The sequence below is a fragment of the Acetobacterium sp. genome (assembly GCF_041752335.1).
In the GTDB taxonomy this organism is placed as follows: Bacteria; Bacillota; Clostridia; order Eubacteriales; family Eubacteriaceae; genus Acetobacterium.
Window position 1 is genome coordinate 1 of record NZ_JBGSHG010000030.1, and the last position, 57671, is coordinate 57671.

A 57671-nucleotide genomic window follows, 5' to 3' on the forward strand; every position below is an offset into this window, starting at 1 on the left:
ATCATTTTCTTGAACGCGGTATTGTTTACCACCTGTTTTAATAATTGCATACATGATTCTACACCTCCTCATACCAGACTCGCCACAAAAGGTGCTTTCGACTTAAAACCTTGTGTGTGCGGCTACATAACTTTATAAATAATAACATGTTCAGCTCTTGAAGTCAACTAAAATAATAATAATCAGAAATGATCATAGTTAAATTTCTTAAAATACGAAACTTTTCAATTATTTGGTAGTTTTTCAGAATAATTGGGTATAATTAAACAAAATGAGCTTTAGGAGGAAAATGAAATTGCAAAAAAGCATGTCTAGAATAAAGATAGTGGCCGTCGTTTTACTAATTGTGATTGCGATCGGATTTATTATTTATAATTTTTATCCAAAGATCAATCAAACAATGCAAAAGGATAAAATTATAGCCGTTGCCAAAGAAAACCCTGTCGAGGTTGCCGATCGCATTGATTTTAATTCCTTACTGACGATCAATCCCGACACCATCGGTTGGGTTCAGATCGAAGGGACCCCGTTGGAATATCCGGTTGCGCAAACCGATAACAATGATTTCTATCTGTCCCATAATTTTTTAAAGGAAGCATCTTTCGAGGGCGCAATTTTTCGGGACTACTTAAGTGATCCCGTCACGACCCGGAATCACGTCCTCTATGGTCATTATATGTCCGATGAATCAATGTTTGGCAGTTTGTGGAATTATCAGGATCAGGCCTATTTCAAGCTCCATCCGATGATTCAGTTTGACCAGCCTGGCAATCCCGGCGACTGGGAAATTTTCTCGGTTTACATTACCGAAGCCGAATACGATTATCGCCAGCCCAGCTTCGCCAACGATACCGATTTTATGAACTATATGAATCGGCTGAAAGCGCGGTCGCTGTATGACACCGGGGTGGTCGTCTCGCCAACTGATGAAGTACTGACCCTATCCACCTGTATTTACACCTTTGATGATGCCCGCTTTGCCGTTCACGCCCGAAAAATAAAATAACTATAAAAATGTCCGCAACTTAGACATCATTTATCGTGATGCTTAGCTGCGGACACTTTTTTTAATGCGTTTACGCTATCATCGACTATTTGTTATCGACAACTGCTTTCTTTCCCAGTTTTCTTAATTCACGTTCAGGCTTGATTACTGTTTCTTCATAATCAAAACATTCTTTAGCAATGACATTGCTTAGAACCAGCAGTGAAATCAGGTTTGGAATCGCCATCAAACCATTCATCGTATCTGAGAAATCCCAGACAATCTGCAGGGCTGTAGTGGCTCCGACAAAAGCTACCAAACTGTAAAACAAGCGATAAACTTTTACTGCAATCGGTGCTTTAATTAAATATTCCAGTGATTTTTCGCCATAATATTCCCAGCCTAAAATCGTCGAGAAGGCAAACAGCATAATCCCAATGGTGACAATGTATCCGCCGATGGGTCCAAGGGCCGATTCAAATGCAGAAATAGTCAAAGCTGCGCCACTGAGCAACTTACCGGCTTCGGTCATGGTGCCCAGTACCCCGGAAGAAGCAATAACCAACCCAGTGATCGAACAAACCACCAGGGTATCAAAGAATGTTCCGGTCATATTGATATAACCCTGTCGGGAAGGATGATCGGTTTTGGCCGCAGCCGCAGCAATTGGTGCCGAACCTAGGCCCGCTTCATTTGAGAAAACACCCCGGGCAACGCCCCAACGCATGGCGCTGAGCATACTGGCAATCACGGTACCGCCAACACCGCCGGCGACAGCCATTGGTGAAAAAGCCATGGCAAAGATCTGGGCAATACCTGCTGGTAGATTTTCAAAATTAATAATAATAACTAATATCCCAGCAACAAAATAAAATATGGCCATAAATGGCACAATTACGCCACAAACCCGACCAATGCTTTTAATTCCGCCCAGTAGCACAACAATTGCCAGGATCGTAATCACCGCCCCGGTAATCCAGGTTGGAATACCAAAGGTTCCCAACACAGCCCCGGAAATAGAATTTGCCTGGGTCATGTTACCGATTCCAAAAGAAGCAATCACGGCAAAACCTGAGAACAGCACCGCCAGAACCGATCCGATGGTCTTGTTCTTAAAACCATTTTTCATGGCATACATCGGTCCGCCGGCCATTTCGCCTTCTTTATTTGTTTCCCGGTACTTAACCGCCAGAACACTTTCACCGTATTTTGTCGAAAGACCAAATAATGCACTGATCCACATCCACACCAAGGCGCCGGGCCCCCCCAGTACCATGGCTGTCGCCACACCAACAATATTACCGGTTCCAATAGTTGCTGCCAGAGCCGTCATCAAAGACTGGAAGGGTGAAATATCCCCACTTGACTCTTTTTTTGATGGATCCTGTTTAGCAAAAACCGATTTCAACGCATAGCCCAAGTTTCGCCACGGCAAAAATTTCAACCGAATCGTTAAAAAGATCCCGGTTCCCATGAGCAACGCCAGCATTACAGGTCCCCAAACAAAATTGTTGACTGCTGCAATAATTTCCGAAAAATTCATCTTAACCCCCTTAAAAATATAGTGGGATTATTTTATCATTATTTTTCTCACTTCACAAGACTAAATTGAACTAAACTGATTAATGACAAGTATTTACCGTCAACTGATCTGGATCCCAATCAAGAGGTAATTATTGTCTTTTTTGCAGATGTCTTACCAATCTATAAAAAATTAAGTCTGGCTTTAACCGCAGCATTGAGCTTTATCCGACAACCGGACTGATTAAGGGAGCAAACAATTCATAGGTTTCTGGTTCAAACCATAGTTTCATTTCAGCCAATAAGGATTCGGTTGAATCGCTGCAGTGAATCAAATTGTAGCAGCACCGATCTTCCCGGTCGGCGTTTTCAAAAGAATCCGTTCCCAGATCGCCGCGGATCGTTCCTGTCACCGCCTTGGCCGGATCGGTAGCGCCGGTCAATTCCCGGGAATTGGCAATGGCATTTTCACCGTTCTGACTGAGAATAATCGGAACCATCGGCTTGCCGACAAAAGCTGCGATGGCCATTTTCTTAAAACTCTCGCCCAATTTCTCAACAACATGAGCATAATGAGTTAAGATTAAGGTTTCGTCTGCACTCTTAACTCCCAGCATCTCAATCTGGAATCCATCCTCAATAAACCGTCGGATAATTGGTTCTACTAATTCATCTTCCAACGCGTCCGGTTTCATAATAATTAAAGCATATGTTTTCATTTCTAATCCTCACTTTCAGGTTTTACTAGAGATATTTTATCGATGTCGGGTGAATTTAGCAAGTTGATTCTGAATTAACAAACTCAAAAAACGCTGAAGCCGATCCCGCATCACTATGCAGAACCGGCTTCAGCTTTCAACTTCTGATATCATTCCTTTTGGACTCACCCCTTTCAATTTACCAAAAATCCTCTTTTCACTTTTCTCAAGTAATAAACACTTAACTTTTGAATTTTTTCTGGGATCTTTTTTCTTTTTATTCAGATTTTTTACTGAATCGCTTTTAGACATTCTAGAGAACTTTTTTAATCCAGGAATTTGTTTTTCTAAATCCAGCAATGATTTTGTTCTAGATTTAAAGAACGATTTGTTGATCTTCCGGTAATTTCTTTGAATCAGATATGCCACTGTTGAAATTCAGGAATGGTCTTTCTTCTTAATCCAATCATTGGTTACCTCTTACTCGCTGAACCTTACTATGAATCTAAACTTGTTTTTCAAAAGCCAGAATTTTTTCTTCTGAACTTCAAAACGTCTTCCGGGTATTCTATTAACTTACTCTATGGATTCTGAAAGCGCATCCTGCTAAACCCAGGAATGGTTTTTCTTCTCGATTCAGAGACTTGCTCTCATGATTTTGGAATTTATTCTTTTAACTCAGGAAATTGGTTTTGGTTAGGAATGGTTTTTCTTCTAAACGGTTACTTTTCTCCCGGATAATAAAAATGTTTTCTTTTAATCAATCTTGTCTTGTATCCAGTTATTTTATCTGAAGATTGAAATCGAGCAATTCGTTTTTTTTAAATTGTTCTCCCATTTTTTTCTTTTCGTTTGCAAATTGTTACTCCCATCAGGTGGATTATTATCTTTGATCCATTATTCGTATTTATGGCCACATCATTTTCGTACTATTAATTCTTGATGCTCTTTTCCCATAATGTAAATACCGATCTCTAACCAATCGCACAATGATTGTCTGCAGACTTACCAATTCGGTTCTGGTAACTGTTGCATATCAGAAAGTAACAATCGATAAAATTTTATTCAGTTATTCGGTATCGCATTAAATTTCTATCTCTAATAGATCACCGTCTTTCTTTAATCTTATCGGCAGTTAAGGTTTATTTACTTTTCAATGACCGTGTCAGTCAATCTGGAAAAGGATTGAGTTGATCTTTGATTTAGCTAAATTATAGCACGTTTTTTTTAAAGGTCAAGTCTTTTTTTGTAAACGTTTTTATACCTTATGTAAACCTTAAGCATCGGCTGTAATTAGCAATTTTTCCCGATGAATCTCGATTGTGGGGTCAATCATAAATACGACGCTATTTTGATTATTGATACTCTCTAAAATCTGTTCTGGCTTCACACATTGTTGCTCAATATAAATCAAGGTCATCTTGACATTGACCTTATTTGTTTCCGGGTCGGCAAATACCGCAATGGACTCAATAAAGGGCCGAATATCTTTTTCCACATACTTCCCTTTTTTATTTCTTTTCTGGATCAAAATCTGAGGCAGCGCTAAATATGACTCGATTGCTTCGGACAGTGCTGCTAAATCTGTTTCCGGCACGACGTTGATGCGAATCATATAGACGCTTTTGCTCAGCGCTGCCGACAGCGAGCCAACCCCTTCGCCACAGATTTTAGCAGAAACGATTTCCAGACCATTGGGCAGCACCTTATTCATCCGGCTGATAAATGTTTCGACATCGATGTCCTCTGACACAATCACTTCGCCGTATTCGCCATCACTGGTCAAGCCCACCGACATCGCCAGGGCAAATGACATTCGGGGATGGGGATTAAAACCCTGGGAATATTCAACCGGCATATTAGCCCGACGAAAAGCCCGCTGAAACAGGCGCTGCTGATCCAAATGGGATAAAAAACGCAGCGGTGTGGAGCGCTTAAACTGATATTGAATTTTAACCATTGCATTTCCATCCTTTCTTGAATTCCATAATGCCGCAATTTGAACAATTTTCCGGGCAGAAGGGGGTCGTCACAGCGGCTTCGGCTTTTTGCGCCTCGGCTTTTAAAAATTTCTTGGTGACCCCGGTATCAATGAAATCCCAGGGTAGGATTTCGTCGTAGTCGCGGTTTCGCAAGGCATAGAAATCCGGATCAATCCCTGCTTCGGCAAAGGCTTCGGTCCATTTCTGGAGATCAAAATATTCGCCCCAGCCATCAAAACGGCAACCCTTTTGATGCGCTTTTTCCAGCACCATAGCCAGGCGGCGGTCGCCCCGGGCAAAAACAGCTTCCAGGAAGCTGACCCCGCTATCATGCCAGCTGTAGGAAATCTTACGTTCTTTAATACTGGCTTTTAAATGACGTTGTTTGTTCCTAAATTCTTCCGGGGTGTTCTGTCCCATCCATTGGAAGGGAGTGAACGGTTTCGGCACAAAAGAAGAAGCACTTAAGACGACTTTGAGACTTTTGTTGCGGGACTCCCGGTCAATTTTATAATACTCATCGACGACCTTTTGGCCGAGATCGGCAATGCCTTCGATGTCTGCCAGGGTTTCGCCCGGCAAACCAATCATAAAGTAGAGCTTGACGTGTCCCCAGCCCTTTTCAAAGGCGGTTTTGACGGTATCCATCAGGTTTTCCTCGGTTACGCCCTTATTGATGACGTCCCGCATCCGCTGAGTTCCGGCTTCCGGGGCCAGGGTCAAGCCGGCTTTCCGGACTTTTTGAATTTCTTCCAGCATCTCAATGCTTAAGGAGTCAATCCGCAGGGATGGCAACGAGATACTGACTTTGCCAGATTCAGCATCACAGACCAGGTTTTTGATCAGGGTTTCAATTTCACTGTAATCACCGGTGCTCAGGGATGACAGTGAAACCTCATCATAACCGGTGGCTGCGATCAGGGCTTTAATTTTTGACTGGATCGTCGGTACGGTTTTTTCCCTGGTGGGCCGGTAGATCATCCCCGCCTGGCAAAAGCGACAACCGCGGCCACAACCTCTAAAGATTTCGTAGCTGATCCGGTCATGGACGGTTTCGGTATAAGACACCACGATTTTATCCGGGAAGTAAGCCTGATCCAGATCTTCAATAAATTGTTTACGGATCGTCGCCGGTGCTTCTTCAATAAGCGGGGTGAAGGCGGTAATCACCCCGCTTTTTTCATCATAACTGACCACATAAAATGCCGGCACATAAACCCCTTCAATTGCAGCTGCCATTTTCAAAAAGTCCTGACGGGTGCCGCCGGCTTTTTTCCACTCCCGGTGGGCGGCCATAATTTTCAGGATCACCTCTTCCGCTTCACCGATGACAAAAATATCAATGAAGTCAGAAAGCGGTTCGGGATTATAGGCGCAGGGCCCCCCGGCAATGACAAAGGGCTCGGCTTCTTTTCGCTGGGCGCTGCGCAGGGTGATCTTGCCTAATTCCAGCATATTTAAAATATTGCTGAAGCTCATTTCATATTGCAGCGTAAAGCCGACAAAATCGTAGTCGTTTAAAGGCATCATCGATTCAAGTCCATACAGCGGCAGATCATTGAGCCGCAATTGCTCTTCCATATCCACCCAGGGCGCAAAGACCCGCTCACACCAGATATCTTTTTCTTCGTTAAGTAATCCATACAGAATTTTCATGCCCAAATGGGACATGCCCACCTCATAGGTATCCGGGAAGGCAAAGGCAAAGCGAATCATCTCCGGACTCGGGATCTTATGGACCGCATTCACCTCATTGCCAAGATAGGTAATTGGTTTTGTGACCAGGGGTAAAATATTTTTTTCGATATAATTATTCATTCATTTCCTCATATTTATAATTTTTTAAAAGTCTGCCTAATTTTAGCACACCTTATCTTACATGATTCTTATCAGCTTGTACAGTCCCCGCCTCAGAATAAATATTCACCGTTTCAGCCTAGCTCCGATCATTATTCAAAAAGGTGCATTTGATAAACGATATCAATTGTGATAGACTACTCCCTGTTTGAAAATTTTAAGTCAGGTATTGCGAAACTGCACTCAAAGCTCACGGTTGTTTTGCAATTATCTGAAATTTTATGTTCGTGAAAGGAGAAAAAATTGTTTGAAACAGTAGATGTGGGCATTTTGTCCATCATTCCACCAATTATTGCCATTGTTTTGGCTTTGATTACTAAAGAAGTTATTTCTGCTTTGCTGATCGGAATCCTCTCCGGAACTCTGATTTATGTTGTTAGCAGCGGCGGCGGCGGCCTGGTTGAAATGGGCACGGTGGCTTTTGGCCTGATTGCCGAAACCGGGGGTGAGCCTGGTAAATTCAACATCATCTTATTTTTGGGTCTGCTGGGGGCCCTAGTTTATGTCGTGACCATTGCCGGAGGTTCGCGGGCCTATGGTAACTGGGCCGCGACCAAACTTAAATCCCGACGCAGTGCTCAGCTGGCCACCAGTGTTCTGGGCGTGATTATTTTTGTCGATGATTATTTCAACTGCCTCACCGTGGGTACGGTCATGAAGCCAGTTACCGACAAGTATCAGATATCCCGGGCCAAGCTGGCTTATATCATCGATTCTACCGCGGCACCAATTTGCATCATCGCGCCGATTTCCAGTTGGGCGGCAGCTGTCGGCTCAACGCTTTATGAAACCGGGGCGTTTCAGAATGAACTGAGTGCCTTTATCGCGACGATCCCCTATAATCTCTATGCGTTGTTAAGCATTTTGATGGTCATTATTCTTTCGGTAACCAACCTCGATTTCGGACCGATGGCCCGGGTTGAAAAGCGGGCCATCGAAACCGGCGAATTGGGTGCCCTGGATACCGAACTGGAAGAAAAAATTCTGATGGATGGCAAGGGCACAATCTGGGATCTGATTATTCCAATCAGTTCACTGATTGCCTTTTCAATCTTATCGATGCTCCAGAACGGCGGCTATTGGTCAGGCGCAGGCTTATCCCTGTCGGAAGCCTTTGGCAATTGCGATGCTTCGGCGGCTTTAGTGATGGGCGCTTTCTGGGCGCTGGTAGTGACCTTCCTGCTCTTTGTTCCCCGAAAACTGATTGATTTCAAAACCTTTATGGGCGGGATTGGTGAAGGGATTAAAACCATGGTTCCCGCTTATATCATCCTGACCCTGGCCTGGACCATCGGAGCACTGTGTCAGGATCTGCTCGGTACCGGCCTCTTTATTGGCGAACTGGTCAAAGCCAGCAGCATCCCGGTGGGGCTGATTCCGGCGATGATTTTCCTGGTCTCGGCACTGTTATCCTTTTCCATCGGCACCGCCTGGGGTACCTTCGGGATCTTTATTCCAATTGTCGTGATGATCTCCCAATATACCGCCCCGGAACTGATGGTTGTAACCTTATCGGCGACTCTGGCTGGCTCCGTCTTTGGTGATCATTGTTCGCCCATTTCGGATACTACCATCTTATCCTCAACGGGAGCCGGCTGCGATCATATTCAGCACGTCTCAACCCAGATGCTTTATGCCATGTTAGTGGCCGCCTGCAGCTTCGTGGGCTATCTGGTGGCTGGTTTAAGCTACGGAAATCTGCTGTTGACCTGGGTCACCTCGGTGGGACTGCTGATTGTTTCCCTGGTCGTCTTCCATCGTATTTCTAAAACCAGACTCAATCAACTGAAGTTCTCCAACTAGATTAATACCATTAATTTAAAATGTCCGCCATTCTAAAAATTGAAATGGCGGACATTTTTATTTTGCTTCAGGGTTCTTTCCAGATCAGTTCGCCTTTTCGTTGCTGCAATGATTCTGTAATCACTTCATTTTCAGCAATGGCCTCCAGGTATTGATGGATGCAGTTGGCCTGCTCCGGGCTTTCCAATACTGATAGCTCCCGGGTGTAAATCTCCTTGGCTTTTGCTAAGGGAAATATCCGTTTATGAATGCCGGTTTCGTAAGTCAGTTCCGGGAAAACGCCCTTTGTCCATAACAGGTTGAAAATATAGTTCATCTTATTAAACTGACGAACATAGTTCTGATCGGTCAGGTGGTAGAGTTTTTCTTTCAAGCTGCTGTGCCGTTCCACAAAGGATGATAAATAGCAGTAGCCCCGGGAGTACTCCATCATTTTATAGAGATGATCCGGCTTATGAATGGCCGGGGACATGCTGGCGATGACCAGATCGAAGGGTTCCGTATAGTGGAAGTGATCCCAATCCGAGTGAATGAACTCGGAGTTTTTCAGACCTGCTGCGGCGGCATTGGCGCTGGCATAACGGAGCATCTTTTCGGAAAAATCCAGGCCCACCACTTTTTTGGTTTTTTTAGCCAGTTCAACCGCAAATTGTCCCGATCCGCAGCCGATATCCAGGATCGTTGATTCTGCGTTGATAATCTCTTGATCAATCAGGGCCTGGACCTTTTTTTTGCGGTTTAGCTGGGCGTCTGCGGTTGCTGACGAAAGGTTGTACTCTTCCGCCCGGAAGTCCCAAAATTCTACCGTCGGTTCTTTTTTCTGATTATCACTTAACCAGAGTTCCTCGAAATATTCTGTATTTAAATGCATCCGGCATTATTCTCCTTTATTTCTTAAATTCAATCATCGATTAATAAAAAACAAACCGGCCAGACAAAGCGCGATTCCAACCAGATGATTGATGGTCAACAGCTCTTTATAAAATAGTATGCCAATCGGGATCAGCAAGATGGCCAATGAGATATTGGCTACCAGCGAACCTAAACTGATGTTCCAGCCGGCCCGGTAGGCCGTAATATAACCAAACTCCAGGGCAACAACCGAAATCCCCAGGGCGTAGCTGGTCCAGTTGAGCCGTTTAAATGATTGGACGATTCCTTCGTCCAGACCATTAGTCAACATCAGAACCAGCGTCAATAGCGCCGCCACCAGATAGGTGACCAGCAGGGACAAAAATGGATTGGCAGTTGCCGGGGTCGACTTGGTACAGATATTATAAAACACATTGGCGGTGACAATTAGAATAATGGGCAGATAGTAGGTTAATTCACTCACAGCTGTAAAGCCCTCCCCTTTCAATTATTACGATCTTTGAAGTGACGTTAGCTTTTTTTAGTATCGAAAATGCCTAATTATGATCTGGACAGTCATTAGATGGCCGGTTTCCGGTTGCGGACAATGCTCAGCATCAGTCCGCATTTTTTATCCAGGCATTGCTGAAATCTTCTGTTAAGGTCTGAAAATCGCGATAGGGTTTTTCAATATAAAGCAGACGTTGGATGACGTATCGCTGGGCCTGATTTAAATCGAGCTGGCCAATTAAAAATTTATTTGGTTCGGCGATCATTTCGTCACAGCCTGATGCCAGCCGCAAAAAGACATCGCCAATTCCCCAGAAGTCGGGAATAAAGCGGCGATTAAACCGTGACACAGGGCCGGCTGAACCAAAATCAATCAGGGCCAGCTGCGCACCAGTCCATAAAATATTGTCGGTTTTGATATCGCGGTGACTGATGTGGAGCCCTGACAGATACTCCATCACCGTGATTAATTGCGCCATGATCGCCGTAATTTCAATTTTATTAAAGGCATAATCCGATTCCAACAAATCTTCCAGCGACTGCCCCGGCATTTGTTCCATTACCAGACCGTAGAAACCGTCCCGATCAAGGACCTGGATCAATTGGGGAATGGCCGGATGGTCAATCTTTTTTAGAAATTTACTTTCTCGGGCCAATTTTTCTTTGCGGCGCTTGACGTCATTGGGATTAAAAATTTTTAAGACATAGTGAATTTTATCTCGGGATACCAGATAAGCAGTTCCAAAACGTCCCTGCCCTAAGGTTCTAATCAGCTGAAAGCTATCATGAGCAAGGGTTCCGCGGAGCGTTCTGATGCGGTTACCACTCAATCTCATCAACCGATAAGGGTTTCTCATTAAGATAACTTTTCTGAACCTGACCATTTTTCATGATGATGACCTTGTCGGCCATCGGCGTTATCGCCTGATTATGAGTAATCAGAATCACAGTCATCTTTTCTATGCGACTGGTTTCCTGAAGCAGCTTTAAAATATTTTTTCCAGTATTGTAATCCAGGGCTCCAGTAGGTTCGTCACAAAGCAGGAGTTTCGGCCGCTTGGCCAAAGCTCTGGCAATGGCCACCCGCTGCTGCTCGCCCCCGGACAACTGGGATGGAAAATTACCCAGCCGTTCTCCCAAACCGACGCTTTTTAAGACAGTCTCTGCGTCCATCGGATCATGACAGATTTGGGTCGCCAACTCCACATTTTCAACGGCGGTCAGGTTTTGAATAAGATTATAAAACTGAAACACAAAACCGGTGTCATAACGCCGATATTCCGCCAGCTCGCGGCGACTCAGAGCCGCCACATCTTTTTCCCCAACAATCACCTGGCCCTCATCGCAGTTGTCCATCCCGCCGAGAATATTGAGCACCGTTGTTTTTCCAGCCCCGCTGGGCCCAACCACCACCGCAAATTCGCCTTCATCAATGAAGAAATTAATCCCATTGGCAGCATTGATGGTCACTTCCCCCATATGATAACGCTTATGTACATCTTTAAATTCTATAAAATGTTTCATCTTTTCAGTCCTTCTTAAGTTAATCGAGGAGTCGCTCCCCACGCAAACATTTATGCTGCTACCAGTATAGCGAATAAATCCCAGAAAAGCCAGATTAGCTCAAAAAAAAAGAAAGGTTTCCCTTTCTTTTCGGTTATTTTTTGGCTGGTTCCCATTTGCATCGCACCGGGGAAACAATGGCTTCTTCTTTTTTTAGCTGCTTAAAGGCTTTGTCTACTTCTTTTCGATCAACCTTCAAGGCTTTTTCGACTTCACCTGCCGTCATGGGTGCTCCATGCTGTTCCATATAAGCTAAAACTTTATCCTTCAGTTCCATAATAGCCCTCCAAATCAATTCATTCTTTTTACAGATTATAGCAAAATAGTCTTAATTGGGTTTTAATTGATCCAAAGTTTTTATTGAAACGGCTTAGTTTTCAACCACTGCAACAATAGCCGACTGATTCATTTTTTTACTTTGAATCCCTAAAATATGGTTCAATACTAAAGCGATGGCTGCAAACACGATAATAACGACAAAGGTTGAATTGTAACTGTTACCAGAGCTTTGTAGTAAGTAGCTTGAGATCATTGGTCCAATGATGGCCGCCGGAACCAGTAAGAAATTTGACAAACTGAAATTCAGCGGATAGTTTTTCGAACCAAAGCTTGAATTGATAACAACGGAGGACAAGGCCGGTACCCCGCCATAGGTAACCCCAACGGATAACAAACCGATGAATATTAAGATGACATTATTCATTGTTGCTCCTAACAATAAGAAAACGCCAGCAACCAGCAGGAGAATGGTATTGGTTGCCATCGCTTTGCCTCTGCCGACCTTATCGAACAAGGTGCCAATAACCACCCGACCGCCGCCATTAAATACAGAAACCAGCAATCCCAATTGGGCCGGCGCTCCAAAAGCCACCGCAATGGTTGCAGCACTACCGATAATCAATAATCCTGATGCGGTAATCATAATCCCCCAGAAAAAATAGGTCCAGAAAACTCCGGTTTTTAACATTTCCCCAGCAGAATACTCTTTCTTCTGACTGGGTTGACCTTCTGTGGCAACGGCTTTTTTAGAAGCCATTTCTGGTTTCTTGATAAAGAACGATCCTACCGACATGACCACAGCTCCCATGATCGCCAGATAGAAGAAAGTTTCCAATACCCCAACACTACCAATTAAAGAGCTGATCATGGTACCGAGAATCAGTCCCCCGAGACCAAAACCCATCAGCAAAATCCCTGAAGCTAAACCGGCTTTTTCGGAAAACCAGGGCACAATGGCGCTGATAATTGAATTGTAACCCATGCCGACGCCGGTTCCGCAGAGTACCCCATAAAACAGATACAGCAGGATTAGACTTTGTCCCGGCTGGGTCGGATCGATTTTCGAGACACCGAAAAAACCAATAAACAGCATCGCTGCCGCCATTAAAACAATGTATTGGTTTTTGATAAAGCGGGTTAATTGCCCACTGACAAAACCGCCAATACAAAAAAAGATAATTGAGATAGTAAAATTAAGTGATAAGTTCGTGACTGTCCATGTTTCAAAGAGCTTGTTCAGCGGTGCCCGAAAAATTGACCAGGCATATAATAATCCCAGAAACAACAGCATGATGGTCGCTACCGCAAGGTAGACCCATCGTTTCAAATTCTCATTTTTCATCATTTCCCTCTGCTTCCAAAAATTTTCTTGCTTTATTGTATCAGCTAGCTAAAGTAAACACAATAACAATTATCAGTAATTGTTATGCCTCTTACTGGTTTTTATCATTCTACTGGACAGTTTGATTTAAAAAGATTAAAATAAATCAAAAGCTACTAACCAGAAGTTACAACAGGAGGAAACCATGGATTTATCATTTTTTATTGGACCGATACTAGGGGGCATTATCGGACTGATCACCAACGGCATCGCGATAAGGATGCTCTTTCGCCCCATAAAAGCCATCAAGTTTTTGGGGCTGACCTTACCCTTTACCCCGGGCTTAATTCCCAAAGAAAAACCACGAATCGCCAAGTCGCTGGGGGATGTGGTGGCCAACAATCTGCTCAACGAGGACGTCATCAAGAATGGCCTGCTGGCACCGGAAATAGACGCCAAGATCGACGTCGCCGTGAATCGACTGATCGCTAAAAAAAGCACCAGCGATGAAACCCTGCGAGAGCTATTTTACTCGTTTTCCGGCGCTGAACGGGGTGAGCAAATCATCACTGATGTGACGACCAAAATGGTCGGGTTTTCGTACGAGCGGATGGTCAAAATGGAATTAGGTCCGCTCTTATCTGAAATAGCGGTCACCGAAATTGTCAGCAATCTACAGGGGTCAATGTTTGCGATGCTGATCAATGAAAACCTGATCAGTTCCGCCAAGGTCAAAATGTCTGAGATTATTGAACGGATGGTGATTGAAAAAGGCGAAGGTATTCTCGACAACATCTTCGAAAAAGAAAGTAATAATCTCCTCGACAAACGACTTTGCGATCTTTATCGTCAATATCAGGACCGCATTCCAGAATTTGTCGCCTGGGTTATTTCGACCTATCATCAGCTGATTGAGAAAAACATCAGTGTTTTAATTAATGCCCTGAACTTATCAAAACTGGTCGAAGATCAGATTAACGGCTATGATGTCCTGACTTTTGAAAAAATGATTCTGGAAATCATGCGCAAAGAACTCAACGCGATTGTCTGGCTGGGCGGATTATTGGGCTGCATCATGGGTCTGGTAATGTCTTTTTTTTAAGTGAGCAAAACAGGTATTTAAAAAAGGAGCTAAAAATGACTAAAAAAGTAGCAATTAATTGGGATCAATTAGGATTTGATTATATAAAAACGGATTATCGGTATCTGTCGTTCTGGAAAGAGGGTCAGTGGGATGACGGGGTCCTGACTGAAGATAATGTCTTGCATCTGGGCGAAGCGGCGCCCTGTCTGCACTATGGGCAGCAGTGCTTTGAAGGACTGAAGGCCTATCGGACCAAAGCCGGCGAGATTCAGTTATTTCGGGTTGACCAGAATGCCAGGCGCTTCCAGGATTCCTGCCAGCGGCTGCTAATGCCGGTTATTCCTGAGGCAACCTTTATCAAAGCCTGTATCGATGTGGTTAAGGCCAACGAAGCCTATATTCCGCCCTATGGTACCGGCGGCTCGCTGTATATCCGTCCGATGATGATTGGGGTGGGCAACAGTGTGGCCGTCAAACCGGCCAATGAATATATCTTCACGGTTTTCTGTATGCCGGTGGGTGCTTATTTCAAGGGCGGCCTGACGCCAGTTAATTTTATGGTCTCCGACTATGACCGGGCGGCTTGCAACGGCACCGGTCAGCAGAAGGTTGGCGGCAACTATGCAGCCTCAATGCTGGCGCATGAAATTGCTGTTAGGAAAGGCTATGCGGATTGCATTTATCTGGATCCCACCACGCACACCAAAATCGAAGAGGTCGGTGCCGCCAATTTCTTTGGCATCACCAGAGACAACCGCTTTGTCACCCCCGACTCCCCCTCGATCTTACCCAGCATCACCAAATATTCGCTGCTTTATCTGGCCGAACATGTTTTAGGGATGGCCGTATCCGAAGAGGATGTTTTCATCGACGAGCTGGATCAATTCAGCGAAGCCGGCGCCTGTGGCACCGCCGCCGTGATCACCCCCATCGGCGGTATTTTCCACCACAACCGGCTGCACGTTTTTTACAGCCAAACCGAAGTGGGCCCGGTAACCAAAAAGCTCTACGATACCCTCACCGCCATCCAACTGGGCGATCTGGCCGGTCCCGAAGGCTGGATTACCCATCTATAATCACTTTTATCGCTGAATATCTCCAAAAGAAAAACGATGGGTTTACGCCCATCGTTTTTTACTTTATTTTTGCTGAGCAGGTCGTTTCTGCTTTTTCTTTTTGCGGACCGAGTAGCCGAAGCTGCCGACCTTTTCGCCCAGGCCAAAGTATTCACCGTGGACGTAGGCCAGTAGATCGGCCTGATCCAGATGGAGTTTACCACTGGCATCAATCAGGGCGTCTTCCACATGGACCGCCAGAATCTCGGCCATAAACAGATCGTGGGTACCCAGCGGGATGATTTCTTTGACCTGGCATTCCATACTCAAGGGGCTGGCCGCCAGCATCGGACATTTCACCGCATCACCAGGGATTGGGGTTAAACCCATCCGTTCAAATTTATTCATTTCCCGACCGGAGCGCACTCCGCAAAAATCAACGGCTTTGACCAACGCCACCGTCGACAAATTGATGGTGAACTCCCGGGTTGCGGCGATGATTTCGTAGGATAAACGGCTCGGCCGCAGCGAAATATAGGTCATCGGCGGTCTGGTATTGAGAACCCCGGTCCACCCCACCGTCAAGATATTTTCTGACGCGGCCTCGCCACAGGTTACCAGCACCGGGGGCACCGGGGCCAGTAATACCGATCCCGGCCATTTTATTTTACTCATTGCGTTTTCTCCTTTGTCTGCGATAAACACCATTATAGCAGTTTTGCGATGATTATGGCAGAAAATCGTCGCCCACCGGGCCACCACCACCGCAAATAAAATTGAATAAACCATTTAAGTACAATTTTTCTTGCAATTTTTGGGCTAAGCCGATAGTATTATAGTTAGAATAGACAGTGGACAGGAGAAATATGAAAACAGAATTATTATTTCTAATTAAGCGCCTATGTGATCTTGAAGAAGAATTCATGGAGCTGACTGAAGAAGAAAAAGAAATCGTCGTTACCACCGCTGAAAGTATGACCGGGAGTCTGGTCTTTTTATTGGAAGCGCTTGAAGATTATTCCATGAGCGGTTTTTATGACGAAGATTGAAACCAACTGAAAAAAACAAATAAGGAGGTAGTTCGATGAAAGTAGCCGCTTTTGTATCCAGCATGGTTGCCCTTGTACTGGGCGCCGCAGCCCTGACCTTAAGCATTATTGCCGTTTCAAAAACTGCCCGATAGTGGCAAAAGAGCAACTCTTTGACAGGGTTGCTCTTTTTTTGTTGGCGATAAACGGTCGAACTGAGCAATGACCGAGGGGTCAGACCCTTGTTAATCTGTTGTTCGCCGTGGAAGCACACAACAGATTAACAAGGGTCGGTACTGAGTTAGCTAGTTATTTCTTCTTTTTTTTAAGAGCTCGATAAACTGGGTTGAATAAGCCAGGGTCTCGGTGGGACAACTGTCGACACAGTGACCGCAGCCGACGCAGCGCAACTCGGATACCGGCCTGCCGGTGGCAGCGCGGGTTTTTAAATCGATTGACATCGGACAGGCGGCATTGCAGCGTCCGCATTGGATGCAGTTGTTCTGATTGGTTGTTATTTGCTGCCCCACCAGCTTGCCGAGCAGGCCCACCACCGTTCCCAGGGGACAATAGTAACAGTAGCCGCGGCCGCTAAAGACTACCCAGAAAAACATCGCCATCAGCAGCTCGGTGGAGAGGTATTTATAGGTTTCGACTTTTGCCACCGCATCGCTGTTAATCAGCGGCAGGCCCAGCAGATATAATACCCAGTAGGCGGTAAAACCGACGGCGATCACCAGAAACAGCCAGCGCAGGAAGGCAAACCGTTTTAAACCGCGGGCTTTGACTTTTTTTCGGGACCCCAGCAAGGGCATCACCGGATCAAAAACCTCACTGGCAAAACCATTAAACAGGCACAGTGTCGAACACTGCCAGCGCCGGCCCAGCAGCAGGGTTCCGACCAGGACAACGATGGTGACGAGCAGATAAAAAAGCAGCGCCAGAGAGATCCCAGTGAGGCCAAAGATCGGCAGATATTTTAGATAAAAAGCAGTACCGGGGTCCATCAGCTGTAGGGGGATGGTGGTCCAGGGCAACGGCATTGCAAAAAAGTAGAGCTCCTGATTATCTAAAAGTATTGGCCCCAGAATATGAACGACCAGAGCCATCACGATAAAACCGGTCAGATTACGTTTTCGCATCACGGTCCGTTGCGATGAGCCGATAATGCGCAGGGTCAGAAAGCTGCCCAGAACAATAAATATGGTCTTGACCCAATTTTCATAAAACCCCCACAGCCAGCTGATAAAGGCAGCCACTTCCGGGGTGGCGCGACTGACATAGCCAAAATTCAGCCCGGCAATGATCAGGCAGAGGATGATATACACCCACAGGATTGTTTTTAGTGCGTTTATCTCGCTGGAGGCTTTAATTTCTCCAGAATTATTGTGATTCGTCATGGCTTCGTCTCCCTCATTAACTGCAATTTTTTCTTAATTATAAGCTTCTTTCGCGATAAACACAAGAATGGTCATGATGCCAATCTGAAAAAGCTGCTTGACTGCTGGGGTGAAAATCGGTACGATAAGTTACAATTATATGATTATAATTTAATGAATAAATAATAAAAACAAGTGGAGGCATCTAATGCGACGAGCAAATCGGGAAGTAGTAGAACTAACGGAGCTTATTGAAATTATTAACGGCTGTAAGGTGTGCCGGCTGGCCATGGTTGACAATGGTCAGCCCTATGTGGTGCCCCTGAATTTTGGCTATCGCCGGGATGATTCAGTCATTACTGTCTTTCTGCACTGTGCCAAGGAAGGCCGCAAAATGGACATCCTGAAACAAAACAATCAGGTCTGTATTGAGATGGATCAGATGAAAGAGCTACTCAGCGGCGAAAAGGGCTGTGATTACAGCTGCTATTTTGAGAGTTTTATCGGCACCGGTCAGGCGCTTTTTCTTGACGATGCCGCAGCCAAAGGCCAGGCCTTACAGGCGATTATGAAACAGCAGACCGGCTGGGACGATTTCAGCTTTGATCAGCATGTCCTCGATCAGACCGCCGTGATTGCGGTTGAACTTAGCAGTTATTCGGGCAAACGACACTAGCCGCTGCGCTGTCTGTTATCGGCAGGGGTCATTTGATTTCGATATTTTCAGCGATGTTGGTTTTAATCTCCGGGCCGGCCATTTCGCTGGGGCTTGCCTGTGGCTTTTTCGTGGCGATGAGAATACCACAGATAATCAGGCTCATCCCCAGCAAATGACTGAGCTGGATTTTTTCATTAAGCAGGACGGCGGCCAGGATAATACTGCTGACCGGCACCACGCTGGTGAAAATCGCCGCGTTGCTGGCCGCGACCTTCGCAATCCCCCGAAACCACAGGACATAAGATATAAATGAGACAAAGACCCCGTAATAGCCAATACACAAAATCGTCTGGAGCGACATTTTTGCAAATGGATAGCCCCAGGCGTCATAAATGGCAAGAGGCAATAAGCAGATAAAGGCCAGCCCCGCCACAAGCGTTGTCCGGTACACCGGGGACATTGGGACGCACTTTATTTTACTGAGCACCGAAAATAATCCCTCGCCAATAACGGCAATCAGAATCAGAAAATTTCCCAGCACTGAGCTGTCAAGAGACCCCTCAGTAAAATAGGTGTAGAGATTAATACAGAGCAATCCAACGATCACAAAAGCCAGACCAATGGCGTTGTTTTTTGAGATCTTCTCTTTTAAGATCAAAAACGCCAGAATCACCACAATCGCCGGCCCCGAGCTGGAAATCAAACCGCTGTTGGCGGCTGAGGTCAGCTGCAGGCCCCAGAAAAGAAAGACCCGGTAGAGCACAATCCCGGCCAGGGCCTGACCCAATAGCACCGCAACGGTTTTTTTATCTAAGCGGTGGTGTTCTTTTTTGATCACAAAGGTGACCAGCAACAAAAAGATCAGCCCGATCGCAATCCCCAATTCGGTGGCCAAAAATACCGGCACTTTTGCCACCATCATCTTACTGACCACAACCGCACTGCCAGCGATCAGCATCGCCAGTGTTAAATCCAGATAGGCGCTTAATTTTTCTCCCATGATAATCCTCTTTTCTCCTCGATATAGTTATGATAAAATATTACCTGATCGATGTGGTTTGTAAAGAACCACTTAAACGGTTTTTTAGCAAACCACTTTAGGAGGAACGTGATGTGGATTAATATCGATAAAAAGAGTGCCCGCACCTTGATGCGACAGCTTTATGATCAGATCAAGTATCAGATTTTAGACGGCCGGCTTGCCCCGGCTGAGAAGCTGCCAGCAACCAGACAGCTAGCCTCCGATCTGGGGATATCCCGAAGCACCGTTCTCGATGCCTACAATCAATTGATTGCCGAGGGCTATCTGATTGGAAATCATGGTTCCGGTACGGTGGTCGCCAGCGGGATCGATGTTCTTGCGATCCCGCTGGAAACTGCTGCACATAAAAGTGACGCTGCCGGATCGAAAAACAACCAACCGGAAACCGCAGTTATTGATTTCCAGTCCGGCGTCATCGATTCGCCCCAGTTTCCGCTGTCGGAGTGGAAAAAAGCCTATCAGCGCAGCCTTGATCAGGTGCCCGAAGCGGCTTTTCATTATCACCCCAGTGCTGGGGTGCTGAGCTTGCGCCAGACGATTGCCGACTATTTGCGGCGAACTCGGGGACTCGATTGTGATCCTGATCAGATTATGATTGTTTCTGGTTCAACCCAGGGACTGGCGCTGATCGCCGCTTTATTTTATGATCAGCAGCAAGCGGTGCTGATTGAAGATCCCACCCATCCCGGATTGCGCAAGATTATTGAGCGCTCAAAACTCAATTTAATCGGGATTCCGGTGGATGATCAGGGTCTGATAACCGATTTACTTGCCCCCCACCCAGCCCCGGCCTTTATCTATACGACCCCGTCTCATCAATACCCGCTGGGCGGCATTCTGCCGATCCAACGCCGTCAGAAACTGATTCAATATGCCATTGCCAACGATGCTTATCTGCTGGAGGATGACTATGACAGCGAATTCCGCTTTGAAGGCCAGCCGGTATCATCACTTTATGAGCTAAGTCCTGACCGGGTCATTTACCTGGGGACCTTCAGCAAAATCCTCACCCCGGCCATTCGACTGGGCTATCTGATTCTCCCGGAGCCACTCATTGCACCCTATCTGGAGCTTAAAAAATACTCCGATGTCCATACCGAAGCCCTTACCCAATACGCTCTGGCTGAATTTATTGACAGCGGCGGGCTGGAAAAGCATATCTGGAAGATGAAAAAAATCTATGCAAAAAAACGACAGCATCTGATTGATGAATTATCCCGCTGCTATCCTGATGAATTCGAAATAAAAGGCCATGCCGCCGGACTGCATATGGTTGTTCATTTTAACGGCGTTGTTTTTGACGGCCCACTGATCAATCGCATCAATGCCCAGCAGGTGCGGGTCTATCCCATCGAAAACTACGTTTTTGGCAACAAGACGCCCTACTGCAGCGACATCCTCCTCGGCTACGCCCATCTAACCTTTGCCGAAATCACCACCGGCATCACCCGGCTCTGTACGGCCCTTCGACAACCGGAATCTTGAACACAAAAAAGACACTCGCGCGAGTGTCAAGATAGTTAAAATGATAACCCAGTACCGACAATTGTTACATCATGTTGTACGCATCGGAGCGGACACGGCAGAGCCTGTCCGATTCCGCGGCGAACAACAGATTAACAATTGGTCGGTACGGTAGTATAGCGATAACCTCAAGAGATAGATTCGAAACTGGCTATTTTTCGACGGCATCGATGGCGGATTCGGCATCAGTAACGGTTTCCGTGGGGGTATTTGGGGACAGGGTCATGAAAAAACCGTCGGTTTGATCGATAAAGGCGGCGGCGCTGTCGAAGCTGACATCGAGGAGGTGGCCGCCCTTGCTGCGGTCATCGGCGATGAAATGGAAGTGGTAGCCTTTGACATTCAGGCCGCCGATATCCTCCGGGCACCACAAACCGACCAGGGTTCCAGTGATCTTTTGGTAGTCAAAGATAGCTTGCTTTTTGACAGCTTCAGAAAGCACCGGATAGGGTTTTTCCTGACTGGGCACCGAACGGGCTTTGATGGTGTTGAAGGTGCCGTCAATCCGGAATACATAAAAGGCCTCCGGATTGGTTATCAGTTTGTCGAGTTCCTGCTCCAGAGCCGCCAGACTGGCGGTTGGGCCTAATGATTTGGTCGCATCCTCATTAAAATAGGTGACGGCGGCAAAGGGGGTGGTGTCGGCATCCGGGACTTCCACCACTTCCCCGCTGGCTTTGACCTTGTAGACGGTATTGTCAATCATCACCAGCTCGCCGTCCAGGGCATTAAAGGTGCCGATGCCGACATCGCCGTGTTGCTTTAATTCGCCAAAACTCATAAAGCCATCGTAATTCCCGGCCAGCAGGGAATTAATGGTCGACGCCTGGAAGAGGGTATCCTCTTTGGCGGCGGCGTCACTGCTGGTGTTAGTGGTTGCGGCGGCACAGCCGGCCAGCGTAACCACAGATAAGAGCGATAAAACAATAGCGGTAATTTTTATTTTCATTTAAGTTCCTTCTTTCATTGTCATTCAGGTCATTGCGAAAGTTCCGTGAGCGTTGGCTTCGGTATTTTTTAGTTTCGCAAACGCCTGGTGTTTATTTAATTTGCTCAACCCAGCCCTCTTTTAGCGAACCGAGCAGACAATGGTCAAACAAGGGCGCTCCGATTTTTGCGATGATCCGGGCGTTTGGCTCGTTGTCGCCATCAGCTTTGTTGATAAACAGAATCCGGGTGGTATTTTTCGCCAGGGTCTGGGTTAGTTTATTGTCAATAAATGCGGCCAGAGTCTGCTGTAATACGACTTCATCAAAAATCGCCGGTTCATTATTATTTTGTTTTTGTTGAGGGTAATATAATTCCGAGCGATGAAAGGTCGTTTCGTCAATTTTTCGAAACAGGATCTCAGCTCCCATGACGTGAATCAGTTTGGTGGTGCTTGACGGAATCGATGGTTCGTAGTCGCGATAGAATTTATAGGGTTTGCGTTTTGATCCGTCTCCTTCGTTAATAATGACTAACGGCACAATCGCCGCTTTTAAAGCCATCAGCTCGGCTTCGGAAAACCCCGATATTTTCTGACCGTTGACTCTTTCCTTCCCGATCAGCCATTCCCGTTGAGGGTCTTTAGCGATCGCCGCGATCACGGCCGTCATTTTATCGCGGATCAGGCACTGCTGCTCCGGGACATCGGCAATACAGATTTTTGCGGTGGTGGTCATCACATGGTTAAGCTTGCGGGCTGCCAGTTCCTTGCTGAGGGCAAACATCAGCGCGGTTTTGCCGCCGCCGCCAGTGATGGTAATGATATCATTTTCGGTGATATTCAGCTTGTCAATAAGATTTATCACGGTTCTCTCTCCCATTCTATTGATGCTTGGCAAGTCCGTAAACGTGATCAACTTCCCGGGGGTGTTCATCCGCTTAATTTTACACCGCAATTCCTTGCGATGCAATGGTAATTATCGGTTGTTTTTTTTAAGTGATCGTGAATTCGCTAAAAGATTCCGATAATTAACCGTCCCGACGGTGCCGCGGCATTGACGGCAGTTTTAAGCAATGATAGAATGAAGCTGTGGTTGAGCTTACGGCTTTTTTTCTACCGCAAAAGCCTTGCAGCTACAGAGGAGGCATTATGATTACCTTTATTGTCGGACTATTTATTTTAATTTTAGGCGGATTTTTCTACGGCCAGCTGGTCGAAAAGGTGTTTGGCCCGGATGACCGCCAGACGCCGGCCATCAGCCAGGCCGATGGAGTCGATTTTGTGGCTATGCCCAAATGGAAAAATCAGTTAATTGAGTTGCTGAACATTGCCGGGACCGGACCGGTGCTGGGACCAATCCAGGGGATTCTGTTCGGGCCGCTGGCGTTTATCACGATCCCGATTGGCTGTGTTCTGGCCGGGGCTGTCCATGATTACCTCAACGGGATGATTTCAATCCGAAACGGCGGCGCCCAGATGCCCCGGATGGTTGGCAAATATCTGGGCACCAGGGTCAAGCGTTTTTACACCCTGGTGTTGTGGTTGCTGCTATTTCTGGTCGGCGTTGTTTTTATCTACACCCCCGGCGATTTGATCACCAAGGATATCCTGAATAAGGATGCCGGTGCCCAGAACATCACCATCTGGATCGTCTATGCGGCTATTTTTGGTTATTATTTAATCGCCACCTTCTTTCCCATCGATAAGATAATCGGTCGGGTCTATCCGATTTTCGGGGCCATTCTGATCCTCTCAGCGCTGGGCGTTTTTGCCGGCATCATGATCGATGGCGGCGTCAATCTCCAGAACCTGTCCTGGGAAACCCTGCCCCAGCATCCCCTCGGTCAGCAATTTATTCCGGTTTTCTTTATTACTGTCGCCTGCGGGATCCTGTCCGGCTTCCACGGCAGTCAGTCGACCCTGATTTCCCGAACCGTTACCTCCGAAAAAGAGGGGCGCGCGACCTTTTACAACATGATGATCATGGAAGGCTTTATTGCCATGTGCTGGGCCGCCGGAGCGATGATCCTCTTTAATCGCGGCATCGATTTAAGCACTGGCGCTACCGCCATGGTGGGTCTGATCTCACGCGAATTTCTGGGGCCGATCGGGGCCTTCTTTGCCATCCTCGGGGTCATTGTGCTACCGATCACTTCCGGTGATACCGCTTTTCGGTCGCTGCGACTGATGGTCGGCGAAGCCTTTAATATCGATCAGACCGTCATCACAAAACGGCTGCTGACAACCCTGGCGATCTTTATCCCGGCGATTGTGATTCTAGTTTTTGCCAAGACCTCGCCCAATGGGTTTAACCTGCTGTGGCAGTATTTTGGTTTTACCAACCAGTTTGTGGCAATTTTCGCCCTGGCGATGGCGGCCGTTTATTTAAAAACCGAGCAGAAAATAATCTGGATCTCGCTGCTCCCGGGGATGTTTTACACCTTTATCGTAATCAGTTATATCTGCCATGCGCCGATTGGTCTGGGTCTCGAACCGCGACTGGGCCCGCTGTTGGGTATCGACCCCAACAGCTATATCCTGTCCTATCTGATCGGCGCTGCTGCGGCCATCATCTATCTGGTCCTGGTCTTAAAACGGGGCCGACATGGTCTGGATAAGCTTCATTTATAAGTTTGATTAAATTTTCAATCCAACCCATCCCCGTAAAGAATCCCGTCATCATCGTAGTCGATGATGACGGGATTCTTATTTTGACTATTTTCTTAACCGGATAACCCAGATCCTCAGGCATTTAGATCCTGCTGTTTTTTTATCAAGTTCTGATTATAAATCGTTTCGATTTCATCCGGATCCAGAGGCCTGCTAAACACATAACCCTGGATTGCATCGCACTCACTGTTTTTCAGGATGCGATAATTTTCCCACGCCTCAATTCCCTCTGCCATAATTTTTAAGTTAAGGCTGTGAGCCAATAGAATCAGACTTTCAATTACCGCAATCCGGTTGCCCTGTAAAAATAGATCGCTGATGGATTTATCCAGTTTTATTTTGTTGACCGGCAGATAAGTCAGGCAATTCAAGGACGAATAACCGGTGCCAAAATCATCTAGGGCCAATGACAAGCCGGCTTCTCTGATAGCTTTTAAAAACTGATCGGTCTTGCAGTCATTTTCCATTAAAATGCTTTCTGTAATTTCAATCTCAATAAACTGGGGATCCAATTTATGTTTTGATAGCAGAGTCGTGATGTGGGTGATATACTCTTTGTCACGAAGCTGCCGGTTGGAAAAATTGATAGCCACAGGTTTTTCTGTCAGGCCCTTGTTTCGCCAACGGATGATCTGTTCCACGGCTTCCCGGGCTACCCATCGGCCGATCTCACTGATTAGCCCGGTTTCTTCGGCCACCGGAATAAACTTGTCTGGACCCAGACTGTGTTCCTTGAGCCTTAAGAGGGCTTCAAACCCGATGATCAGGCCAGTGCTTAAATCCACCTGGGGCTGATAAACCAGCTTAAACCCATCAGACTTCAGGGCCGATCTCAGAATAGCTTCTATTTCGATTTTCCGTTTCATTTCATTTTTCAATTCATGATGATAATACATGTAGTGATTTTTTCCTCGATTTTTAACCTCATACATGGCTGTATCTGCATTCATAATCAGTTGATCAATAGCACTGCTGTCATATGGATAGCAAGAAATGCCCATACTGATACTTACAAAGACTTCCCGGCTGTCCAGGATAAAGGCTTCATTAAATGCGCTCAGAATCTTATTGGCATATGTTTCAATATCTGCCTGATGACATTTATTAGTAATCAGAATCAGAAACTCATCCCCACCCAATCGGCCAACCATCATATTATCGTCGGACATGTCCATCAGACGACCGGCAATTTGTTTTAGCAATTCGTCACCATGGAGATGACCGAGGGTATCATTGACGCTCTTGAAATTATCGACATCCAGTAGCAGCACCGCACCGGTGCGGCCAGCTTTGAGTTCTTTTTCAAATTGATTCAAAAAACTCATGCGATTCGGCAGTTGAGTTAAGAAATCATGTCTGGCCAGATAGCGGATCTGTTCTTCCTGGTTCTTGAACTTTGTATTATCAAGTAAAATTCCATGTAACTTGTTATAGTACCCGGTTTCTGATTTCATCCCTTTTCCCCGAATCAGCAACCACTTTTGATGATGCTCTTCCCCGCTCGTCAAAACCTGAATATTGATCTGGTTTGATTTACCTGCAAGGTAGTTTCGAACTTCCGCAAGCAGCTGCCTGCGATGGCTTGCTTCCATCACAATTTTCATCCAGCCATAGACATTGAGACCATTGCTGACAGTTTTGTTAATAATCCGAGAAAAATCTCCCGCAAAATATATCTTTTTGGAAATGAGATCCACTTCCCAAACGGCACTGTTAGTTTCTTCGATGGCCAGCTCAAACTTCTGATTCAGTTCGCCGACTTCCCGGTCATGTTCTTCCATCACGCTATATTGCCGCCGCAAGCTCCCCTCCACTGCTTCCAGTTCGTCATAGGTGAGCTTTAGCTCGGTATTGCTGGCCTCCAGAGCTTTTTGCATGCTCCGGCGTTTCATATTATCATAGATTAAAATCAACGTCAGCAGGGTCAGAAAGCTTAGCATAATGGCCGTGGCCAGAATTACATTGCGGTATTTGTCCAGGGGATTTTCGACCTTATTAATCAGCACGGCATCGCTGGGAATCAGCTGATCGGGAATCTGGTATTTTTGGATTAGTGCATAATCGAAAATATAATAATAGGGCGTCTCGATTATTAAAGGGATGGTTTCCACTGGCGTACCCTCAAAAATATCGCTGACCAACTCAGCCGCCGTTTTACCCATGGCTTCATAGTCGACCATTTTTCCACCGATGAGTCCATCGCCGACCCCGCCCACCGAAGCCCGGTAAACCGGTATTTGGGTATGCTGGTTTAAAAAGGCAGCAGCCTTTTCAAATTCCATATATTCTCCATTTTTATCCGGATTCATATCCAGAAACAGCAGTATAGACTCATCACCAAGTTTCTTTACCTCTGCCCCCAGCTCGGCAAAGGTATAGTCGGGAGTATTGATGGTGATAAAGGTGAGTTCCGGAAAGTCCTGAAGTAAAGTTTCAAACTGCTGGCGGTTGCCCATACCGGTTAAGGTTTCATCAGCAATACCCACCACCCTGGTGGCCTTAGGGTTAAACACCTGAGCAATCTCCAGGGTTTCTTTAATCGATATTTTCTCAATATTACCAGTGATATAAGGGTCTTTTGCTGCCTGAGTGGCTCGGATTTCATCATTTACCCCTAAAAAAACAATGGGTATCTGGGGAAAGAGTTCATCCTGATGATCCATAGCAAATTGGAGGGCATTATCATCTCCTACAATCACCGCATCATAGGGCGGCAGATTAGCCAATTTGAATTTCAGGCTCTCATAAAAAACCTGTTTGTTCTCCGGGGTATCCAGGCGTTTGGTGTCCATGTATTCAATTTCCAGTTTAATTCTCTGTTCTTTAAAAACCGACTTGATACCGGCAATCTGGTCGGGTACCGAGACAAAGCTCTCGCTGTAGGAACTGATAAAAAGAACGGTCTTTTCGTCCTCGGCCTGAACAAATAAAGCCGGCTCTAAGAGCATACTTATAAAGATGAACAGACTTGCAATAAAAACGGTCTTGGCTGATTTTTTCCAGTTCCTTTTTTGACTTGGCTCTTTGTTTGTCATCTACCCCTCCGTTAAAAAAATCCTCTTTACCTCACTTCAACTCGATTGCGGCCCTTTTCCTTGGCCTGATATAAGGCCCTATCAGCCCGCGAAACGATAGTTTCCGGTGAACTGTCGATTTTATATGCTGACACTCCGAGGCTGATCGTTACCTGAGCGGCTTTTGTAAATAAATGAGTGGCCACTGCCTGACGCAGGCGTTCAGCCAGCCCGGTAGCTTCTTCCAGACGGGTGTCTGGCAGAATTATCAGAAACTCTTCTCCGCCCCAACGCCCGACCACATCGCCAGTGCGGACATTTTGGTTGAGAACTGTGACCAGCTCAATCAGTACCCGATCCCCGACCTGATGACCATAGGTGTCGTTGACCAGCTTAAAATGATCAATATCCAGAATGATGATGGCAAATGGCGCTAAACTGGTTTGAGACCTTTCAAATTGCTGTTCCAGGGTTTCGTCCAATTTTAAGCGATTGAAACTCTGGGTCAGTTTATCGGTAATCGACAGTCGCCGGATTTCTTCCTCCATCAGTTTTCGTTCACTGATATCCCGGGTGACCCCGAGCATTCCGATAAAGCGCCCATCTTCGCTGTAAATACCGGATACCGTTGCTTCAGTCCAGACGGTGGTACCATCTTTGCAGGGTTGTTCCAGTTCCCCCCGAAAGACTTGAAAAGGGTGACCGTTCTGCACTGAGTGGATGGCCCGGTTCAGTCCCTCATGCATATGAATCAACGAGCCCGGACACAAGACCTCTTCCTGGGACTGGGACATGACTTCTTCCACCGTGTAGCCCCGGAGTTTTTCCACTGAAGGGCTGATATAAGTGAAACGTCCTTCTAGATCCATGGTCCAAATCACATCAGCGGCATTATCCGCCAGCAGCCGATGCAGTTCTTCGCTCTGCTTCAGTTTCGCTTCAATCGCCTTGAGCTCGGTAATATCCCGGATCACACTGAGGGTGTGGGGAACGCCATCAATGATAATTATCTTTGCCGAAACCAGCCCGATATTGGCTTCATTGTTTTTTCCATAAAAGGAAAACTCAATATTTTCAACAAAGCCATCCGTTTCCAGCTTTTTTATAAAGGCTACCCGTTGACTATGATCAACATAAAGATCACAGATATTAAATAAACCCATTTCTAAATCCTTATCGGTGAATTTTGTAGCTTCGAGAAAAGCCCGATTATAGGCAATCACGGAGCCATCCTGGATTGTTGTAATGACGGTTGCGTCCGGGATTGTCTGAAAAACCATTTCAAAATGGGAACGGGCTTCTTCTAACTCATGGATGGAAGATTCCAGTTTTTCGGTCATGCTGTTGAAGGCATCCGAAAAATCGCCGAGAAAATGAACCCGCTGGGAAAAATCCCCAGAGGCTATCGTTTTTGTTATCCAGGTCAGGTTTCGAAGCGACGCCTGGAGGTTTTTCATCGATCCCAGTACGTAGCCTTTTCCTTTTATGTCATGGGAAAGATTTCCATTCCCCAACTCTGCCGCTGCGTTTCTCATCGTTTTAATGGTTTGATCAACCTCTAAAAAGGTGTCATCACTGCTGATATTTTCTGGGGGAACCGCTCTGACGCGAAGGTCATTGAGCAGGGATTTAAAATACTCTAAAATTGACCGTGCATCTTTGCTGATCATATCCGATTGTCAGCTCCCTTCCATTTTAACTATTACTATTTTTTACGTAATTTTAATCTTCGAACAGTCTATCATTTAGTTCCATCACCCATTGTTTACCGATGATAGACTGTACGACATGTAGTGAACATCTTTTATGCAGAATTGATTTCTGAGCTCACAAAATTTTCCAGTTACTGTGTTACGGCTTTAGCACTAAAACGACAGGTTCGATCACCGGTACACCAGCAATCAATTTCTTTGACAATAAAGGGTTTCCCGGAAAAATTCTCAAGCAAAGCCGAAATAAAGCCTTCATCATAGGTGCAGATCTCATACCCTTCCTCAGGCAATCCGGAACAATCCAGATCTTCTGAGACAGTCAAAATTAATTCGCCTTTTTCGATGTCTGCTTCTTCCACCCGAAGAATGCCCATGCCCAATTCCTTGAGCACCGCTTTCAGCTGATTGACAAAATTATTGAGCTCATCTGTTTTTGTGATCATATTCTGGTAAAATGCGTTTCCGGCCAGCTGACCGGCCTCATAAAAAATTTCATCGGTTTTTTGTATGCCGACATGTTTTTCGATGATATCTCTAAATGTAAATTGCATCAACCGATATACCTCAACCCGGGTGGTATTGCCCAAATTGGGACGTCCTTCGCCAATATCTCCCAATAGATCCCATGAAAACTCATATTTTCTTTTCACGATGATACCCTCCGATTTTAATGATTTAATATTTTTTCTGTTTTCTTATGTCATCCTTAAATTAATTTTATTTCATTATTTTACCACGTTGACCCGGGGGATTGTCAAGGTGCTTTAATTTGCTAAGCCGCTTTTTATCAACGAACATGTTTTATTTTGAAAACAAGGCCAATGAAATTTTTTTGAAAACGATTCTCATAAAAGTTGACTTGACAATAAAAAATTCTTCAGCTAAAATAGATAGCATGCTAAGTATTGGAGAAGTAATGAAAAAGCAACACTTTAATTTTGGAAAAACGGTGAAACAATTAAACAACATTATGGAAATGCAGTTTAACCATTTGCTGAAACAATGGGATCTGACCTCATCCCAGTTTTCAGTGATTATGTTTCTGCTGCATAATCAGGATCAGGAAATCAATCAAAAGATGATTGAAGAAGCCTTCCTTCTTAAAGGACCCACAGTTACTGGCATTGTCAAGCGCCTGGTGGAGAAAAATTTCATTCGGCGACGGCCAGATTGTCATGATCGGCGGATTAATTATCTGGAGCTAACCGAAAAAGGACAAGCCCTGGAACCGCTAGTGTGTAATGAGATAACCCGACTGGAAACCGATACCCTCCGTGGTATTTCAGAAGAGCATATCGATCTGCTGGAAGAACTCCTGAATCAGGTCTTGAGAAACATCACCTGCCCCGCCCCACCTACTGTCATTTAGTAATCGCAATACCGACAAACAACAAAGAATAATTAATTAGTACGATAGCGAAATGCAAACCTATCGTTTACGGAAATATTGTTCGATGCTAACCGTCAGCGAAGTTCACAACAGTATCGCATTGAACGATCACTTGGATTCAACGAAAGGAACATTTATGAAAAACGATTTATTTGAAAAGTACCCCATCCCTAAAGCGGTTATGACCCTGGCAATTCCCACTATGCTGAGCATGCTGGTGACGATTGTTTACAACATGGCCGATACCTACTTTGTCGGCCAAACTGGCGACCCCAACCAGGTGGCAGCTGTCACCCTGACGATGCCGATCTTTTTTCTGCTGATGGCCTTTGGTAATATTTTTGGCATCGGCGGTGGTTCCTATATTTCGCGGCTGTTAGGCGAGCGGAAAATCACCGATATCAAACACACCTCCTCCTTCGCTTTTTATGGCTCGATTGCGCTGGGCCTGATCGGGATGGTAGTATTCCTGGTCTATATGGATCAAATTCTGACGATTGCCGGCGCCAGCCCCAATACCATCGGCTTTGCCAGAGACTATTTAACCATTGTTGCCTATGGCGCTGTGGCCATCAGCCTGCAGAATTCACTGGCCCAGATTGTCCGGTCAGTGGGAGCTGCCAAAGAATCAATGATCGGGATGATGATCGGAACCATCGTCAACATCATTCTCGACCCGATTATGATTCTGGGCATGAACATGGGCGTTGCCGGAGCGGCCTGGGCCACCGTGATTGGAAATGTCTGTGCCGTTATTTATTTCATATACTATATTTTCAAACACAGTGATGTCCTCTCCATCGCCCCCAAAGATTTCCGAATGGAAGGCGCCATTGCCAAAAATACCTTTGCCATCGGGATTCCGGCCTCAATTAATAATATCCTGATGAGTTTTTCGATGATCATGCTGAACAGCTTTGCTTCAGCTTATGGCGATACTGTCATTGCCGCTTTGGGTGTTTCCGGCCGGGTCTTCTCCATCGTCGTCATGCTGGCGCTGGGTCTGGGCATGGGGATTCAGCCTTTTATCGGCTACAATTACGCCCAGCAAAACTATAAGCGGATGAATGATGCAATCAAGTTTACTGCTGTGGTTGGCATGATTATGGGCACCGTGGTGATGATCTTTTCGATCCTTTTTGCCACTCAGATCATCACCTTCTTTATCAATGACGCTGATGTCATTGCCATCGGCGCGACGATGCTGATTATTCAAATGCTGGTCAGTCCTTTTCTGGGCCTCCAGTTTATCGTCACCACGGTCTATCAGTCTTTAGGTAAGGCGATCCCTTCGCTGATCCTGACGGTTTGCCGACAGGGTCTGGCGTTTATCCCGATTCTGATTATTGGCTCGTCGCTGTTTCAGCTCCAGGGCATTATCTGGGCCCAACCCCTGGCCGATGTCGTTTCGATTATTCTGGCAGTTTCAATGTACACCGTTACCTACCGCAAACTTCGAGCCAGCAAAGCTGAACCTGTTTCCCTGGCCATGGAAGACAGTCTGGCCTAAAAATAACGCAAAAGCATCCTTTTAATAGAGGATGCTTTTTTTTGGTTCGTAAATGGATGATCACTGCTAATCCGGGTATAACAACTATATCAAATTTATAAGGGGGTTAACCCATGATTATGCTTGTCTTGAATTGCGGAAGTTCGTCGGTGAAATTTCAGGTTTGTCGGATGCCAGAGTATGAGGTTCTGGTCAAAGGTTCCATTGGCAAGATCGGCTACTCCGATGCGGAATTTAAACTAAAAATTAAAAATCATGTTCAAATCCTGGAAACGCTTCCTATTAAAGATCACGAAAGTGGTATTGATCTGATTCTAAATACCTTAAAATCGAAAGAAAAGTCATTGGGATTTGCCCTGACTGAACTGGCAGCTGTCGGCCATCGGGTGGTTCAGGGCGGTGAACAATGCAATGATTCTATTCCCATTACGCCCGCCGTCATTGATTATATTGAAAGCATCAAGGATCTGGCGCCGCTGCACAACCCCCATCACCTGTCTGGCATTTATGCCTGTGAAAAACTGCTGCCAGGCATTCCCCAAATCGCGGCATTTGACAATGGCTTCCATATGACCCTGCCTCGTCATGCCTATTTGTATGCCCTGCCTCTGGAGCTCACCGAAAAACATAAAATCCGGCGCTACGGATTTCATGGGATCGCTTTCCGAAGCATGGTTACCGAGGCTGAAAAATTTCTGCCAAAAGATTATGAAGGCTATCGGATTGTCAACATGATGCTGGGCAGCGGTACTACCGCCAATGCAGTTTATTATGGTAAATCAATTGATGTGAGCACCGGTTTCACGCCCCAGGAAGGCCTGATTCAGTCCACCCGGGCAGGTGACATGGATGCTGCCGCCTTGCTTTATTTAATGAAGCAAGAAAATCTATCCCTTAGTGATGCAGACACCCTGATTAATAAAAAGAGTGGTTGGCTGGGATTATCTGGAATGGGCAATGATATGCGTGAAATTTATGAAGCTTCTTTAATTGGAAATCAGCGGGCCAAGGATACCATTGCCACCGTCTGTCACCGCTTTCGCAAATATATTGGGGCCTATGCCGCTGAAATGGGCGGTCTCGATCTGCTCCTCTTTTCCGGCGGCGTCGGTGAAAATGCCTGGTATATCCGGGAAGCCGTCTGCACCGGTCTGGAATTTATGGGGATCGTATTGGACTCTCAAAAAAACCGGGAGCTGTCTGGAGAAGGGGTGATCAGCACCGCTGATTCTGGGGTTCAGATCCTGGTGGTCAGTGCCAATGAAGAAAAGGTGATTGCCGAGGACACCTTTGGGATCCTCAGCCACAGTGATTAATTGATCCAAGAACTAACGGATCAGAAATCTTATCAGACTGACCTTGCATTTCTTGCTTCACTGGCTTTGAGCCGATGTTCGGTGTGAACCATCCCGATGTTGGTGGTCATGACGTTCCCGGTGGTGGCTGGATAATCCAGAAAGATAGCAATAGTCACGGCAAGGGCCAATCCTTCCAGAGGAATCCCCAGCAGGTTGAACACAATCGTAAAGAGAAAAGCGCCCATACCCGGGGATGGCGGAACCGCCACCGAAAGAATCATACACAGGATCACTACCGGAATCATATCGGGCAATGAAAAAACGATGCCATAAATATTCCCTATAAACAAAGAAGTCAACAGCAACATCGGAATGGCATCCTGCTTGTTAAACAATACCCCTACCGGGATCGAAAAATGCACCACGTAATCCCGGATTTTCTGTTTACTCAGCGCAGTTGCCGTGTGACTGGCAAAGGCAGCACTGGAGCTGGCGGTAGATAAGGCAATCAACAAAAATGGAGCTGCGGCTTTGAGATAGGCCCGAGGGCTGATTTTTTCATAAAAAGCTAAACTCAATAGCATGGTTAGATCGACAATCAGGTAGGATCCAAGAATCAGGGCAATCAACCGAAAGGACCCCAGCAACGCGGCGCCTTCCCCAGAGATCACCATATTCAGGATACTGATAAACACCACTCCGGGCATTAACGCGCAGACCGCATCCAGAATGGTTGCAAAGATCAGATTTGCTTCGGTGATAATCCGAGTAATGGCAGGAAACCGACCTTTTAAGGTCAGCATCACAATCCCGCCAATAATGGCCAGAAAGATAATCTCCAGGGTATTGCCATCAAGAAAGGGCTGAATGATATTGGTGGGGATAATCCCAAACACCATCGTCCCGATCTGATTCCACAGATCACTCTGTCCACCCTGACTGGCGGATCCTGATTCCTCCAGCAGAAACAGCTGCGCTATCGTCAAGGAAACCGCTGATGCCAGCAGCATAACCACCATAGTCCAGGTCAGCAGCAGCCGGAAAATCCGCTTCATCTGGGCCAGGTTATCCATATTGAAAATACTGCCAATGGCCGAGAAAAACAGCACCGGGATAACAATAGCGTTAAGAAAGCCAAAAAATGTACTACTGATCGGACTCAGAATACCGGTACCGATCTGTTTGCCCAGATCAGGTGCCACCGCCTGAAAAACAAGCCCGGCGATAATCGCCCCCACCAGCGCGATGGCAGTGGTCAGGGCCGGGTTCAAGGGTTTCTGTTTTAGGGTATAGGAGACATTGTTACAACCTTTTTCATAGGAGTAGGTCACTGCCGACAGACCGATTAAAATGTTCTGGCCAATCCGATTATAGTCGGCTTCCTCATCTTCGGATGTTTCCGGTAGTGTCAGCGGGTTTTCCGGCGCCCCCCAGTAATTTAAGGCCAGGGTAATCGTTCGAAACCGTTTCTGAATGGACAATTCAAAACTGGCATTTGCTTCAGCATGCTCCACCCAATAAACAATGGCTTCCTCCACAAAGAGCTGGGCTTTCATATTGTCTGTTTTTGGACACTTGTATTGGTGTAGCAGTTCCTGAACAAATGCATTGGTTTCATCAAGGCTTGACAGGCACAGTGGTAAGATCTTTTTTGTTTCCATGGTTCCCCCTTATGCTTTGTATCTTAGGACTGCTATCTTTAAGAACCCCACCGCTGACTATTTTCGGGCTTCGGGATGTATCCAGAAGTCCAGAAATAACAGGGACACTCGCACAAATAACACAGGATACAATCATACCCTGTGTTATTCACGTTGATGGAAAACTATTATCATCATCAAATGGTGAATCGATTAGTCTAAGATTACCACTATTATACCACTTGACTCATTCTGCCGTCATCATAATTTAACTGCCAACTTACTCCAAATTTATCGACCAGGGATCCGTAAACCTTGCTCCAGAAGGTTTCCTGAAGTTCCATCTCCACTGTGCCCCCATCTTTTAATTTATAATACAGAATTTTGATCTCATCCAGATCGTCACTGAAGATCACCAGAGTCATCTTATCTTTTTGAATATCCGGCGATTTTTGGGGGGTAGCCGAAAGCAGCATCCTGATTTCATCGGCCTCCAGATCAGCCCGGATCACCACTTTGTCGGAACGATCTTGCTCGACCGCTTCTGGTTCGGGAAGCCTGTCACCAAACAAGATGATTTCCGGAATATCGGTGCCGAAAACGTCGGCATAGAATTCCACTGCTTCCTGACAATTGCCATTAAAACTAATATAGGGTTGTATCTGCATTTCAACACTCCTTTTTCCCTTGTATGCGAACGTTATGCTCAAGCCTTACATGGTTCGCTTCGAACTTTCTGTTTTAATCAATTTTACAGAACCATGACACTCTGTTACATTGTATAGCCTATTTTTTACGATTTAAACGGTTTCGGGTAAAATTTCTGTTAGTTTCTGTAAAATAAAATTGACCAAATGCAAATCTGCTGTTATTGTTATAAGGGCTGTTAATGGAGCTCTATTTTAATTCATTTCTGTCCGGTTTCAGGCAATAATTTATTTAACATCCGCAATCTGTGTTATAAAGGGAGGATTTTTTGTGAGTATACTATTTTTAATTATCGGGCTGGTATTATTAGTTAAAGGTGCCGATTTTTTTGTGGAGGGTTCGTCCTCCATTGCCAAGCGGTTTAACATACCCAGTATGGTTATCGGTTTGACCTTGGTGGCCTTTGGCACCAGTGCTCCGGAACTGGCAGTCAGTGTTTCCGGATCCCTTAACCAGGCCAATGGAATTGTCTTCGGGAATGTGGTCGGTTCCAATATTGTCAACGTCCTCTTTATCCTGGGAATCTCAGCTTTTATCAGCCCTATCAGCATCAAATCAAAAACAATTTTTAAAGAAATGCCTTTTGCTATTCTGACCACCGTCGCATTAATGCTGATGGTTATGGATGGATTGATCAACGGCGACCCCATCTCTGTGGTCTCCCGTTCTGAAGGGTGGATATTACTGTTATTTTTCGCAATTTATCTTTATTCGATGGTAGAGATCGCCATTCTTGGAAAGGAAGAATCCGAGGGTGAGATTCTGCTGTTACCGGTGCCAAAAAGCATTCTCTTTACCCTCGGCGGATTGGTGGCAATTGTTTTTGGTGCCGATCTAGTGGTAAATGCTGCCATCGAAATCGCCACCCTACTCGGGATGTCAGAAACCGTTATCGGTTTGACCATTGTGGCTATCGGCACCTCCCTGCCGGAACTGATCACCTCGGTGGTAGCGGCCAAAAAGGGCGAAAACGATATTGCTGTTGGTAATATTGTCGGCTCCAATATCTTTAATGTCCTTTTCGTTATGGGTATTTCTGGTGTAATTTATCCCATCAACATTGCCATGGAAAACTATGCCGATCTCTGGATATTGCTGGCGGCCATGGTCGTTGTTGTGCCGATGATGTACACCTCAAAAAAAATAAGCCGCTGGGAAGGCGTTGTGATGATGCTGGGTTATGTGGGCTATTCGGCCTTTATTATTATGCGCGCCATTGCCTAAATTAAATTTAAAAAAGCACGGGCCTAAAACCTGTGCTTATTTATGCGGCGACTTCATCATCAGCCTTCATACTGGCTGATCAACTGATCCATGGCGGCCACCGTGGCTTCTTTGGGCAGAACATAGGGGCTGCCGGGTAGGCTTCTGAAAAAGTCGTCAAAGGCTGCCACAATATTTTCTTCTCTTAATTTAATAGTTTTAAACACCTGCTGACCAGCTCTTTTGTAATGTAAAATCAAATGCACCAGAGTCGCTTCATTGACAAATTCGACCGCCGAATTCAAGGCAATCTTTTCTTCATCGAAGGCATAGGTTTTCCGCGCCTCCGCCTGAATATCGTCCCGAACCCGTTTAGTCAACATCAGCCGCTCGGCTGGGGTAAAGGGAGCGCAAACCTCATCGGGAAAGTACATGTTGCCATTTTCCATGAATACTTCCAGATTTTTCAGGGAAAACACATTGATCATCGACCGGTTTTCCTGTTTAAAATAGTCATAGAAGCGATTGGTGGCAGCCACCAATGGCTCATAAAAGGGTAAGTTCTTGCGAACCTTGTCAGCCACCATCTCATGCGTAGCATAATAGGCGAAACAGGGTAAGGGCTCCACCACCTGACGGATCCGATAGGTGGTGTCCAGGGAATAAATGGCAAATAAATCCCGGCTTTCTTCAATAAAGGGTTCGGTCTGCTGAAGGATATTCACAAAGCCTTTCTGATAGAGGCTGTAAAGCTCCGGATCATGATAGCAGATGGCCCGGCTGAAATCCCGGGAAATAGTAATCACATCTTCTGAGGTGAGGATAAAATATGGAAAGAGGACATTTATTTCCTGAGTATCCCCGGCTAAGTGATAACAATAATGAGAGTGGTAGGTGACATTGTTCAACAATGACAAGCCGAGCAATGTTTTAAGGGCCCCAAGTCCCGGATCGACAGCATTTTCATCACTGATATCCGGAAAACTCTGGACATCCTGTAATGTCAGATGTTTCTGGTTTCCCAGCATCTGCTGAAAAATATGCTGGTAGACCGCTTCAAAATGACTGGGAATTGCCAGCTTTAAATGGGGACGATCCCCGCAGAAAAGTTCTCGGTCAATGCTGGTTTCGATCATCGTCAGAACCGAACCGGATCCCGAAACGATCTGGATTTTATCCCGGGCATCGGTGGACGCTTCGCACCCGATTTTTTGCTTGATTTCTTTTGAAAATGGAATATGAAAGGTGGTTAATTCATAAATAATCCCGATCAGCTCCACTATTTTTTGGCGGTTGTAATAGGTGCGTTCACCCACCTGGGTTATTTCCAGCAGCGTCTGCAATTCTTCTGTTTCTGCATTTGAAAGGCGTAAGGACTTGCATAAACTGTTGAAAACTTTTTTTGTGGGCAGCCGTTCCCCAGTTTTAACCCGCTGGAGGGTGCTTCGGTTAATGTTACCCATTTCTGCCAGGGATTGAACGGTTTCCCCGCTTTCCTCTATCAGTTCTTCTATTCTTTTGCTAAATCGTGTCATCCGCTGCTCCTGTTTTGATTTATTTTGGGCCGTTGCCAACTCTCCTAAGCTTGCGATTTACAATAATCGGCAACAAAGCCATCATTGATTAAATTACTAAGTTTCGCAAATTCACAGGACTTTTTTGGGCTCTGAAAAACTACTTCCTCCTTTAATTATAGCCATGTTTAAACCAATTGCAAGATGTGGCGTTTAGTGTGCCAGAATATTCTGGTTTTTTTATTTCTTTACAAAGGACATCAACCAATTCCGAAACAAAAAATCGCTCCTCAGTTTAACTGAACGAACGATTCTATTTTTGTAATCCGGTCTTATTTATTTTTAAGTAGTTTTAAGCGATATTGCCAATGATATTATTGGCCCATTTAATGGACTCCCGATAATCATGATAAATATAGTAATCCTCGATTTTTAACGCTTCGGCCACTGCCTCAACCAGCGCCCAATCCCCTTTTTCATAGGCCATCATCAATTCATAGATGGGCAAGAGAATCCCCTGCTCCTTTATCAATACATCAAGAATCGATTGAGGCAGCGTAATCCCAGCCAGTACCACTTCCATGGGCTGATCCAGAATGGCATCCAGAATGCTGAACAGTCCCATCAGGGCAGCATCATGTTCCAGCTCGATCATCCCAGCTCTCTTGCTCAGCGATTCGGCAAAACGAGTGCGAATCAGGGATATTTTGATGAGTTCGGTGGGTTTATCCTTGCTGAATTCATGGATCATTAAAATACTGATCCAACGTTCGAATTCTCTGAGACCGATATAGCTTAAGGCAAATTTAATGCTTCCGATCGATTCGCTGCCTGCCCGGAAACTGGCCAGCCGGAGCAACCGATAGGTCAGAGTCACATCCTGTTCGATGAAATTTGCCAACCGGTCAAAAGAGGGTTCATCAGCATGGATTTCGGTCATCAGCTTAAGATACTGAATCTGCGAAGGGGTGGCCCGAAAGGACCGGCCGGCAATCCGGGGCTTGCTGAAGAAATAGCCCTGAAACAGGGTAAAGCCCATTTTTTTCGCTTCTAGAAATTCATCCCGAGTTTCCACTTTTTCGGCCAGCAATGTTTTTCCTTGAGCCAGACCAGCCTGAATATCATCGACAATGGTATCCAGAGGGGTTACCATAATATCGTATTTGATAATATCAGCCAGCGGGGTCAGCGGGTAGGTTTGATAGGTCTGAGCAAAATCATCAAGGGCGATACTGTAACCCATTGCTTTGATATCGGTCAGGCGCTCCATCAGGTTGTTACTGACCTCGATATTTTCCAACATTTCCACAATCATCCGATCGGGTTTGATCAGTTCAACGGCCTCGGAGTGGATAAAGATCTCATCAAAATTGATGAAAGCAATTTTGTCTTCGATAAGATTTTCCAATCCGGATTCAAACAACCCGGTGATGACCATGGCGGTTGCGCCCTGGGAAGATTCCCCGCCAAACTGAGTTGACTGGCTGTTAAGCCGAAACAAAAGCTCATATCCGTATACTTCAAGCTGAGCGTTGAAAATCGGTTGTCTGGCAATAAACATAGGGCCTCCTAGGTTTGATTTAATATCAAGTAAATTTATATTTGTCTTATCCTTGACAATATGTTATTCTAACACTCTGTTTCATTTAAGACAAGAATTTTGTAGGTTTGAGGGTGCGGGTATTCTCTAACCACGTCTATAAAAATCCTTTTGATGACTCATTAAATAAAAGCACCATGACTCAGCGCCTGCCAGTTATATTTCTGGTGTTTTCCTAATTCTTATGTTCCTGATGAAAATTTCGTCAAACTTAATAAAGGAATTTGTTATTTTGCCGGCTTTCCGTAGGCGAACTTTCCTTTAAAGATCAGCTGGCCATTCCGATCATAGGAACGCCCTTCGCCATGCCAGACCCCACTGACAAATTCGCCCTCGTATTTGAGCTGGCCATTATCGTAATATTCTTTGCAATGCCCGGTGGGAACCGAGGGATCTTTGATCTTTTCCTGATTGCTGGGGATCCTGGCAAAATTGCCTTCGCATTTGAGTTTACCGTTAGTATCAAAAATCCGCCCCTGACCGGCTGCATAGCCATAGGTGAAATTACCGATATATTTGAGTTTGCCGTTTTCCTCATAGAGTTTCCCTTGGCCTGAGGCCAACCCGTTGACAAAGGTTCCTTCATATTTCAGGATACCGTTTTCGTAATACTCTTTTCCTGGTCCCACCTGGACAGCGTTAACAAAAACCCCTTCGGAGGCCAGCCGGTTATTGACAAAACGCTGGCCGTTAAAATGGCTGCCGACATAGTAACCGATAATGTAACCGTCTTTGCAGGGGATTTTTAGCTGGGGTTGCTGGCCATCTCCTCGGATGTTATTCTGAGATGTCAGATAGAGCCAGATGCCGATGCCAACGATGACCATCAGGACAAGAAAAATAATGCTGCCCATATCTACCTCGCTTTTTATGGAATGATAGCTTATTATAACCTCTGTGGCGATGATTCGACAAGTTTTTCTGCAAAATTTGGAGTTTCGGTTACGCTGGCGAAGGCAGCTTCGTATTCCAGCATCATTGCGTCCAGCGCCGCCAGGGTGGTTTCGGTGGGCAGAACGTAATCGCTGTCTGGCAGGCTGGTGAAAAACTCCTTAAACGCCGCAATGATGCCAAACTCCCGGAGTTCGATGGTTTTATAGATCACCCGGCCATCGATTTTATAGTGAAGAATCAGACGCAAGCAATCAGCGCTCTCGTAAATAAACTCCATCGCTGAGTTCAAAAACAGTTTGTTGTCATCCAAGGCAAAGAGGCTTCGGCGATTATAAAGCAGATCATCCCGGATCTGTTTTAAGGCGGTCAGCCGTTCAACCGGCGTTAGCAGATGATAGATTTCTTCCGGATAAGCCAAACTGCCATCTTCCATAAACTGCCGCAGGTTTTTCAGTGAAAAGACATTGAGCATGCCCCGGCTGACCTGCCGGAAATAATTGTAATAGCGGTCCACCGCCTCCAGTAGCGGTTCGTAATGGGGAAAATGCTTATTCAGCTTGGCTTCCAGCATGTCCCGGTCGGTATAATAAGCAAAACAGGGCAACGGTTCAACGATAACTTCTACCTTAAATTTCCGGTCCAGATCAAAAACCTTGAAGAGATCATTGCTCTCCAGAATAAAAGGCTGGGTGGATGCCAGCATTTCCTCGAAACAGTCGCAGTAAAGGCGATAAAAGGCCGTATCCTGGTAGAGCACCGCCTGGGTCAGATCCCTGGAAATAGTGATGACAGCGCTGGAAGTTAAGATAAAATAGGGGAACAGGGCGCTTATTTCCTGGCCGGGGATGACCTTTTCTGTTTGTTGCAGGCAGCAATGGGACTGATAATTCACATTGTCCAGCAGCGTCAGGGCAATCAGATGTTTCAGGGCCCCCAGCATCGGATCGGCGGCCCTGTCGCCAACTTCCCGGCGCAGAGTCAACACATCCTGAAGACTTAATTGTTTTTTATTCCCCAGCAGCTGCTGAAAAAGATAATCATAAACCGCCTGGAAACCATAGGGAATGGCCATTTTCACTGCCGGATCGGCGGCCTGAAACAATTCCCGGTCAATGTTATGCTCAATCAGGCTCAGCACCTGTTTTTCTCCGGAGACGATCTGCAGGGACTGCACCTGATTGCCCGTGTTTTCAACGGATTCTTTCTGACTGATCTCCTTGGAAAAGGGGATCTGATATTCGGTTAATTCAGAGATTGTTTCAATGAGCTCAATGATCTTCTTCCGGTTAGCATAGATGCCATCGCCGACCTGAGCGATTTCCAGCAGGGTTTCCAGTTCCGCCTCTTCCGCTGGTGAAAGCCGTAGGACTCTGGTCAATTTTTTAAAAAATACTCGCGTAGGCAACCGTTCCCCAGACTTAACCCGCTGTAAAGTGGTGCGATTGAAACTTCCCATTTCCGCCAGGGACTGGACAGTTTCACCGCTTTCCATAATATATTCTTCTATTTTTTTACTGAGTAATGACATAAGACCTCCCCATGTTCGCAATGTTGCCTGTTTCGACTTTATTATTTTTCCTTAAAGATTTTTATTCAATTATCCTTGCTACTATTCACCGTCTTAATAATCATAATGGTTTTACCCTTGACTTACAAGTGTAATTTTTTGTGATTGTTACAAATTAGGCGCTTTGTCAATCTCAGACCTCGGAAATCATCCCCTGTTCCAGCGATTCTGAATAGGGGGATTTGTTTAATTTGCGCTATCTAGTCTCAGTTTTAATTTTCTTTTCTGCTTTTTGAGCGTACATCCGCTGATCGGCCTGGTTAAAAAGTTCTTCCCATGACCACGGCTTATCTCCCAGCGTGTTTTCTTCATCCCCATGACAATAGCCTACCGACAGGCTCAGCTTCAGAATGTGATCAGCTATGCTTTCATTGTAGGTTGAAATAATGGTAAAGATCCGCTTTTCAAGAGTCTCAGTGGTGGTGGATTCACAGTCATAGACAATGATATAAAACTCATCGCCCCCCACTCTGGCCACCAGATCGGTTTCTCTGAAGGCTTTTTTAAGCACCCGACCAGCGGCCGTGATCAGCTCATCCCCCCAGGCATGGCCATACTCGTCGTTAACTCGCTTGAGACCGTCAATATCGCAAACAAAAGCACAAGTATGAGCGGGTATTTGATGCTGGCTGGTTGCTTTATTAAAATAATTCCGGTTATACAGCCCGGTGAGGGAATCGTGATAGCTGATATAGGCGACCTCATCACGGGAACGTTCCAGCAGCTCATATTGCACCGAATTGGAAATGGCCAGGGCACTGACCCGGGCAACACTCAGGGCAAAATTGGCATAGTCATTAATTTTTCCCGGCTTCTGAAATTCCCCGATTTCCAGGGCCCCAAAGGTTTCGCCATAGCGGCTTAGTTTTACTACCAGATAATGCCGGTTCTGATCGATGACAAATGCATCCTCCGGGTTCTTAAATTCTGTTCGGATATAGGTCTCAAAATAATCATCATCCCCGGCCTCCAGAAAACGAACCCGACCGGCGCCAAAAATATAAGCAAATAGCTCTTTGATTTTGGCAATGATATCCCGTTTTTTTGTATAGCCGGTGATTTCCTCTATGATATGCAGCACTGCCGCATATTCCGCCCCCTTTTTTTTCAGCTCATCTAGAATCAGCTTTTCCTCTTTTGGCCCTTCTCGGGTCTGCCGCCATTCATTGATAAGTTTACCCAGATAAAGGGACAGCCCCTCCATCCCCACATAGATCATCCGATAGGGCAGATCCACATAGGCCGCAAAAGCCGTCAGCAGTTTCTCAATGGCTGGATCGTTACCGGTATCCAGCAGCACCAGTTCCGAACAGCACTCCTGATAGAATTTCCGGGCCGTTTTCTGATCAAACCCCGCTTGGGCCAGCCATTTTTCCCAACCATGAAGCCAGCCACTGGTAACGATATAGCCCCCCTTTTCAATGATGTAATCAATAAATTTTTCGTTGACGTAATCGTGAAAACAATAGTTCCCCAGGGATACCCCCAATTGGGCATCGTCCTGGGACAACATTTTGGACACCACACAGTTCCGGCTGGCGATAATTATTTTTTCACCCAGATCCTCCGAAATTTGCTGTGCCACCGCCTGCTTTTTTTTGCGATCATTACATAAACAATTAAAAGGCACCACCGTTACAAAATCAAAATGGTTCTGCTCAATAATCTGGCGGTAATCCCAGACGAAGTTTTCACAGACATAGAGATTAAGATGCATCCTGATCCGCTCCTATCCATTCAAGAGGATACTGTCCCCATTCCCCCACTGTTTCGGCAATGGTGGCTAACACATCTGACGGCACCTGATAGGGGATTTCCCCATGGGAGTCGGAGATCAGCAGTCCCCCGCCGACCCCGGCCTGGCGGATCAAAGTTTTGACGGTTATCCTGGTTTTTTCCAGACTCCAGTTGACCATTTCGATGCCATTAAGGTTTCCTGCCAGGGCGATCCGATTCCGGGATCGGGCCTTTAAAACCGGTGCATCATCCCCCTGACCGAAGCCCAGAAGGGCAGTTTTGCTATTGATAATTTCATCCAGCACCGGCAGGACAATCCCCGAGGCCAGATGGGTAGCTGTAGGACCCTTGATTTTTGCCAAGGTCTGGCAATCACAGGCGTAGCCGGTTTTTAAATAGGTAGCTTTTTCAATGATGGTGGGTGAAGCCAGGGGATTGAAATAACAGATCGCTGTGGCCCCTGCAGCCAGCTGGGCATTAGCCCAGTTAACACAAAATACACTGTTGAGAGCCATCAGCTGATTAAACAGCTTTGGTCTGAAATAAATCAGTTCCAGATATTTTTCGAAGCCCAGCTGCATGATTGGCAGTGAAAACGGCGACATGACCACCCCGATAATGGGAATGCTGTCTCCTGCTGCCTGTTTCAGCCGCCGGGTCAGCTCCAGAATCCGCAGCAGTCCCGGGCTGGTTCCTAGATCCGGCAGAGTCAGGCTGGGAATGCCCTCCAGGCTGGTAATCAGCGGTGCCCCGGCATTGGGCGGTTCGTCATCAACAAAAAGCACCTCGCCACCAAAGGCCTCGGTTTCAATGGCAGCATAGGTAAAGGTATAAAGGCAGTCGTTGTGATATTTTTTTTGCAGCATCAGCTGGGTATTCACCACCAGATCTACATCCATAAAATAATCTTTAACCGACATTTCCAATTCCCGGGCACCATAGAGTGAGAATAACAATAACTGCGGGACCCGATCCGGTTCTTGATTGGCCATGGCTGTCAGTACTCGCTCCATTGATGACATTACTGTTTTCATTGTCGATCCACCAGCCTTTCAATGATTGAAATCACCGCCGTAGCATTTTTACCGTCAGCGTCGGCCCCTACCTGCTGCCAGAGACTGCTATCAAAGCGGAAAGGTGCGCCACCCACAATCAGGCGGGTTTTCAGTTTGCGCTGATCAAATTGTTCTCGAATCCCTTTGACCTTAAGAGCCGAAGGCAACATTAAAGTTGAAACCATTAGCACATCGATGCGATAGGCCATCGTTTTATCAACCATCTCATCCACGGAGAGGCCGTCTCCAAAATCAAAAATTTCAAATCCTTCGGCCTGAACCACAGCTTTGACAATGCGTTTACCCAAAGCGTGACGATCAATTAACACCCCAATACCGATTTTTGGACTATTTTTTCGCTCAATCCTAAATTCCGGCAGCATCCGGGCAATTGTTTCCTCACAGATTACCCCACTCATATAAATCTGGAATAGGGAATAATCCCCAGCCTCCCATCCATCTCCGATGATTACCAGAGTCTCAGTGATTACCCGTTCCACATCCTCAAAGGATTGGTGCTGTGCCGCCACATCCCGGAGCACGATTTCTGAACCGATGCGATCCATGGACAATAATGCGTCTAAAAAAAGCTGTGTGTGACTGTCTCTCTGTTTCATTTGTTTACCAACTTTCACAAAATCTTTGAGAATCTGTCTTCCCACACCCACTCCATTATGGGTTGCGGAAACCTTTGCGAATAACATTATATTACCCGATTATTAATAGGGTAAACAAGATTCTTGTCGCAAATGATTAAGTACGGAGGATCCGCTTTATAATAGCATTACATTACCAACACCATTAATGATTCATATCTGTGATTTATTTAGAATGACTCTTGATTTCTTTTCTACTCCGCGTTATAATTTTTACAGAACCAAATGAATAATATTGAACATAATTTTTTTCACTAGGAGGATTTAATATGGCAATTGTATGGACTCAGGATTTATCTGTCGGCGTCAACAGCATTGACGGACAGCATCAACAATTATTTAAAATGGCTGATGATCTTTTTGAAGCCGGTAAAAATGGCAAATCCAAAGAAATGGTCGGTGACCTGCTGAATTTCTTGGATGCTTATACCAGACAGCATTTCCGTGATGAAGAAAGCTATATGGCCAGCATCAAATACCCGGGCCTGACTGAACAGCAAACCGCCCACAAGAATTTTGTGGCGGAACTTACCAAGCTAAAAGCCGCTTATGATACATCCGGCGGTAATATTTCAGTGATCATCAATGCTAACCAGATGGTGGTTGATTGGCTGACCAAGCATATTTCCGGTATGGATAAAAAAATTGGCACCTACGCCAAAACTTTATAATTAACAATTAAAATCCCACCCAGGACTTTTTCTAGTCACAGGTGGGATTTTTTGTATTCCGTTGGAAATTCTTTTATTGTTAATCCGTTTATTGCCAGTTAAACCAGATAGCGTTCCAGTCCGACTGCCGTCTTGGTTGGCAGAAATTCCAGCACATCATAGTCCGCCACTTTTTTAATGAAAAAGGGATCTTCAGCGATCATCGTCCAGACTTCTTCTTTATCTTTGGCCTGACAGAGAATCACCCCCCCAGTCCGGGGTCTTTTTCGGCCGGATAAAACAAATTTATCCAGCTGGTAATAGCGCTCCAGATAATCAATATGAGCAGGGATGACCGCATCCACTTCTTCCACCGGGCGGATGTAATTTAGTAAGATAATAAACATATTCTTGCTCCTCGTTTTTAAAATTTCAAGCCATAGAAGTGCCCTAAGTTTAGCAGCTCCCTACATCAGCACAATCAGACTGAATGCCATCAGCATCATCCCGGCGATCAGCCCGTAAATGGATAGGTGGTGTTCGCCGTATTCCCGGGCGGTGGGCAGCAGCTCGTCCAGTGAGATAAAGACCATGATCCCGGCGATGCCGGCAAACAAAATCCCGAAGACGGTGTCATTGAGAAAGGGCAGCAGGATAAAATAGGCCAAAAGCGCCCCCAACGGCTCGGCCATGCCGGAAAGCAGAGACCAACCGAGGGCCTTTTTCCGGTCTCCGGTGGCACAGAAAACTGGAATCGCCACCGACATCCCCTCGGGAATATTATGAATAGCCACCGCAATGGCTATGGCCAATCCCAGGGAAGGCTGCTGAATAGTTGAAACAAAGGTGGCCATTCCTTCGGGGAAATTGTGGATGGCAATGATCACGGCGGTGAAGATACCGGTCCGCAGCAGTTTCTGACTGCCATCCACCGGACAGGAGGCGGCTTCTTCGATCATATGGGTCTCGTGGGGATTTTCGTAGGAGGGCACCAGCTTATCAATAATGGCAATCATCAGCATCCCGCCAAAAAAGGCGATAACATTGACCCAGATCCCCGTTGCTTCACCCAGATTGGCAATCAGCAGCCGCCGGGACTCAAACAGCAGTTCCACAAAAGATACGTAAATCATGACACCGGCGGAGAATCCCAGCGCCACAGATAAAAGTTTGGTATTGGTTTTTTCAAAAAGCAGCACAATCAGCCCGCCGATACCGGTCGACAAGCCGGCCAGCACGGTCAGGAGGATGGCGATCGCTAAGTTAGAAGAGTTCATTGTTTCACATCCTTATGGGTTTTTCGATTGCCGGGAAATACGGCAACAGAAATAATATATCACGAATGCGTCAAAATTGAAACAGGAAAAGTCACCGCTCCGTGGTTGCGGAAAAAACGCATAAAAAAAGAAGCATTCCGCTGGATGATAGAGATCCGGGCTATCGCTTCTTTCATAGGATTTATGCTTATCAATCGAAGCATTAGAATAAACTGTTTGCCGCTTTTCGACCGGATTGCCCCAGCACCGGTTTTTTAGGTTGCTGAGGCTCAGCAGGCTTGTTATCATCCTGTCGGCTTTTCATTTCCCCGTTATAGGCGGCCACGGAAATCTTGCCGGATAAAACCAGGCCCTTCAGTTCTGAACTGGTGTAGCCACCCAGCTGGTTGCCGGAAACTTTCTCGTCTTCGGTTTCATCGACCTCAGCGGTTTGGCTTTTGGTTTCCTTTTTTTCGCGGTTTTCTTTTTCATCGTCGCTGGGTATCCGTGACGATTTCTGATCAATAATGGAATTGCCCTGGTCGGTATCGCTGTTGACGGTGTTATTTTCGCTTTTCATCCGATACCCCACATATTCCCGGCTGAGTTCCATGGTGTCGTATTTGTAATATGAATTGGCCGCATTGGCGGCATTCTGAGGGTTCACGCTGTCCCCGGTGGGTTTAATGGTAACGGCATCAATTTTCTTTGACAGCGAAATAGATGGCCCCTGGGCCTCGACGGCGTTTAAACTGATTGGATCCATGGCTTTCCCCTTTCATATGGTGGCACGCTCTGGCAGCGATGCGCTGAGCTGGCAATTCGCTCGTGATATTATTTAAAAGCAGTATACCACAATTGCTCACAAATTTCATCACATTTCGTAAAAACTCTTCATGTTCTATATAAAAGTTTTATATAAAAAGACACCCTGGTTACCCGGGGAATGACTGATCGTTTGTAACTGCCGTACCGACCAATTGTTAATCTGTTGTTCGCTGCGGGATCGGACAGGTTTATCAACCTGTTCGCCCCGATGCGTACAACATGATGTAACAATTGTCGGTACTAGGTTATCTTTTATTTTACAGACAAAACACCCCGGTTACCCGGGGTGCCTGTGTTGATCCGATTGTTTTAGAATTTTTTATAAGCCTTAGCTCCGGCCAGGACTTCGACGACTTCGTCAAAGGATGAGCCGATGGATGCTTCCACAGAACTGAAAATCGTTCCTTCGACGATGGGCGCATCAATGATCTTGACCTGACTGCCGCCTTCCCGCATTTCGATGGCCATTTCCGAGCTCATCACGGCACTGCCGAGATCAACCAGAATAACCACCCCATCGCCTTGATCAACCGCTTCAATGCCGACCAGAATTTTGGAAACATCGGTACCGATGCTGCCATCTTCCATCCCGCCGGCGGCTGCGATGCTGGCCTCAGGTGCCATTTGTTTAGCCAGTTCGACGGCCCCTTCAGCTATTTTCTGACTATGAGAAACAACTACGATTCCTACCATTTCTTAATTACCTGCCTTCGCTGCGACTTCTTTAGCTGCCTGAAAAACATACGCCATCGAAGTGGCGCCGGGATCCTGATGCCCGATACTGCGTTCACCCAGATAACTGGCTCGGCCTTTCGTGGCAATGATGGTTTTGGTATATTCGACCCCATCCCAGGCGGCGGTTTCCGCGTCGACCAGGGCTTCGCTCATCGATTTACCAGCGGCAATGCTGGCTTTAATAGCATCGATGGCCGGAATCATACTGTCGAGAATGGTTTTTTCACCCTGAACCGCTTTGCCCCGGAACTGAATCCCACCGACGGCTTCATCAAAGGCCAGAATCACATCCTGATCGGATAATTCTTCCTTGCCTTTAACCGCTGCCCCGGCTTTCATAAACGCCGTGCCGTAAAGGGGCCCGGAGGCTCCACCAACGGTGGAAACCAGGGTCATCCCCACTGATTTTAAAATATCATCAATATTTTTATCTTCAACCGTCGGTAATTTCTCCAGCACGGCCTTAAAGCCCCGGCTCATGTTAATGCCATGATCACCGTCCCCGATTGCCTGATCAAAATCGGTCAATTCTTGTCGATGTTCTGCCATCTTATTCGCATAAAGCCGAATAAAATCCAGCACTTCTGCCTTTGTTGCCATTTATTTTCCTCGTTTCTATGTGTGGTGTTTTTAGTACATTTTGAAGCCGATGGTATCAGCTTGGGCCAGTAATAAGTCTTTCAGTTCGGCGTCCAGTTTTAATAAGGTAATGGATGCGCCAGCCATGTCGATGGAGGTCATGTAATCGCCTACGAATGTTTTGAAAACTTTAACGCCCTTGTCAGCCAAAATTTGCTGAACCCGACGGTTTAATATATACAGTTCCATCGGTGGGGTAGCGCCGGCACCATTGATCATCACGGCAACTTCGTCGCCAGCTTTTGGATCCATATCTTTTAAGATCCGTTCCATCAGGTAATCGACGATTTCGTCAGCGGTCTGGATTGGTTTTCGTTCGGTTCCCGGCTCGCCGTGGATCCCGATACCCAGTTCCATTTCATCTTCCGTCAGTTCAAAGCCCGGTTTTCCAGCAGCGGGAACGGTACACGGTTTTAACGCCACACCCATGGTCCGGACGTTGGCAATAACCTTTTCGGCTGTCGCTTTGACTTCATCCAGGCTGGCGCCAGTTTCGGCTTTGGCACCGGCAATTTTATGGACAAACACGGTTCCGGCAACACCGCGGCGGCCGGTCGTATAAAGACTATCTTCAACAGCAACATCATCATTGGTAACCACGTTGGCAACCTTGATGCCTTCAGCTTCGGCCAGTTCAGCGGCCATTTCGAAGTTCATGATATCACCGGTGTAATTCTTGATAACTAATAATACACCTTCCCCGGCATCAACCGCTTTGATCGCTTCAAATACCTGGTCTGGGGTGGGAGAAGTGAAAACCGAGCCAGCAACAGCACCGTCAAGCATCCCTTTACCGACAAACCCGCCGTGGGATGGTTCATGACCACTGCCGCCGCCGCTTACCAGAGCAACCTTGCCGACTTTTTTGTCAGCGCGGACCAGCACGTCAAACCCTTCAACACGGGCAACATATTCGGGATGGGCCAGAACGATACCTTCCAGCATTTCATTTTCCACATTTTCTACATCGTTAATAAATTTTTTCATAAGACTTCCTCCTATAAACATTATTAGTACTCTAATCCATACTATAACACGTTTTTACCCATTTTGAATGTAAAAAAACGATATCAAAAGATTTTTTTTGGACGATTTCTACCAATACAAGAAAAATTACGAACTAAAGTGGTAAAAAATCGATCTGTCAATAGGGTTGGGGGCAGCTGGATAAAATTTATGTTAATCTTTTGTAAATTTTGTACAGTGTATAAGGGGTTGAATGATGGATAACGCTATACTTAAACCAATAGGTTATCCTGCCGTACCGACCAATTGTTAATCTGTTGTTCGCTGCGCTATGCGAAATCTGCTTTGCTCCTTTCGCATTAGTCGCGAGCAGTTGTCAACTACAAACAAGTTTGTGCTTGGCTCGTTGCCTGCGCGCAGAATCGGACAGGCTTTGCATTGTCCGCTCCGATGCGTACAACATGATGTAACAATTGTCGGTACTATCTTTACTGCCTAGTCACCCTAAACCAATGCCGCCTTCATCTTGCGAACGTAGTCGGAGAGCGGGCCGGTGGACGCGGCACCGTGCTCGGCGATGATCCGGACGATGGCGCTGCCGACGATGACGCCATCGGCCAGCTGTGAAATCGTCGTGGCCTGTTCCGGAGTCGCAATGCCAAAGCCCACGGCAACAGGTGTATCCGTTACCTTGCGAATGTCTTCAATAATCGCCCCCAGATCGGTTTTGATCTCACTGCGAACCCCGGTGACCCCCAGCGAAGACACCAGATAGATAAAACCCGTCGCCTGTTTGGCCAGCATCTGAATGCGATCCTCGGAGGTCGGGGCGATCAACGTGATCACGTCGACGTCATGGGCCTGGGCGACACTTAAAATCTCGCCTTTTTCTTCAAAGGGCAGATCCGGGATAATGATGCCGTTAATCCCATTTTTCTGACAGGCGCTAAAAAACCGTTCTACCCCGTAAACAAACACCGGATTCATATAGGTTAAAAAGACCAGCGGCATGGCGGTCTGGGACCGAACCCGGGCGACCATGTCAAAGATCTTATCAGTGGTGGTGAAGACGCTCAGAGCCCGTTCGTTGGCCGCTTCGATCACCGGCCCTTCGGCGATGGGATCGGAAAAAGGAATGCCGATTTCAATCAGGTCGGCCCCGGCCGCGTCCATGGCCAGGATAAACTCTTCGGTTTTATCAAGTGACGGATCACCGGCGGTTAAAAAGGCGATAAAAGCTTTCTGATCCACAAAGATCTCGGATATTTTATTGGCTTTAATTTTATTTGCTTCTATTATATTACTCATAAATATTTTCCCCCTTGTATCGGGCAATCGCTGCCACATCCTTGTCGCCCCGGCCGGAAACATTGACGATGATGATCTGGTCTTTTGTCATCGTCGGTGCCAGTACCATCGCATGGGCAATGGCGTGGGCTGATTCAATGGCCGGAATAATCCCCTCGGTGCGGGACAGGTAGAAAAAGGCGGCGACGGCCTCATCATCGGTGATCGGCACGTATTCAGCCCGTTTGGTATCGTGGAGATGGGCATGCTCTGGCCCGATGCCGGGATAGTCAAGCCCCGCCGAAATCGAGTAAACTGGGGCGATCTGGCCGTATTCGTCCTGACAGAAATAGGATTTCATGCCATGGAAGATCCCCAGACTGCCATTGGCAATGGTGGCCGCATGGAGGGCGGTATCCACCCCTTTGCCCGCCGCTTCACAGCCGATCAACTGCACTTCGGCGTCGGGAATAAAGTTATAAAAGGCCCCGATGGCATTGCTGCCGCCGCCGACACAGGCGATCACGGCGCTGGGCAAACGGCCTTCTTTTTCAAGAATCTGGGCCCGGGCTTCCTTGCTGATGACGCTCTGAAAATCGCGCACCATTTCCGGGAAGGGATGGGGCCCCATTACCGATCCCAGGACGTAGTGGGTATCGTCGACCCGGGTAGTCCATTCCCGGAAGGTTTCGTTAACAGCGTCCTTCAGGGTCATCGTCCCGGAGGTGACCACATGAACCGTGGCACCCAGCAGCCGCATCCGAAAGACGTTCAGGGCCTGACGGTCGGTGTCTTCCTTGCCCATAAAAATCTCGCATTCAAAACCCATCAGGGCCGCGGCGGTGGCCGTGGCGACGCCATGCTGACCGGCGCCGGTTTCGGCAATCAGCCGGGTTTTCCCCATTTTCTTGGCCAGCAGCGCCTGTCCCAATACGTTGTTGATCTTATGAGAGCCGGTATGGTTCAGATCTTCCCGTTTGAGATAAATCTTGGCCCCGCCCAGATCGGCGGTCATTTTCTTGGCATAATAAAGCCGTGAGGGCCGGCCAGCGTATTCATTCAATAATTCGGTTAACTCGGCCTGAAAGGCCGGATCGTTTTTATAGTGTTCGTAGGCTTTTTCCACTTCAATAATGGCATTCATCAGGGTTTCTGGTGTGTACTGACCCCCGTGGATCCCGTATTTTCCTTTACTCATTTTCTTTCTCCTTTTTCGTATCGTCCTTTATTGGACTGCCGTGAGCTTTGCTGACGGTTTTGGGACAATTTTGGGTGAACTTGAGGTTGGCACTTCGCTGGCGTACCGACCAATTGTTAATCTGTTGAATGCGCACAATTCGTACAGTTGCATATAAACAACGTTGAAATATTAAGTTCAGTCTGCAACTGTTCGCCTTGAGGCACACAACATGATGTAACAATTGTCGGTACTTGGTTATGTTAATTACAAGGTTCGTTTTTTAAATTCACAAAATTGTTTTTGGGAACCGACAGCGAAGCTATGATTGTTCGTATCTTGTGTTATGGCGGTAGTGCCAGTCCAATGCAATAATACATTCCATAGAGTATATAAATAATACAATGTAGTCAATCTCGGTTCGTAGAGGCGATTATCAATCGCCTGAGAGCTGTTGATTTTTAAAATTGACGTATTAACATAAGATCGACGTTCCGGGCGGTCAATGATCGCCCCTACTAAATAATGCTCTGCGTCAGTGCTTTTATTTGGATCTTTTATTAACGGTTAATCTTCCTGATCATTTCCACAATTTCAATAATTTTGTCCCGGTCTTTGACCCCGTCGGTTTCGACGCCGCTGCTGATGTCGACACAGTAGGGATTGACCTGCTGGATTGCGGCTTTAATGTTATCTATGTTGAGGCCGCCGGCGAGAAAGAAATCGCCGCTGACGCCGGCCAGCAGCTCCCAGTTGAAGGCCGCCCCGGAACCGCCGTATTGGCTGGGGTCGTAGGTGTCAAAAAGCCGATAATCAGCGGCGGTAGTCCGGATGTCGGCCGGACTGCTGATCCGGAAAGCCTGGATCACCGGCAAACCAGTTTGGGTTTGCAAGAGCCGCACCGTGGCCTCGTCCTCATCGCCATGGAGCTGGATGAGATCGATGATGCCCGCCGCGGCCAGCGCAATGATCTCGGCCACCGGGTGATTGACAAAAACCCCCACCGCGGCAATGCCGGGATCCAGGGCCTGTTTTAAGGCCCGGGCCGTTTCTAAATCGACCTGGCGCTTACTTTTGGCAAAGACAAAGCCAATATAATCCGGCCGGGCCGCGTTCACCGCCGCAATATCTTCTAAGCGGGATAAGCCGCAGATTTTTATTTTTGTCATGGTTAACTCCTCGTTCTTAATTCCATCCGGCGCCGATTTTATAATAAACGTTTGGCATAAAATCCACGCTTGCGGGCGGACACTGTCCGCCCCGACAACCTAACACATCACGTTGATGGATACTATTTAAACGACACCGTCTATCATCAATTCGTAAGGGCGATCCGTGATGACCAAGGGGTCAGACCCTCGCCCTCACCACAGCCGCAGCTACCCCCGCAGCTGATCCAGCGCCCCCTGCTTGTCCCCACTTCGCATCAACTTTTCGCCAATCAGCACCGCATTGGCCCCATTTTCCCGCAGTTTCGCGATATCTTCCGCGGTACGTATCCCACTTTCCGAAACAAACAAAATTTCCGGCGGTACCAGTTGGCGCAGCCGAATGCTGTTTTGGAGATCCACTTCAAAGGTCTTCAAATTGCGGTTGTTGACGCCAATGATGCGAGCCCCGGCGGCCAGGGCCTGCTTCACTTCCGCTTCATCATGGGCTTCCACCAGCGCCGACAGCCCCAGCGCATCGGCGATCTCAAGGTACTCCCGGATCGTGTCGGTATCTAAAATCGAACAGATCAATAAAATCGCATCGGCGCCGATTAGGCTGGCTTCGTAAATCTGGATGGCATCGATAATAAAATCTTTACGCAGCACCGGGATCCTCACCTGCGCCTTGATTTCCGTCAGATAAGCATTAGATCCCTGAAAAAATTCCGGCTCGGTCAGCACTGAAATGGCATCGGCGCCGGCGGCCTGATAGTCCCGGGCGATTTCCAGATAAGGGAAATCCGCCGCGATCACGCCTTTGGAGGGTGAGGCTTTTTTAACCTCGCAGATAAAGGCAATTTCCCCGGCGGCTTGTTTCCGGGCCAGGGCTTTTTCAAACGCAAAGGGGTTTTTCGACCGTTTGGCCAGGCTTTTTAAGCCGTCCAATGTGGTTGTTTCTTTCAGCGCCGCCACCCGTTTGGCGGTGGCCGCCACTATCTGATCTAAGATCATACCAGCACCTCAATGGCCAGCTCATTGCTGCGTTTGACAAAGCTATCCAGCTTAGCCTTGGCCTTGCCGGCGTCGATAATCTCTTCGGCCATCCTGACACAATCCCGGAGAGTGATATCATTGTGGGACATATACAGGCAGAAGGCCGCGTTCAGCACCACTACATCGCGCTTAGGGCCTTTTTCGCCGTTTAAGATATTCAGAGCAATGACGGCATTTTCTTCTTTTTCGCCGCCGATCAGATCACGCAATTCGCAGCGCTGTAGCCCCAATTGTTCCGGGGTGATAAAAAAGCTGTTAATCTTGCCATCGGCGATTTCACAGATGGTGGTAGTGTCAGTCAGGGTAATCTCATCCAGACCGTCGTGGCCGTGAACCACCATCCCCCGCTTGACGTTAAGCTTGTTTAACACATTGGCCAGCGGCTCAACCAGGTTTTCATCATAAACCCCCAGCAACTGCATATTGGCGCCGGCCGGGTTGGCCAGTGGGCCGAGAATATTAAAGATCGTCCGGATCCCCAGTTCTTTACGGACCGGCCCGGCGTATTTCATCGAGGCATGATAGGTGGGGGCAAACATAAAGCAGATCCCCAGCTCGTCGAGCATCACCGCGCTTTTTTCCGCCGACAGTTCAATATTCACGCCCAGGGCTTCCAGCAGATCCGCCGATCCGCACTTGCTGGAGACGCTGCGGTTGCCGTGTTTGGCCACCGGCACCCCACCGGCCGCAATCACCAGCGCTGACACCGTCGAAATATTAAAGGTGGACACCTCGTCGCCGCCGGTGCCGACAATATCCAGCACATCAGTTTTCGGGAAAATCTTGGTGCATTTATCCCGCATCACCATGGCGCAGGCGGTAATTTCATCGATGGTTTCGCCCTTCATCCGCATCGCGGTCAGAAACGATGCGATCTGGGCGTTGGTGGCCTGGCCGTTCATAATCTGATCCATGACCTCCCGGGTCCGCTCCAGAGACAGGTCCTTGCCGTTGACAATATCGTATATCGCTGCTTTAATCATTTTCGTTACCTATCTTTAAAAAGTTCTCAATCATCGTGTGGCCCGAATCGGTGAGGATCGATTCGGGATGGAACTGCACCCCGTAGACGTCATATTGGCGATGCTTCACGGCCATCACCTCGCCCTCGTCATCCTCGGCGATGATCAGCAACTCATCCGGCAGACTGCTGCGCTCGGCACTGAGGGAATGATAGCGGCCAGCCGCAATAATCGGCGGCAGACCCCGGAAAATCGGGCTGCCGTTGGCAATATGGACGTTGCTGCTTTTGCCGTGCATCAGGGTGCTGGCGTAGATGATGGTGCCGCCAAACACCTCGCAGATCGCCTGATGACCCAGGCAGACCCCTAAAATCGGGGTTTTGTCTTTAAAATAGTCGATGACCTCTTCACAGATCCCCGCATCGGCCGGTCGTCCCGGCCCCGGCGAGACAATGATGTGATCCGGTGCCAGCGCCGCGATTTCAGCCAGACTCAGTTCATCATTTTTTATCACCCGGATATCGGGATTGATCATCCCCACATATTGATACAGGTTATAGGAAAAGCTGTCGTAATTGTCGATCAGTAAAATCATTATTCCACCTCCTGGGCCCGGTCCAGAGCTTCAAACATCGCCCGGGCCTTATTTCGGGACTCATTAAATTCATTTTCGGGGATGCTGTCCGCGACGATCCCGGCGCCGGCGGAGACATAAACCTTATCGTTTTTG

At 46.7% G+C, this 57671-nt stretch carries 54 protein-coding genes (1 of these 54 running past the window's edge); 13 read left to right on the forward strand and 41 right to left on the reverse strand.

The genetic code is table 11. The features are described from left to right. The first annotated feature begins 289 nt into the window (after positions 1-289). A complete protein-coding gene (gene srtB / locus ACEW8F_RS04170) occupies positions 290-1006 on the forward strand; it encodes a class B sortase (protein ID WP_373482215.1) in 717 nt (238 codons plus the stop codon). 85 nt (positions 1007-1091) lie between these two features. Here srtB and ACEW8F_RS04175 read toward each other — a convergent pair whose 3' ends face one another. The 5 genes from ACEW8F_RS04175 to ACEW8F_RS04195 form a co-directional block, all read right to left on the reverse strand. Then, positions 1092-2528 (reverse strand): alanine/glycine:cation symporter family protein, encoded by a 1437-nt coding sequence (locus ACEW8F_RS04175; protein ID WP_373482216.1) that lies wholly within the window; start codon positions 2526-2528, stop codon positions 1092-1094. Between the two features lie 202 nt (positions 2529-2730). Then, positions 2731-3225, reverse strand: a complete 495-nt coding sequence (locus ACEW8F_RS04180) for a nucleoside-diphosphate kinase (protein ID WP_373482217.1) — start codon at positions 3223-3225, stop codon at positions 2731-2733. Positions 3226-3354: 129 nt separating this feature from the next. Further along, the gene (locus ACEW8F_RS04185; protein WP_373482218.1) at positions 3355-3564 is read right to left on the reverse strand and encodes a hypothetical protein; all 210 of its coding nucleotides are present in this window, start codon (positions 3562-3564) and stop codon (positions 3355-3357) included. Positions 3565-4480: 916 nt separating this feature from the next. Then, complete coding sequence (locus ACEW8F_RS04190; protein ID WP_373482219.1) at positions 4481-5164, reverse strand: TIGR03936 family radical SAM-associated protein; 684 nt, start codon at positions 5162-5164, stop codon at positions 4481-4483. Beyond that, positions 5157-7004, reverse strand: a complete 1848-nt coding sequence (locus ACEW8F_RS04195) for a TIGR03960 family B12-binding radical SAM protein (protein WP_373482220.1) — start codon at positions 7002-7004, stop codon at positions 5157-5159. The genes ACEW8F_RS04190 and ACEW8F_RS04195 overlap by 8 nt, the downstream gene beginning before the upstream one ends. 282 nt (positions 7005-7286) lie before the next feature. On the opposite strand from ACEW8F_RS04195, the gene ACEW8F_RS04200 reads away from it, so the two are divergent. After that, complete coding sequence (locus ACEW8F_RS04200) at positions 7287-8846, forward strand: Na+/H+ antiporter NhaC family protein (protein ID WP_373482221.1); 1560 nt, start codon at positions 7287-7289, stop codon at positions 8844-8846. Between the two features lie 67 nt (positions 8847-8913). Here the strand turns inward: ACEW8F_RS04200 and ACEW8F_RS04205 are convergent, their stop codons facing one another. From ACEW8F_RS04205 to ACEW8F_RS04230, 6 genes are all read right to left on the reverse strand, one after another. Further along, positions 8914-9717 carry a class I SAM-dependent methyltransferase gene (locus ACEW8F_RS04205; protein WP_373482222.1) on the reverse strand — a complete coding sequence of 268 codons (804 nt, stop codon included), beginning with the start codon at positions 9715-9717 and terminating at the stop codon, positions 8914-8916. Positions 9718-9750: 33 nt separating this feature from the next. After that, positions 9751-10182, reverse strand: a complete 432-nt coding sequence (locus ACEW8F_RS04210) for a hypothetical protein (protein WP_373482223.1) — start codon at positions 10180-10182, stop codon at positions 9751-9753. A gap of 133 nt (positions 10183-10315) precedes the next feature. Further along, complete coding sequence (locus ACEW8F_RS04215; protein WP_373482273.1) at positions 10316-11044, reverse strand: protein kinase; 729 nt, start codon at positions 11042-11044, stop codon at positions 10316-10318. Beyond that, positions 11028-11732, reverse strand: a complete 705-nt coding sequence (locus tag ACEW8F_RS04220; protein WP_373482224.1) for an ABC transporter ATP-binding protein — start codon at positions 11730-11732, stop codon at positions 11028-11030. Before ACEW8F_RS04220 ends, ACEW8F_RS04215 begins: the two co-directional genes overlap by 17 nt. Before the next feature lie 133 nt (positions 11733-11865). Next, positions 11866-12048: a transcriptional regulator gene (locus ACEW8F_RS04225; protein ID WP_373482225.1), complete on the reverse strand. Its 183-nt coding sequence runs from the start codon at positions 12046-12048 to the stop codon at positions 11866-11868. Between the two features lie 93 nt (positions 12049-12141). Further along, entirely contained in the window at positions 12142-13395 is a 1254-nt protein-coding gene (locus ACEW8F_RS04230; RefSeq protein WP_373482226.1) for an MFS transporter, read from the reverse strand. Positions 13396-13576: 181 nt separating this feature from the next. Between ACEW8F_RS04230 and ACEW8F_RS04235 the strand changes: the two genes are divergently transcribed. After that, on the forward strand, positions 13577-14473 hold the full coding sequence (locus ACEW8F_RS04235; RefSeq protein WP_373482227.1) for a DUF445 domain-containing protein: 897 nt from the start codon (positions 13577-13579) through the stop codon (positions 14471-14473). Then, entirely contained in the window at positions 14440-15531 is a 1092-nt protein-coding gene (locus ACEW8F_RS04240) for a branched-chain amino acid aminotransferase (protein WP_373482274.1), read from the forward strand. The genes ACEW8F_RS04235 and ACEW8F_RS04240 overlap by 34 nt, the downstream gene beginning before the upstream one ends. 63 nt (positions 15532-15594) lie before the next feature. On the opposite strand, the gene ACEW8F_RS04245 is transcribed toward ACEW8F_RS04240, so the two are convergent. Then, a complete protein-coding gene (locus ACEW8F_RS04245) occupies positions 15595-16185 on the reverse strand; it encodes a flavin reductase family protein (protein ID WP_373482228.1) in 591 nt (196 codons plus the stop codon). 191 nt (positions 16186-16376) lie between these two features. Between ACEW8F_RS04245 and ACEW8F_RS04250 the strand changes: the two genes are divergently transcribed. Then, complete coding sequence (locus ACEW8F_RS04250; protein WP_026393241.1) at positions 16377-16559, forward strand: hypothetical protein; 183 nt, start codon at positions 16377-16379, stop codon at positions 16557-16559. 284 nt (positions 16560-16843) lie between these two features. On the opposite strand, the gene ACEW8F_RS04255 is transcribed toward ACEW8F_RS04250, so the two are convergent. Further along, positions 16844-17938, reverse strand: a complete 1095-nt coding sequence (locus tag ACEW8F_RS04255) for a 4Fe-4S binding protein (RefSeq protein ID WP_373482229.1) — start codon at positions 17936-17938, stop codon at positions 16844-16846. A gap of 187 nt (positions 17939-18125) precedes the next feature. Here ACEW8F_RS04255 and ACEW8F_RS04260 point away from each other — a divergent pair, with 187 nt between their 5' ends. Then, complete coding sequence (locus ACEW8F_RS04260; RefSeq protein WP_373482230.1) at positions 18126-18593, forward strand: pyridoxamine 5'-phosphate oxidase family protein; 468 nt, start codon at positions 18126-18128, stop codon at positions 18591-18593. 28 nt (positions 18594-18621) lie between these two features. Here ACEW8F_RS04260 and ACEW8F_RS04265 read toward each other — a convergent pair whose 3' ends face one another. Continuing rightward, positions 18622-19575 carry a DMT family transporter gene (locus ACEW8F_RS04265; protein WP_373482231.1) on the reverse strand — a complete coding sequence of 318 codons (954 nt, stop codon included), beginning with the start codon at positions 19573-19575 and terminating at the stop codon, positions 18622-18624. A 111-nt stretch (positions 19576-19686) separates the two neighbouring features. Here ACEW8F_RS04265 and ACEW8F_RS04270 point away from each other — a divergent pair, with 111 nt between their 5' ends. Then, positions 19687-21102, forward strand: coding sequence for a PLP-dependent aminotransferase family protein (locus tag ACEW8F_RS04270; RefSeq protein ID WP_373482232.1), 1416 nt, complete (start codon positions 19687-19689; stop codon positions 21100-21102). A 190-nt stretch (positions 21103-21292) separates the two neighbouring features. Here the strand turns inward: ACEW8F_RS04270 and budA are convergent, their stop codons facing one another. Beyond that, the gene (gene budA / locus ACEW8F_RS04275; protein WP_373482233.1) at positions 21293-22090 is read right to left on the reverse strand and encodes an acetolactate decarboxylase; all 798 of its coding nucleotides are present in this window, start codon (positions 22088-22090) and stop codon (positions 21293-21295) included. A gap of 91 nt (positions 22091-22181) precedes the next feature. Further along, positions 22182-22934 carry a selenium cofactor biosynthesis protein YqeC gene (gene yqeC, locus ACEW8F_RS04280; RefSeq protein ID WP_373482234.1) on the reverse strand — a complete coding sequence of 251 codons (753 nt, stop codon included), beginning with the start codon at positions 22932-22934 and terminating at the stop codon, positions 22182-22184. A gap of 284 nt (positions 22935-23218) precedes the next feature. Here yqeC and ACEW8F_RS04285 point away from each other — a divergent pair, with 284 nt between their 5' ends. After that, positions 23219-24700: a carbon starvation protein A gene (locus ACEW8F_RS04285; RefSeq protein ID WP_373482235.1), complete on the forward strand. Its 1482-nt coding sequence runs from the start codon at positions 23219-23221 to the stop codon at positions 24698-24700. Positions 24701-24813: 113 nt separating this feature from the next. Here ACEW8F_RS04285 and ACEW8F_RS04290 read toward each other — a convergent pair whose 3' ends face one another. From ACEW8F_RS04290 to ACEW8F_RS04300, 3 genes are all read right to left on the reverse strand, one after another. Next, positions 24814-27774, reverse strand: a complete 2961-nt coding sequence (locus tag ACEW8F_RS04290; protein ID WP_373482236.1) for an EAL domain-containing protein — start codon at positions 27772-27774, stop codon at positions 24814-24816. A 26-nt stretch (positions 27775-27800) separates the two neighbouring features. Then, entirely contained in the window at positions 27801-29423 is a 1623-nt protein-coding gene (locus tag ACEW8F_RS04295) for a diguanylate cyclase (protein ID WP_373482237.1), read from the reverse strand. 173 nt (positions 29424-29596) lie between these two features. Continuing rightward, entirely contained in the window at positions 29597-30115 is a 519-nt protein-coding gene (locus tag ACEW8F_RS04300; RefSeq protein ID WP_373482238.1) for a V4R domain-containing protein, read from the reverse strand. A 266-nt stretch (positions 30116-30381) separates the two neighbouring features. Here ACEW8F_RS04300 and ACEW8F_RS04305 point away from each other — a divergent pair, with 266 nt between their 5' ends. The 3 genes from ACEW8F_RS04305 to ACEW8F_RS04315 all read left to right on the forward strand — a co-directional run bounded on the left by ACEW8F_RS04305 (position 30382) and on the right by ACEW8F_RS04315 (position 33681). Next, on the forward strand, positions 30382-30834 hold the full coding sequence (locus ACEW8F_RS04305) for a MarR family winged helix-turn-helix transcriptional regulator (RefSeq protein ID WP_373482239.1): 453 nt from the start codon (positions 30382-30384) through the stop codon (positions 30832-30834). 157 nt (positions 30835-30991) lie between these two features. Then, a complete protein-coding gene (locus tag ACEW8F_RS04310) occupies positions 30992-32365 on the forward strand; it encodes an MATE family efflux transporter (protein ID WP_373482240.1) in 1374 nt (457 codons plus the stop codon). Positions 32366-32478: 113 nt separating this feature from the next. Then, positions 32479-33681: an acetate/propionate family kinase gene (locus tag ACEW8F_RS04315; protein ID WP_373482241.1), complete on the forward strand. Its 1203-nt coding sequence runs from the start codon at positions 32479-32481 to the stop codon at positions 33679-33681. A gap of 32 nt (positions 33682-33713) precedes the next feature. Here the strand turns inward: ACEW8F_RS04315 and ACEW8F_RS04320 are convergent, their stop codons facing one another. Together ACEW8F_RS04320 and ACEW8F_RS04325 are read right to left on the reverse strand one after the other, a co-directional pair. Then, on the reverse strand, positions 33714-35324 hold the full coding sequence (locus ACEW8F_RS04320) for a dicarboxylate/amino acid:cation symporter (RefSeq protein ID WP_373482242.1): 1611 nt from the start codon (positions 35322-35324) through the stop codon (positions 33714-33716). 212 nt (positions 35325-35536) lie between these two features. Further along, positions 35537-35971, reverse strand: coding sequence for a VOC family protein (locus ACEW8F_RS04325; protein ID WP_373482243.1), 435 nt, complete (start codon positions 35969-35971; stop codon positions 35537-35539). A 310-nt stretch (positions 35972-36281) separates the two neighbouring features. Here ACEW8F_RS04325 and ACEW8F_RS04330 point away from each other — a divergent pair, with 310 nt between their 5' ends. Continuing rightward, the gene (locus ACEW8F_RS04330; protein WP_373482244.1) at positions 36282-37235 is read left to right on the forward strand and encodes a calcium/sodium antiporter; all 954 of its coding nucleotides are present in this window, start codon (positions 36282-36284) and stop codon (positions 37233-37235) included. Positions 37236-37294: 59 nt separating this feature from the next. Here ACEW8F_RS04330 and ACEW8F_RS04335 read toward each other — a convergent pair whose 3' ends face one another. The 7 genes from ACEW8F_RS04335 to ACEW8F_RS04365 form a co-directional block, all read right to left on the reverse strand. Further along, positions 37295-38749 carry a helix-turn-helix domain-containing protein gene (locus ACEW8F_RS04335; protein ID WP_373482245.1) on the reverse strand — a complete coding sequence of 485 codons (1455 nt, stop codon included), beginning with the start codon at positions 38747-38749 and terminating at the stop codon, positions 37295-37297. 331 nt (positions 38750-39080) lie between these two features. Further along, positions 39081-40289 carry an EAL and HDOD domain-containing protein gene (locus tag ACEW8F_RS04340; RefSeq protein ID WP_373482246.1) on the reverse strand — a complete coding sequence of 403 codons (1209 nt, stop codon included), beginning with the start codon at positions 40287-40289 and terminating at the stop codon, positions 39081-39083. A 266-nt stretch (positions 40290-40555) separates the two neighbouring features. Continuing rightward, positions 40556-41182, reverse strand: coding sequence for a toxin-antitoxin system YwqK family antitoxin (locus ACEW8F_RS04345; protein ID WP_373482247.1), 627 nt, complete (start codon positions 41180-41182; stop codon positions 40556-40558). A 32-nt stretch (positions 41183-41214) separates the two neighbouring features. Further along, positions 41215-42750, reverse strand: a complete 1536-nt coding sequence (locus ACEW8F_RS04350) for a hypothetical protein (RefSeq protein WP_373482248.1) — start codon at positions 42748-42750, stop codon at positions 41215-41217. A 235-nt stretch (positions 42751-42985) separates the two neighbouring features. Further along, positions 42986-44506, reverse strand: a complete 1521-nt coding sequence (locus ACEW8F_RS04355) for a diguanylate cyclase domain-containing protein (RefSeq protein ID WP_373482249.1) — start codon at positions 44504-44506, stop codon at positions 42986-42988. Then, positions 44496-45560 carry a uroporphyrinogen decarboxylase family protein gene (locus ACEW8F_RS04360; RefSeq protein ID WP_373482250.1) on the reverse strand — a complete coding sequence of 355 codons (1065 nt, stop codon included), beginning with the start codon at positions 45558-45560 and terminating at the stop codon, positions 44496-44498. Before ACEW8F_RS04360 ends, ACEW8F_RS04355 begins: the two co-directional genes overlap by 11 nt. Continuing rightward, positions 45557-46243 carry a B12-binding domain-containing protein gene (locus tag ACEW8F_RS04365; RefSeq protein WP_373482251.1) on the reverse strand — a complete coding sequence of 229 codons (687 nt, stop codon included), beginning with the start codon at positions 46241-46243 and terminating at the stop codon, positions 45557-45559. Before ACEW8F_RS04365 ends, ACEW8F_RS04360 begins: the two co-directional genes overlap by 4 nt. Before the next feature lie 263 nt (positions 46244-46506). On the opposite strand from ACEW8F_RS04365, the gene ACEW8F_RS04370 reads away from it, so the two are divergent. Beyond that, on the forward strand, positions 46507-46908 hold the full coding sequence (locus ACEW8F_RS04370; RefSeq protein ID WP_373482252.1) for a bacteriohemerythrin: 402 nt from the start codon (positions 46507-46509) through the stop codon (positions 46906-46908). Positions 46909-47006: 98 nt separating this feature from the next. Here ACEW8F_RS04370 and ACEW8F_RS04375 read toward each other — a convergent pair whose 3' ends face one another. The 13 genes from ACEW8F_RS04375 to trpE form a co-directional block, all read right to left on the reverse strand. After that, positions 47007-47294, reverse strand: coding sequence for a YciI family protein (locus ACEW8F_RS04375; protein WP_373482253.1), 288 nt, complete (start codon positions 47292-47294; stop codon positions 47007-47009). Between the two features lie 60 nt (positions 47295-47354). After that, the gene (gene zupT / locus ACEW8F_RS04380; protein ID WP_373482254.1) at positions 47355-48164 is read right to left on the reverse strand and encodes a zinc transporter ZupT; all 810 of its coding nucleotides are present in this window, start codon (positions 48162-48164) and stop codon (positions 47355-47357) included. A 202-nt stretch (positions 48165-48366) separates the two neighbouring features. Then, positions 48367-48909: a hypothetical protein gene (locus ACEW8F_RS04385; RefSeq protein WP_373482255.1), complete on the reverse strand. Its 543-nt coding sequence runs from the start codon at positions 48907-48909 to the stop codon at positions 48367-48369. Positions 48910-49280: 371 nt separating this feature from the next. After that, entirely contained in the window at positions 49281-49664 is a 384-nt protein-coding gene (dhaM, locus tag ACEW8F_RS04390) for a dihydroxyacetone kinase phosphoryl donor subunit DhaM (RefSeq protein WP_373482256.1), read from the reverse strand. A gap of 3 nt (positions 49665-49667) precedes the next feature. Beyond that, positions 49668-50306: a dihydroxyacetone kinase subunit DhaL gene (dhaL, locus tag ACEW8F_RS04395; RefSeq protein ID WP_373482257.1), complete on the reverse strand. Its 639-nt coding sequence runs from the start codon at positions 50304-50306 to the stop codon at positions 49668-49670. 30 nt (positions 50307-50336) lie between these two features. Further along, positions 50337-51332: a dihydroxyacetone kinase subunit DhaK gene (gene dhaK, locus ACEW8F_RS04400; RefSeq protein WP_373482258.1), complete on the reverse strand. Its 996-nt coding sequence runs from the start codon at positions 51330-51332 to the stop codon at positions 50337-50339. A gap of 483 nt (positions 51333-51815) precedes the next feature. Then, complete coding sequence (gene trpA / locus ACEW8F_RS04405) at positions 51816-52619, reverse strand: tryptophan synthase subunit alpha (RefSeq protein ID WP_373482259.1); 804 nt, start codon at positions 52617-52619, stop codon at positions 51816-51818. After that, the gene (gene trpB, locus ACEW8F_RS04410; RefSeq protein WP_373482260.1) at positions 52612-53796 is read right to left on the reverse strand and encodes a tryptophan synthase subunit beta; all 1185 of its coding nucleotides are present in this window, start codon (positions 53794-53796) and stop codon (positions 52612-52614) included. Before trpB ends, trpA begins: the two co-directional genes overlap by 8 nt. Positions 53797-54335: 539 nt before the next feature. Next, on the reverse strand, positions 54336-54944 hold the full coding sequence (locus tag ACEW8F_RS04415) for a phosphoribosylanthranilate isomerase (protein WP_373482261.1): 609 nt from the start codon (positions 54942-54944) through the stop codon (positions 54336-54338). Between the two features lie 210 nt (positions 54945-55154). After that, positions 55155-55937, reverse strand: coding sequence for an indole-3-glycerol phosphate synthase TrpC (gene trpC / locus ACEW8F_RS04420; protein WP_373482262.1), 783 nt, complete (start codon positions 55935-55937; stop codon positions 55155-55157). Beyond that, the gene (gene trpD, locus ACEW8F_RS04425; protein WP_373482263.1) at positions 55934-56962 is read right to left on the reverse strand and encodes an anthranilate phosphoribosyltransferase; all 1029 of its coding nucleotides are present in this window, start codon (positions 56960-56962) and stop codon (positions 55934-55936) included. Before trpD ends, trpC begins: the two co-directional genes overlap by 4 nt. After that, complete coding sequence (locus ACEW8F_RS04430) at positions 56955-57536, reverse strand: aminodeoxychorismate/anthranilate synthase component II (protein WP_373482264.1); 582 nt, start codon at positions 57534-57536, stop codon at positions 56955-56957. The genes trpD and ACEW8F_RS04430 overlap by 8 nt, the downstream gene beginning before the upstream one ends. Further along, positions 57536-57671, reverse strand: the end of a protein-coding gene (gene trpE / locus ACEW8F_RS04435) for an anthranilate synthase component I (RefSeq protein WP_373482265.1). Its footprint extends 1328 nt past the window's final position; the window shows 136 of its 1464 coding nt (coding positions 1329-1464); its start codon lies off the right edge, out of view; the stop codon is at positions 57536-57538. Before trpE ends, ACEW8F_RS04430 begins: the two co-directional genes overlap by 1 nt.

Coding starts and splice junctions, on each gene's coding strand:
- ACEW8F_RS04345 (WP_373482247.1), bottom strand. CDS start 41,182: ATGGGCAGCATTATTTTTCTTGTCCTGATGGTCATCGTTGGCATCGGC.
- ACEW8F_RS04230 (WP_373482226.1), bottom strand. CDS start 13,395: ATGATGAAAAATGAGAATTTGAAACGATGGGTCTACCTTGCGGTAGCG.
- ACEW8F_RS04320 (WP_373482242.1), bottom strand. CDS start 35,324: ATGGAAACAAAAAAGATCTTACCACTGTGCCTGTCAAGCCTTGATGAA.
- ACEW8F_RS04180 (WP_373482217.1), bottom strand. CDS start 3,225: ATGAAAACATATGCTTTAATTATTATGAAACCGGACGCGTTGGAAGAT.
- ACEW8F_RS04215 (WP_373482273.1), bottom strand. CDS start 11,044: ATGAGATTGAGTGGTAACCGCATCAGAACGCTCCGCGGAACCCTTGCT.
- ACEW8F_RS04315 (WP_373482241.1), top strand. CDS start 32,479: ATGATTATGCTTGTCTTGAATTGCGGAAGTTCGTCGGTGAAATTTCAG.
- zupT (WP_373482254.1), bottom strand. CDS start 48,164: ATGAACTCTTCTAACTTAGCGATCGCCATCCTCCTGACCGTGCTGGCC.
- ACEW8F_RS04355 (WP_373482249.1), bottom strand. CDS start 44,506: ATGCATCTTAATCTCTATGTCTGTGAAAACTTCGTCTGGGATTACCGC.
- ACEW8F_RS04430 (WP_373482264.1), bottom strand. CDS start 57,536: ATGATTTTACTGATCGACAATTACGACAGCTTTTCCTATAACCTGTAT.
- ACEW8F_RS04415 (WP_373482261.1), bottom strand. CDS start 54,944: ATGACAAAAATAAAAATCTGCGGCTTATCCCGCTTAGAAGATATTGCG.
- trpD (WP_373482263.1), bottom strand. CDS start 56,962: ATGATTAAAGCAGCGATATACGATATTGTCAACGGCAAGGACCTGTCT.
- srtB (WP_373482215.1), top strand. CDS start 290: ATGAAATTGCAAAAAAGCATGTCTAGAATAAAGATAGTGGCCGTCGTT.
- trpB (WP_373482260.1), bottom strand. CDS start 53,796: ATGAGTAAAGGAAAATACGGGATCCACGGGGGTCAGTACACACCAGAA.
- ACEW8F_RS04260 (WP_373482230.1), top strand. CDS start 18,126: ATGCGACGAGCAAATCGGGAAGTAGTAGAACTAACGGAGCTTATTGAA.
- dhaL (WP_373482257.1), bottom strand. CDS start 50,306: ATGGCAACAAAGGCAGAAGTGCTGGATTTTATTCGGCTTTATGCGAAT.
- dhaK (WP_373482258.1), bottom strand. CDS start 51,332: ATGAAAAAATTTATTAACGATGTAGAAAATGTGGAAAATGAAATGCTG.
- ACEW8F_RS04235 (WP_373482227.1), top strand. CDS start 13,577: ATGGATTTATCATTTTTTATTGGACCGATACTAGGGGGCATTATCGGA.
- ACEW8F_RS04370 (WP_373482252.1), top strand. CDS start 46,507: ATGGCAATTGTATGGACTCAGGATTTATCTGTCGGCGTCAACAGCATT.
- ACEW8F_RS04205 (WP_373482222.1), bottom strand. CDS start 9,717: ATGCATTTAAATACAGAATATTTCGAGGAACTCTGGTTAAGTGATAAT.
- ACEW8F_RS04225 (WP_373482225.1), bottom strand. CDS start 12,048: ATGGAACTGAAGGATAAAGTTTTAGCTTATATGGAACAGCATGGAGCA.
- ACEW8F_RS04305 (WP_373482239.1), top strand. CDS start 30,382: ATGAAAAAGCAACACTTTAATTTTGGAAAAACGGTGAAACAATTAAAC.
- ACEW8F_RS04375 (WP_373482253.1), bottom strand. CDS start 47,294: ATGTTTATTATCTTACTAAATTACATCCGCCCGGTGGAAGAAGTGGAT.
- ACEW8F_RS04290 (WP_373482236.1), bottom strand. CDS start 27,774: ATGACAAACAAAGAGCCAAGTCAAAAAAGGAACTGGAAAAAATCAGCC.
- ACEW8F_RS04245 (WP_373482228.1), bottom strand. CDS start 16,185: ATGAGTAAAATAAAATGGCCGGGATCGGTATTACTGGCCCCGGTGCCC.
- trpC (WP_373482262.1), bottom strand. CDS start 55,937: ATGATCTTAGATCAGATAGTGGCGGCCACCGCCAAACGGGTGGCGGCG.
- ACEW8F_RS04335 (WP_373482245.1), bottom strand. CDS start 38,749: ATGACACGATTTAGCAAAAGAATAGAAGAACTGATAGAGGAAAGCGGG.
- ACEW8F_RS04350 (WP_373482248.1), bottom strand. CDS start 42,750: ATGTCATTACTCAGTAAAAAAATAGAAGAATATATTATGGAAAGCGGT.
- ACEW8F_RS04340 (WP_373482246.1), bottom strand. CDS start 40,289: ATGTTTATTGCCAGACAACCGATTTTCAACGCTCAGCTTGAAGTATAC.
- ACEW8F_RS04285 (WP_373482235.1), top strand. CDS start 23,219: ATGATTACCTTTATTGTCGGACTATTTATTTTAATTTTAGGCGGATTT.
- ACEW8F_RS04270 (WP_373482232.1), top strand. CDS start 19,687: ATGTGGATTAATATCGATAAAAAGAGTGCCCGCACCTTGATGCGACAG.
- ACEW8F_RS04325 (WP_373482243.1), bottom strand. CDS start 35,971: ATGCAGATACAACCCTATATTAGTTTTAATGGCAATTGTCAGGAAGCA.
- budA (WP_373482233.1), bottom strand. CDS start 22,090: ATGAAAATAAAAATTACCGCTATTGTTTTATCGCTCTTATCTGTGGTT.
- ACEW8F_RS04175 (WP_373482216.1), bottom strand. CDS start 2,528: ATGAATTTTTCGGAAATTATTGCAGCAGTCAACAATTTTGTTTGGGGA.
- ACEW8F_RS04255 (WP_373482229.1), bottom strand. CDS start 17,938: ATGACGAATCACAATAATTCTGGAGAAATTAAAGCCTCCAGCGAGATA.
- dhaM (WP_373482256.1), bottom strand. CDS start 49,664: ATGGTAGGAATCGTAGTTGTTTCTCATAGTCAGAAAATAGCTGAAGGG.
- ACEW8F_RS04250 (WP_026393241.1), top strand. CDS start 16,377: ATGAAAACAGAATTATTATTTCTAATTAAGCGCCTATGTGATCTTGAA.
- ACEW8F_RS04310 (WP_373482240.1), top strand. CDS start 30,992: ATGAAAAACGATTTATTTGAAAAGTACCCCATCCCTAAAGCGGTTATG.
- ACEW8F_RS04360 (WP_373482250.1), bottom strand. CDS start 45,560: ATGAAAACAGTAATGTCATCAATGGAGCGAGTACTGACAGCCATGGCC.
- ACEW8F_RS04385 (WP_373482255.1), bottom strand. CDS start 48,909: ATGGATCCAATCAGTTTAAACGCCGTCGAGGCCCAGGGGCCATCTATT.
- ACEW8F_RS04190 (WP_373482219.1), bottom strand. CDS start 5,164: ATGGTTAAAATTCAATATCAGTTTAAGCGCTCCACACCGCTGCGTTTT.
- ACEW8F_RS04220 (WP_373482224.1), bottom strand. CDS start 11,732: ATGAAACATTTTATAGAATTTAAAGATGTACATAAGCGTTATCATATG.
- ACEW8F_RS04265 (WP_373482231.1), bottom strand. CDS start 19,575: ATGGGAGAAAAATTAAGCGCCTATCTGGATTTAACACTGGCGATGCTG.
- ACEW8F_RS04295 (WP_373482237.1), bottom strand. CDS start 29,423: ATGATCAGCAAAGATGCACGGTCAATTTTAGAGTATTTTAAATCCCTG.
- trpA (WP_373482259.1), bottom strand. CDS start 52,619: ATGAGTAATATAATAGAAGCAAATAAAATTAAAGCCAATAAAATATCC.
- ACEW8F_RS04195 (WP_373482220.1), bottom strand. CDS start 7,004: ATGAATAATTATATCGAAAAAAATATTTTACCCCTGGTCACAAAACCA.